This window comes from Kaistia algarum (assembly GCF_026343945.1).
Classification (GTDB): Bacteria; Pseudomonadota; Alphaproteobacteria; order Rhizobiales; family Kaistiaceae; genus Kaistia; species Kaistia algarum.
The window spans coordinates 1,292,272-1,348,430 of the sequence record NZ_JAPKNJ010000001.1 but is presented as its reverse complement, the minus strand read 5'-3'; the positions used below and the strand labels follow the sequence as shown (position 1 = coordinate 1,348,430).

General features: G+C 64.1%; 56 protein-coding genes (2 of these 56 only partly in view). 25 read left to right on the top strand and 31 right to left on the bottom strand.

The window, feature by feature from the left end; genetic code table 11:
- From OSH05_RS06535 to OSH05_RS06505, 7 genes are all read right to left on the bottom strand, one after another.
- Positions 1–673 carry the 5' portion of an SDR family oxidoreductase gene (locus OSH05_RS06535; protein ID WP_104217015.1) on the bottom strand. The gene continues 65 nt to the left of window position 1, outside the view, so only the first 673 of its 738 coding nucleotides appear in the window; it begins with the start codon at positions 671–673; the stop codon falls past the left edge of the window.
- 96 nt (positions 674–769) lie between these two features.
- Positions 770–1,618 carry a sugar phosphate isomerase/epimerase family protein gene (locus OSH05_RS06530; protein ID WP_104217016.1) on the bottom strand — a complete coding sequence of 283 codons (849 nt, stop codon included), beginning with the start codon at positions 1,616–1,618 and terminating at the stop codon, positions 770–772.
- On the bottom strand, positions 1,615–2,760 hold the full coding sequence (locus tag OSH05_RS06525) for a Gfo/Idh/MocA family protein (protein WP_104217017.1): 1,146 nt from the start codon (positions 2,758–2,760) through the stop codon (positions 1,615–1,617). Before OSH05_RS06525 ends, OSH05_RS06530 begins: the two co-directional genes overlap by 4 nt.
- 70 nt (positions 2,761–2,830) lie before the next feature.
- Positions 2,831–3,874 carry a sugar phosphate isomerase/epimerase family protein gene (locus OSH05_RS06520; protein ID WP_165801422.1) on the bottom strand — a complete coding sequence of 348 codons (1,044 nt, stop codon included), beginning with the start codon at positions 3,872–3,874 and terminating at the stop codon, positions 2,831–2,833.
- A 135-nt stretch (positions 3,875–4,009) separates the two neighbouring features.
- A complete protein-coding gene (locus OSH05_RS06515) occupies positions 4,010–4,411 on the bottom strand; it encodes a cupin domain-containing protein (protein ID WP_165801423.1) in 402 nt (133 codons plus the stop codon).
- An 88-nt stretch (positions 4,412–4,499) separates the two neighbouring features.
- Complete coding sequence (locus OSH05_RS06510; RefSeq protein ID WP_104217020.1) at positions 4,500–5,330, bottom strand: phosphoenolpyruvate hydrolase family protein; 831 nt, start codon at positions 5,328–5,330, stop codon at positions 4,500–4,502.
- Positions 5,331–5,344: 14 nt separating this feature from the next.
- Positions 5,345–6,538: a Tm-1-like ATP-binding domain-containing protein gene (locus OSH05_RS06505; RefSeq protein WP_104217021.1), complete on the bottom strand. Its 1,194-nt coding sequence runs from the start codon at positions 6,536–6,538 to the stop codon at positions 5,345–5,347.
- Between the two features lie 195 nt (positions 6,539–6,733).
- On the opposite strand from OSH05_RS06505, the gene OSH05_RS06500 reads away from it, so the two are divergent.
- The 7 genes from OSH05_RS06500 to OSH05_RS06470 all read left to right on the top strand — a co-directional run bounded on the left by OSH05_RS06500 (position 6,734) and on the right by OSH05_RS06470 (position 13,193).
- Positions 6,734–7,438 (top strand): TetR/AcrR family transcriptional regulator, encoded by a 705-nt coding sequence (locus tag OSH05_RS06500; protein ID WP_104217022.1) that lies wholly within the window; start codon positions 6,734–6,736, stop codon positions 7,436–7,438.
- 74 nt (positions 7,439–7,512) lie between these two features.
- Positions 7,513–8,826, top strand: a complete 1,314-nt coding sequence (locus OSH05_RS06495) for an ABC transporter substrate-binding protein (protein WP_104217023.1) — start codon at positions 7,513–7,515, stop codon at positions 8,824–8,826.
- A gap of 70 nt (positions 8,827–8,896) precedes the next feature.
- Positions 8,897–9,802 carry a carbohydrate ABC transporter permease gene (locus OSH05_RS06490; RefSeq protein ID WP_104217024.1) on the top strand — a complete coding sequence of 302 codons (906 nt, stop codon included), beginning with the start codon at positions 8,897–8,899 and terminating at the stop codon, positions 9,800–9,802.
- 1 nt (position 9,803) lies between these two features.
- Positions 9,804–10,760 (top strand): carbohydrate ABC transporter permease, encoded by a 957-nt coding sequence (locus OSH05_RS06485; RefSeq protein ID WP_104217025.1) that lies wholly within the window; start codon positions 9,804–9,806, stop codon positions 10,758–10,760.
- An 11-nt stretch (positions 10,761–10,771) separates the two neighbouring features.
- On the top strand, positions 10,772–10,963 hold the full coding sequence (locus OSH05_RS06480; RefSeq protein ID WP_104217026.1) for a hypothetical protein: 192 nt from the start codon (positions 10,772–10,774) through the stop codon (positions 10,961–10,963).
- A gap of 2 nt (positions 10,964–10,965) precedes the next feature.
- Positions 10,966–12,081 carry an ABC transporter ATP-binding protein gene (locus OSH05_RS06475; RefSeq protein ID WP_104217027.1) on the top strand — a complete coding sequence of 372 codons (1,116 nt, stop codon included), beginning with the start codon at positions 10,966–10,968 and terminating at the stop codon, positions 12,079–12,081.
- Positions 12,082–12,083: 2 nt separating this feature from the next.
- Complete coding sequence (locus OSH05_RS06470) at positions 12,084–13,193, top strand: ABC transporter ATP-binding protein (protein ID WP_104217028.1); 1,110 nt, start codon at positions 12,084–12,086, stop codon at positions 13,191–13,193.
- Positions 13,194–13,371: 178 nt separating this feature from the next.
- On the opposite strand, the gene OSH05_RS06465 is transcribed toward OSH05_RS06470, so the two are convergent.
- The 5 genes from OSH05_RS06465 to OSH05_RS06445 all read right to left on the bottom strand — a co-directional run bounded on the left by OSH05_RS06465 (position 13,372) and on the right by OSH05_RS06445 (position 18,026).
- Positions 13,372–13,701, bottom strand: a complete 330-nt coding sequence (locus tag OSH05_RS06465) for an L-rhamnose mutarotase (protein WP_104217029.1) — start codon at positions 13,699–13,701, stop codon at positions 13,372–13,374.
- Between the two features lie 2 nt (positions 13,702–13,703).
- The gene (locus OSH05_RS06460; RefSeq protein ID WP_104217030.1) at positions 13,704–14,537 is read right to left on the bottom strand and encodes a carbohydrate ABC transporter permease; all 834 of its coding nucleotides are present in this window, start codon (positions 14,535–14,537) and stop codon (positions 13,704–13,706) included.
- A 20-nt stretch (positions 14,538–14,557) separates the two neighbouring features.
- Complete coding sequence (locus tag OSH05_RS06455; RefSeq protein WP_104217031.1) at positions 14,558–15,463, bottom strand: carbohydrate ABC transporter permease; 906 nt, start codon at positions 15,461–15,463, stop codon at positions 14,558–14,560.
- A gap of 93 nt (positions 15,464–15,556) precedes the next feature.
- Complete coding sequence (locus OSH05_RS06450) at positions 15,557–16,831, bottom strand: ABC transporter substrate-binding protein (protein ID WP_266352101.1); 1,275 nt, start codon at positions 16,829–16,831, stop codon at positions 15,557–15,559.
- Between the two features lie 58 nt (positions 16,832–16,889).
- Entirely contained in the window at positions 16,890–18,026 is a 1,137-nt protein-coding gene (locus tag OSH05_RS06445; RefSeq protein ID WP_104217033.1) for a mandelate racemase/muconate lactonizing enzyme family protein, read from the bottom strand.
- A gap of 38 nt (positions 18,027–18,064) precedes the next feature.
- Between OSH05_RS06445 and OSH05_RS06440 the strand changes: the two genes are divergently transcribed.
- Positions 18,065–18,808 (top strand): GntR family transcriptional regulator, encoded by a 744-nt coding sequence (locus OSH05_RS06440; RefSeq protein ID WP_165801424.1) that lies wholly within the window; start codon positions 18,065–18,067, stop codon positions 18,806–18,808.
- Positions 18,809–18,883: 75 nt separating this feature from the next.
- Here OSH05_RS06440 and OSH05_RS06435 read toward each other — a convergent pair whose 3' ends face one another.
- The 4 genes from OSH05_RS06435 to OSH05_RS06420 all read right to left on the bottom strand — a co-directional run bounded on the left by OSH05_RS06435 (position 18,884) and on the right by OSH05_RS06420 (position 23,585).
- Positions 18,884–19,807, bottom strand: coding sequence for an ABC transporter permease (locus OSH05_RS06435; protein ID WP_104217034.1), 924 nt, complete (start codon positions 19,805–19,807; stop codon positions 18,884–18,886).
- On the bottom strand, positions 19,804–20,877 hold the full coding sequence (locus OSH05_RS06430; protein ID WP_104217035.1) for an ABC transporter permease: 1,074 nt from the start codon (positions 20,875–20,877) through the stop codon (positions 19,804–19,806). Before OSH05_RS06430 ends, OSH05_RS06435 begins: the two co-directional genes overlap by 4 nt.
- Positions 20,874–22,424, bottom strand: a complete 1,551-nt coding sequence (locus tag OSH05_RS06425; protein ID WP_104217036.1) for an ABC transporter ATP-binding protein — start codon at positions 22,422–22,424, stop codon at positions 20,874–20,876. Before OSH05_RS06425 ends, OSH05_RS06430 begins: the two co-directional genes overlap by 4 nt.
- A gap of 102 nt (positions 22,425–22,526) precedes the next feature.
- Positions 22,527–23,585 (bottom strand): BMP family lipoprotein, encoded by a 1,059-nt coding sequence (locus OSH05_RS06420; RefSeq protein ID WP_207778676.1) that lies wholly within the window; start codon positions 23,583–23,585, stop codon positions 22,527–22,529.
- Positions 23,586–23,901: 316 nt separating this feature from the next.
- On the opposite strand from OSH05_RS06420, the gene nikR reads away from it, so the two are divergent.
- On the top strand, positions 23,902–24,369 hold the full coding sequence (gene nikR, locus OSH05_RS06415) for a nickel-responsive transcriptional regulator NikR (RefSeq protein WP_104217037.1): 468 nt from the start codon (positions 23,902–23,904) through the stop codon (positions 24,367–24,369).
- 85 nt (positions 24,370–24,454) lie between these two features.
- Positions 24,455–25,057, top strand: a complete 603-nt coding sequence (locus tag OSH05_RS06410) for a HupE/UreJ family protein (protein WP_104217038.1) — start codon at positions 24,455–24,457, stop codon at positions 25,055–25,057.
- A gap of 31 nt (positions 25,058–25,088) precedes the next feature.
- On the opposite strand, the gene OSH05_RS06405 is transcribed toward OSH05_RS06410, so the two are convergent.
- From OSH05_RS06405 to mtnB, 4 genes are all read right to left on the bottom strand, one after another.
- Complete coding sequence (locus OSH05_RS06405; RefSeq protein WP_104217039.1) at positions 25,089–26,045, bottom strand: nucleoside hydrolase; 957 nt, start codon at positions 26,043–26,045, stop codon at positions 25,089–25,091.
- Entirely contained in the window at positions 26,045–27,388 is a 1,344-nt protein-coding gene (locus OSH05_RS06400; RefSeq protein ID WP_104217040.1) for an amidohydrolase family protein, read from the bottom strand. Before OSH05_RS06400 ends, OSH05_RS06405 begins: the two co-directional genes overlap by 1 nt.
- A gap of 224 nt (positions 27,389–27,612) precedes the next feature.
- The gene (locus OSH05_RS06395; protein WP_104217041.1) at positions 27,613–28,170 is read right to left on the bottom strand and encodes a 1,2-dihydroxy-3-keto-5-methylthiopentene dioxygenase; all 558 of its coding nucleotides are present in this window, start codon (positions 28,168–28,170) and stop codon (positions 27,613–27,615) included.
- Positions 28,167–28,817, bottom strand: coding sequence for a methylthioribulose 1-phosphate dehydratase (gene mtnB / locus OSH05_RS06390; RefSeq protein ID WP_104217042.1), 651 nt, complete (start codon positions 28,815–28,817; stop codon positions 28,167–28,169). The genes OSH05_RS06395 and mtnB overlap by 4 nt, the downstream gene beginning before the upstream one ends.
- Before the next feature lie 256 nt (positions 28,818–29,073).
- Here mtnB and OSH05_RS06385 point away from each other — a divergent pair, with 256 nt between their 5' ends.
- The 4 genes from OSH05_RS06385 to OSH05_RS06370 all read left to right on the top strand — a co-directional run bounded on the left by OSH05_RS06385 (position 29,074) and on the right by OSH05_RS06370 (position 32,136).
- Positions 29,074–30,117, top strand: a complete 1,044-nt coding sequence (locus OSH05_RS06385) for a substrate-binding domain-containing protein (RefSeq protein ID WP_207778677.1) — start codon at positions 29,074–29,076, stop codon at positions 30,115–30,117.
- A gap of 106 nt (positions 30,118–30,223) precedes the next feature.
- Positions 30,224–31,483, top strand: coding sequence for an S-methyl-5-thioribose kinase (gene mtnK, locus OSH05_RS06380; protein WP_104217043.1), 1,260 nt, complete (start codon positions 30,224–30,226; stop codon positions 31,481–31,483).
- Positions 31,484–31,531: 48 nt separating this feature from the next.
- On the top strand, positions 31,532–31,750 hold the full coding sequence (locus tag OSH05_RS06375) for a hypothetical protein (RefSeq protein WP_104217044.1): 219 nt from the start codon (positions 31,532–31,534) through the stop codon (positions 31,748–31,750).
- On the top strand, positions 31,747–32,136 hold the full coding sequence (locus OSH05_RS06370; RefSeq protein WP_165801425.1) for a type II toxin-antitoxin system VapC family toxin: 390 nt from the start codon (positions 31,747–31,749) through the stop codon (positions 32,134–32,136). The genes OSH05_RS06375 and OSH05_RS06370 overlap by 4 nt, the downstream gene beginning before the upstream one ends.
- Here the strand turns inward: OSH05_RS06370 and OSH05_RS06365 are convergent, their stop codons facing one another.
- The 4 genes from OSH05_RS06365 to OSH05_RS06350 form a co-directional block, all read right to left on the bottom strand.
- Positions 32,137–33,156, bottom strand: a complete 1,020-nt coding sequence (locus OSH05_RS06365) for an ABC transporter permease (RefSeq protein ID WP_104217046.1) — start codon at positions 33,154–33,156, stop codon at positions 32,137–32,139. It lies immediately after the preceding gene.
- Positions 33,153–34,682, bottom strand: a complete 1,530-nt coding sequence (locus tag OSH05_RS06360; RefSeq protein ID WP_104217047.1) for a sugar ABC transporter ATP-binding protein — start codon at positions 34,680–34,682, stop codon at positions 33,153–33,155. The genes OSH05_RS06365 and OSH05_RS06360 overlap by 4 nt, the downstream gene beginning before the upstream one ends.
- A 57-nt stretch (positions 34,683–34,739) precedes the next feature.
- Positions 34,740–35,993, bottom strand: a complete 1,254-nt coding sequence (locus OSH05_RS06355) for an LVIVD repeat-containing protein (protein WP_104217048.1) — start codon at positions 35,991–35,993, stop codon at positions 34,740–34,742.
- Between the two features lie 154 nt (positions 35,994–36,147).
- On the bottom strand, positions 36,148–37,188 hold the full coding sequence (locus tag OSH05_RS06350) for a substrate-binding domain-containing protein (protein WP_104217650.1): 1,041 nt from the start codon (positions 37,186–37,188) through the stop codon (positions 36,148–36,150).
- A 266-nt stretch (positions 37,189–37,454) separates the two neighbouring features.
- On the opposite strand from OSH05_RS06350, the gene OSH05_RS06345 reads away from it, so the two are divergent.
- On the top strand, positions 37,455–38,444 hold the full coding sequence (locus tag OSH05_RS06345; protein ID WP_104217651.1) for an aldo/keto reductase: 990 nt from the start codon (positions 37,455–37,457) through the stop codon (positions 38,442–38,444).
- A gap of 48 nt (positions 38,445–38,492) precedes the next feature.
- Here the strand turns inward: OSH05_RS06345 and OSH05_RS06340 are convergent, their stop codons facing one another.
- The 7 genes from OSH05_RS06340 to OSH05_RS06310 all read right to left on the bottom strand — a co-directional run bounded on the left by OSH05_RS06340 (position 38,493) and on the right by OSH05_RS06310 (position 45,577).
- Positions 38,493–39,314 carry an SDR family NAD(P)-dependent oxidoreductase gene (locus tag OSH05_RS06340; RefSeq protein WP_104217049.1) on the bottom strand — a complete coding sequence of 274 codons (822 nt, stop codon included), beginning with the start codon at positions 39,312–39,314 and terminating at the stop codon, positions 38,493–38,495.
- Positions 39,315–39,316: 2 nt separating this feature from the next.
- Complete coding sequence (locus tag OSH05_RS06335) at positions 39,317–40,150, bottom strand: NAD-dependent epimerase/dehydratase family protein (RefSeq protein ID WP_104217050.1); 834 nt, start codon at positions 40,148–40,150, stop codon at positions 39,317–39,319.
- Positions 40,151–40,240: 90 nt separating this feature from the next.
- The gene (locus OSH05_RS06330) at positions 40,241–41,308 is read right to left on the bottom strand and encodes a Gfo/Idh/MocA family protein (RefSeq protein WP_104217051.1); all 1,068 of its coding nucleotides are present in this window, start codon (positions 41,306–41,308) and stop codon (positions 40,241–40,243) included.
- Between the two features lies 1 nt (position 41,309).
- Positions 41,310–42,218, bottom strand: a complete 909-nt coding sequence (locus OSH05_RS06325) for a carbohydrate ABC transporter permease (protein WP_266352100.1) — start codon at positions 42,216–42,218, stop codon at positions 41,310–41,312.
- Positions 42,218–43,180 (bottom strand): carbohydrate ABC transporter permease, encoded by a 963-nt coding sequence (locus tag OSH05_RS06320; protein ID WP_104217052.1) that lies wholly within the window; start codon positions 43,178–43,180, stop codon positions 42,218–42,220. The genes OSH05_RS06325 and OSH05_RS06320 overlap by 1 nt, the downstream gene beginning before the upstream one ends.
- A gap of 14 nt (positions 43,181–43,194) precedes the next feature.
- Positions 43,195–44,127 carry a sugar phosphate isomerase/epimerase family protein gene (locus OSH05_RS06315; protein WP_104217053.1) on the bottom strand — a complete coding sequence of 311 codons (933 nt, stop codon included), beginning with the start codon at positions 44,125–44,127 and terminating at the stop codon, positions 43,195–43,197.
- Positions 44,128–44,227: 100 nt separating this feature from the next.
- Positions 44,228–45,577, bottom strand: a complete 1,350-nt coding sequence (locus tag OSH05_RS06310; protein ID WP_104217054.1) for an ABC transporter substrate-binding protein — start codon at positions 45,575–45,577, stop codon at positions 44,228–44,230.
- A 490-nt stretch (positions 45,578–46,067) separates the two neighbouring features.
- Between OSH05_RS06310 and OSH05_RS06305 the strand changes: the two genes are divergently transcribed.
- The 10 genes from OSH05_RS06305 to OSH05_RS06260 all read left to right on the top strand — a co-directional run.
- A complete protein-coding gene (locus OSH05_RS06305) occupies positions 46,068–47,078 on the top strand; it encodes a BMP family lipoprotein (RefSeq protein WP_104217055.1) in 1,011 nt (336 codons plus the stop codon).
- Between the two features lie 213 nt (positions 47,079–47,291).
- Positions 47,292–48,821 carry an ABC transporter ATP-binding protein gene (locus OSH05_RS06300; protein ID WP_104217056.1) on the top strand — a complete coding sequence of 510 codons (1,530 nt, stop codon included), beginning with the start codon at positions 47,292–47,294 and terminating at the stop codon, positions 48,819–48,821.
- A complete protein-coding gene (locus OSH05_RS06295) occupies positions 48,821–49,864 on the top strand; it encodes an ABC transporter permease (protein ID WP_104217057.1) in 1,044 nt (347 codons plus the stop codon). The genes OSH05_RS06300 and OSH05_RS06295 overlap by 1 nt, the downstream gene beginning before the upstream one ends.
- Positions 49,852–50,823 (top strand): ABC transporter permease, encoded by a 972-nt coding sequence (locus OSH05_RS06290; RefSeq protein WP_104217058.1) that lies wholly within the window; start codon positions 49,852–49,854, stop codon positions 50,821–50,823. Before OSH05_RS06295 ends, OSH05_RS06290 begins: the two co-directional genes overlap by 13 nt.
- A gap of 20 nt (positions 50,824–50,843) precedes the next feature.
- The gene (locus tag OSH05_RS06285) at positions 50,844–51,854 is read left to right on the top strand and encodes a nucleoside hydrolase (RefSeq protein WP_104217059.1); all 1,011 of its coding nucleotides are present in this window, start codon (positions 50,844–50,846) and stop codon (positions 51,852–51,854) included.
- 11 nt (positions 51,855–51,865) lie between these two features.
- The gene (locus OSH05_RS06280) at positions 51,866–52,813 is read left to right on the top strand and encodes a nucleoside hydrolase (RefSeq protein ID WP_104217653.1); all 948 of its coding nucleotides are present in this window, start codon (positions 51,866–51,868) and stop codon (positions 52,811–52,813) included.
- A 26-nt stretch (positions 52,814–52,839) separates the two neighbouring features.
- A complete protein-coding gene (locus OSH05_RS06275; protein ID WP_104217060.1) occupies positions 52,840–53,484 on the top strand; it encodes a cysteine hydrolase family protein in 645 nt (214 codons plus the stop codon).
- 35 nt (positions 53,485–53,519) lie between these two features.
- The gene (locus tag OSH05_RS06270) at positions 53,520–54,074 is read left to right on the top strand and encodes a MarR family winged helix-turn-helix transcriptional regulator (protein ID WP_266352099.1); all 555 of its coding nucleotides are present in this window, start codon (positions 53,520–53,522) and stop codon (positions 54,072–54,074) included.
- A gap of 46 nt (positions 54,075–54,120) precedes the next feature.
- Entirely contained in the window at positions 54,121–55,314 is a 1,194-nt protein-coding gene (locus OSH05_RS06265) for an amidohydrolase family protein (RefSeq protein ID WP_104217061.1), read from the top strand.
- 86 nt (positions 55,315–55,400) lie between these two features.
- A protein-coding gene (locus OSH05_RS06260) for a glycosyltransferase family 87 protein (protein WP_133163034.1) crosses the window boundary here: on the top strand, positions 55,401–56,159 show its 5' portion. 408 nt of this gene lie beyond the right edge of the window; the window shows 759 of its 1,167 coding nt (coding positions 1–759); the start codon lies at positions 55,401–55,403; its stop codon lies off the right edge, out of view.

The window sequence follows — 56,159 nt, the reverse complement described above, 5'->3', positions numbered from 1 at the left end:
AGGCGAGGAAGACGATCGTGCCGGCCAGATCCTCGGGCTTGCCCTGATAGCCGAGCGGCACGAGGCGGCGATAGGCCTCGCGGTCGTCCTCGCTGACATCGTCATGGCGCGCGACGGGGATGAAGCCCGGCGCCACCAGATTGACCGTGATGCCGAAGGGGCCGAGTTCAGACGCGAAGGAGCGCGTCAGCCCGACCATCGCGGCCTTGGCTCCCACGTAATGGGCGAATTCCGGATTGCCCATGTCGACCACTTCCGAGCCGATATTGATGATCTTGCCGGAACGGCGTTCCTTCCAGGCCGGCAGCACCTCCTGGGTCACCAGAAGCGGAGCCTTCACGAAGAAGCGGAGCTGATCGAGATGGTCGTCCCAGCTCTGCTCCTCGATCGGGATGAAGGGCTGCGGACCGGTGGCGTTATTGACGATGACGTCGAGCGGCCCGAGCTTCGCCTCAATCTCGTGCACGCCGTGCCGCACGCTCGCCTTGTCGGTCACATCGAACTTAAACGCTGCCGCCTTGCCGCCGGCCGAAGTGATGGCATCGACCACGGCGCCCGCGCCGGCATCGTCATGGGCATAATTGACCGCGACGCTCCACCCCGCCGCGCCGAGCGCTTTCGCCATCGCCGCGCCGAGACTCCGCGAGGCTCCCGTGACCAGCACGACACCCATGGATCATCCTCCCGATCGTGCCGGTCTCATGCGCCGGCGTTGCTTTGTTGAGAGCCAAGCACAGGCGGACAGGATTGTCTCGCGGAAACGGTCGCCTTACGCCGCCGCCCAGCCTTCCTTCATCAACTTGATCGCGCCCAGATACACATCCTCCGGCTTGTCGAACAGCGGCCGCCAGACGCGCGTCGCCGCGGCGAGGTCGGGCAGGGCCGAGCCGAAGGATTCGACCGTCATCCATCCATCATAGCCTGTCGCCTTCAGCGCCTTGAACACCGAGGCGAAATCGATGGGCCCCGTGCCCGGAACGCCGCGGTCGTTCTCCGAGATGTGGAAATGGTTGAAGGCGCCGGCCGTCGCGTGGATCGCGCGGGCCTGGTTCTTCTCTTCGATGTTGAAATGGAACGTATCGTAGAGAAAGCCGTAATTCGGCTCGCCGACGGCGTCGACCAGCGCCTTGGCCGCGAGCGCCGTGTTGAGGAAATAGCACTCGAACCGGTTGAGCGGCTCGACGGAGAGCGCGATCCCGGCCGTCGCGGCATAATGGGCGGCGGGCTTGTGCACCTCGGCGCAGCGAGCTTTCTCGTCCGCCGTGGGGCCGGCGCCGGTGAACTCGCCGAGCGGCTGATGGAACGGCCCGGCGGCAAGGTCGCCGCCGAGGGCCGCTGTGCAGTCCACCAGCCATTTGATGTGACCCAGCGCGCCGGCCCGCTCGGCCGGGTCGGCCGAGACCGCGCTGCGTCCGCCACCGGGCATGACGCCGATCCCCGTCGCGCCGAGCCCGGCATCGCGCAGCCGGTTGCCGAGCCGCGCATAATGCGACGGCTCGCCCTCGAACATCGGTACCTCGACGCCGTCATAGCCGGCGGCCTTCAATTTATCGAGGATCGGCCAATGCTCCTCGCGGACATGGCTCGTCCAGAGTAGCAGGTTGAAGCCGAACTTCATGTCGCGGTCTCCAACTCCACCCACTGGCCACTCTGCCCCGAGGCGATGATCGCGTCGCAGACCTTGGCCGTTTCCAGTGCGTCGCGGAAGGTCGGTGCGGCCGGCTTGCCGGAGGCGAGGCCTTCGAGGAAATCGGCGACCTGGTGCACGAAGGAGTGCTCGTAGCCGATGATCAGGCCCGGCACCCACCACTTGCCGAGATAGGGGTGGTCGCCATCGGTGACGAGGATCGAGGTCCAGCCCCTGAATTCGCCGGGCGTCCGGTGGTCGAACCAGGCGAGGCGATTCAGATCGTGGAGATCCCAGGCGAGCGAGCCGTTCTCGCCATTGATCTCCAGCGTATAGGCCGCCTTGTGGCCGCGGGCGTAGCGGGTCGATTCGAAGGTACCGAGCGAGCCATTGGCAAAGCGCGTCATCACCGCCGCCGCGTCGTCGATGCCGACCTTCTTCGTCGCCCCGGTCAGCGCGTCCTTGCGCTCCTTGACGAAGGTCTCGGTCATGGCGGTGAGGCTCGTGATCGAGCCGTTCAGCCAGATCGCGGTATCGAGGCAGTGCGCGAGCAGATCGCCCGTGACGCCCGAGCCGGCCGAATCCACATCGAGCCGCCATGTGCCGGCGCCGCCCTGCGGCACGTCCGGCGAGATCGTCCAGTCCTGCAGGAACTTGGCGCGGTAATGATAGATGTGGCCGAGCATGCCGCGCTCGACGATGGTCTTGATCAGCGTCACCGCCGGGATGCGGCGGTAGTTGTACCAGACCATGTTGGCGACGCCGGCCTTCTCGACCGCCTCGACCATCGGCAGCGCTTCCGCCTCCGTGCGGGCGAGCGGCTTCTCGCAGGTCACCATCTTGCCGGCCTTGGCGGCGGCGATCGCGATCTCGGCGTGGCTGTCGTTCGGCGTGCAGATGTCGATGACGTCGATATCGGCGCGCTCGATGAGGCGCCGCCAATCCGTCTCGACGCTCTCATAGCCCCATTGCTCGGCGAAGGCCTTGGCCTTCTCGCCGTTGCGCGCCGCAACCGCCTTCAATACCGGCCGGTAGCCGGTATCGAAGAAGTTCGCGACCTTGCCCCAGGCATTGGAATGGGCGCGTGCCATGAAGCCATAGCCGACCATGCCCACATTCAGCGTCTTCGTCATGTTTCCTCCGGTCGTTTCTTGCTGTCCGCAAGGAGGGCGGCCCGCGGCCGCCTCTCCCTCCTCACGCAGACTATTCGGTCCAGCCATGCGCCTCGCGAACCTTGATCATCGAGCCGAGGACCTTGTTCCAGGTCTCCTGCGCCTCCATGACCGCATTCGGGAACATGCAGCCATCCCAGGAAAGGTGGCGCATGCGCTTGGTCAGATTGCCTTCGCGGTCGCGCAGCCAGTAGCCGGCATGCTTGACGATATCGAGCCGGCCGTTCGGGTCATCGACCTGGCAGTGGCGGCCGGTCTTCTCATGGTCGCCCGAGCCGAAGACGGTGCCGTCGTTCTGCGCGACGTGGAAATCCATCGTCCAAGGGCGGAGCGCGTCGGCAACCTTGCGATAGGCGGCGTCCAGCGTCGCCTTGTCGGACCAGTCATAGTCCTTCGGCAGGATACGGTCGGCCTCGGCATTGTAGCCGAGTGTGTAGAGCATCGAATGCGCCATGTCGGCCTGGTAGCCCACGACGCCGGGGCGGTCGACCATTTCGAGCAGCTTCACCATTTCGCGCCAGGAATGCATGCCGCCCCAGCAGATCTCACCCTCGGCGACGAGAAATTCGTCATAGTCCTCGGCGACGTCCGCGGCCTCGGAAAAGGTCTGGGCGATCAGCTTGGTGTTGCCGAGAGGATCCTTGTCCCAGGCTTCGACGCCGACGGAGGAATCGATCCGGATGCCGCCGCTGGGGCGAATTCCGAGTTCCCGCATCTGCTGGCCGATGGCGCAGGCCTTCCGCACCTGTTCGACGAAGCGCTTGCGATCGTCGGCGGTGCCCATGGCCGAGCCGCCACCCGCCCCGCCCCAGATCGGCGCGACGAAGGACCCGACCTTCAGGCCATAGCTGGCGATGTGATCGGTCATGCGCTTGACCGCATCCTTGTCGCTGTCGATGTCGAAATGTGGCGCGGTGATGAAGAGATCGATGCCGTCGAACTTGACGCCGTCGACTTCGGCATTGGCGGTGAGGCGCAGGAGCGTGTCGAGCGGAATGATCGGCTCGCTGTCGCCCCCCTTGCCGACGACGCCCGGCCAGGCGGCATTGTGCAGCTTCGGATAGTTGTTGGCCATCGGATCCTCCCAGATCATGGTGCCGGAACTTGGGTCCCGTGCATTCGGCATTGTGGAGAAACTGACACGCTTCCCTTACGGGTTCCACTGCCGCGTTGGTTCTTCGGTGTCGTCCCTATCAAGGCGGGAGGAGGTCTATCCTCGCAGCCCCGCCCATGGCGCCTCGCCCGACACATCGACGACCTCGTAGCCGATGGTGCCGATGCAAGGACCGAGGATCGCGACGATGCGCGCTTCGCCGCTGCCGACATTGAACGAGGCGTGCACCATGTCGGCCGGGATGAAGGCGGAATCGCCAGGCCCGAGGATCTTCTTCTCGCGGTCGACCCATTGCTCGACCGAACCGGCGACCACGTGGATCACTTCCTCCTGATCCGGATGCTTGTGGAAATCATGGCCCTTCCCCGGGGCGAGCGTCACGCTGATGACGGTGATCTGCCCGGCGCCGGTGGTCGGCGGGTTACTGATCCACTGAAGCTTGCCCCAGTCATTGGCCTCCTGCGGCGTATCTTTCGCCAGCACGAATTTGCCAGACATCGATATTTCCTCCCTTGTCATGGCCCGGCCCCCTCGCAAGGCCAGGGTCGGCCACCCTCCAGCAGGTGGGCGGCCGTTCTCGCTTGCTTCAGAAGCTCAGCCCCTTGAACCGACGCGTCTGTTCCGTCAGTGCTGTCTCGACCGGAATGCGCTCCATGCTCGAGGCGCCATAGAAGCCGTGGCAATTTGCCGTGCGGCGCAGGATGAACTCCGCGTCCTCGGGCAGGGCGATCGGCCCGCCATGGCACAGCACGACGATGTCGGAACGCACCTTCAGCGCCGCCTCGGCGATCGCGTCGATCTCGCCGACGCACGATTCGAGCGACTTTGCCGAGGTCGCCCCGATCGAGCCGCCGGTGGTGACGCCCATATGGGCGACGATGATGTCGGCGCCGGCCTCCGCCATGGCGCGGGACTCTGCCGGATTGAACACATAGGGCGTCGTCAGGAGGTCGAGTTCGTGGGCCTGATGTATCATGTCGACTTCGAGCGAGAAGCCCATGCCGGTCTCCTCGAAGCTCTGACGCATGACGCCATCGAAGAGGCCGATGGTCGGGAAGTTCTGCACGCCCGAAAACCCCATCGCCTTCAGCTCGGCCAGGAAATGCGGCATCAGCACGAAGGGGTCGGTGCCGTTGACGCCCGCGAGCACCGGGGTGTGCCGCACCACGGGCAGAACCTCGTGCGCCATATCCTTGACGATCTCGTTGGCGTTGCCATAGGCGAGCAGGCCAGCGGCCGAGCCGCGGCCGGCCATGCGATAGCGCCCGGAATTATAGATGATGATGAGGTCGATGCCGCCAGCCTCCTCGCATTTGGCTGAGAGACCGGTGCCGGCACCGCCGCCGATGATGGGTACACGGCGTGCCACCATGTCCTGAAACTTTGCGAGGATCTCGCGGCGGGGGATAAGCGGCATCGCTTTCCTTTCTCTCATGCAGTGATTTCGCGGAAGCTCTTGACGAGCGCGTCCGCGAAATCGGGATCGTTGATGTGGAACGGCAGGCGCTCTAGACGCCGTGACGCGGTGGAAATGAAACCAGCCTCCAGCGCCTCGAACAGGGCGGCGTCGGCCTCGGGGTCGTGAAATGGCTTGCCCGGGGCGTCGAGGGCAGAGACGCCCTTTTCAGGAATCAGAAAGCGGACCTCGCCCTCGCAGTGGTTGAGCCGTTCCGCCAGATAGACGCCCATCTGCCGGTTCTCTTCGGCGGTGGTGCGCATCAGCGTGATGTTCGGATTGTGCTTATAGAGATTGCGGCCTCGGTAGCGCTCCGGCACCGTATCGAAGGCCCAGAAATTGACCATGTCGAGCGCGCCGACGGAGCCGACATAGGGAAGCCGCGTGCGGATTGCCGCGCCAAGGCGGTCCGGTCCCGCCGATAATACGCCGCCGAATAAATGGTCCGCGATCTCGGTCGTCGTCGCATCGATCATGCCGACCAGCATGCCGCTGTCGGCCAGCTTTTCCATCGCACTGCCGCCCGTCCCTGTGGCATGGAAGATCAGGCAGTCAAAGTCGGCGCGAAGTTGATCCGCAACGCGCGTTACGCAGGGTGTCGTGACGCCGAACATGGTCAACCCGATCGCAGGCTTGCCGCTCGTCTCGACCATGGGATAACGCACCATGCCGATCATGGCGTGGGCGGCATTCTGCAATACTAGGCGGCTGATGCGGTTCAATCCGGCGAGATCCGTGACCGCCGGCATCATCACGATGTCGGAAACGCCGATGAAGGGCCCCACATCCCCGGCGGCGAGCGTGGATACCATGAGCTTCGGCACGCCGATCGGCAGCTGCCTCATGCCGGTCGTCACGATCGAAGTGCCGCCGCCGCCGCCGATGCCGATGACGCCACCGATGTCGCTGCGCGAGCCAACAAACCTGGAAAAGGCCTCGCCCATGGCGGCGACGGCGACGCCGCGGTCGTCGCCCGAAAGCACCGCCGCGGCACCTTCCGGGTGCCAGGCGGCAACTTCCGCCGCCGCTATGTCGACGGCGCAGGACGGCGCGCGCGTGCCGACATCGACGAGGCGCACAGGCTGGCCCGAGGTCAGGATCTGGTCGCGCAGGAACGCCAGTTCCTCGCCTTTGGTATCCGCTGTGCCGACGACGTAGGTGAACTTCATCCTGACCTCGGAGTGAGGGCGCGGGGACATTGGCGGGTCCTGAAAGGCCAAGCGAAAGGGTCGACGGAAGCAAGGCGCTTCCGCCGAAGAATCCGCTCTTTTCGGGGCTTTCCGGTCTTCCGGCCGCCCTCCCTGGCGGCCAAAAGGCAAATTCATCGTTTGATTTTTATTCTGAGACATGCGTATCGTATTGGCATGGCAGTCTCAGGTCAAGCACAGCTTCCGACAGCGATGGAGAAGGGGCCGCGCGGCCGCATGAAGCGACTGATGCTGGATACTGCCATTCGCCTGATGCAGAGCGGAGGATCGCCGTCGGTGAGCGAAGTGGCGGAGGCCGCGCAGGTCTCGCGCGCAACCGCTTATCGTTATTTTCCAAGTCAGGCGGCCATGATCCAGGCCGCCGTCGATGATGCGCTGGGGCCGATCCTCGACTGGTCGAGCGGCGAAGCCGATCCGGAAAAGCGGGTGGCCGAACTCTTCAGCTTCGCCTACCATCGGATGCAGGCCTATGAGGCGACCCACCGGGCGGCGCTCCTTCTGGCGCTCGATCAGTGGCAGCGCCGACAGGCCGGAACGCTCGGCGTTGAGCCTCGCGTCGTGCGGGGCAATCGCCGGGGCCTCCTGAAGGCGGCGGTGGATCCGCTTTCCGATGCGATCGGCAAGGAGGCGACGGATCGCGTGACGCAGGCGCTCTCGCTGCTGTTCGGCATCGAGGCGATCATTATCCTGAAGGACATCTGGGGCCTCGACGCGAAAGAGGCCGAGCATGTAGCGAGTTGGGCGGCATCCGCCCTGATCCGGACGGCGCTCGAAGAGGCGGGGGAGGGAGAGACCCCCGTTGGCAAGGGCGCCGCAAAGCCGGGCAAGGGAGAAGGGAAGACGCGCAAGAAGGGGGCCTAGCCGCAACTACGGCGAGGCAAGCTGTCGACCCCTGAAGAATAAGGACAGCAGAGGAAAAGGGAGGAGACGTTTCCATGAAGAAGAGCCTGAAGGTGCTTCTGGCCGGCGCGGCGTTCACGCTGGCTGGCATAGCGAGCGCGAGCGCCGAAGATCTGACGATCTTCTGGGCGGAATGGGATCCGGCAAACTATCTGCAGGAACTCGTCAACGAGTATGCGAAGGAATCCGGCGATACGATCACGGTCGAAACGACGCCCTGGTCCGATTTCCAGACCAAGGCTTTCACCGAATTCAATGCCAAGGGCGATGCCTACGACATGGTCGTCGGCGACAGCCAGTGGCTCGGTGCCGGGGCCACGCAAGGCCACTATGTGGACCTGACGGATTTCTTCGTTAAGAACAAGCTCAACGACGTGATGGCTCCCGCCACCGTCAAGTATTATGCTGAGTATCCTGGCGGAAGCGGCAAATATTGGGCTGTTCCGCTTGAAGGCGACGCCGTCGGCTGGGCCTATCGAAAGGATTGGTTCGAAGATCCGAAGGAAAAGGAAGCGTTCAAGGCCAAGTATGGCTACGAGCTCGACATTCCCCAGACCTATGCCCAGCTGCGCGATATCGCCGAGTTCTTCCATCGTCCCGACCAGAAGCGGTACGGCATCGCCATCTACACCGACAACTCGTATGATGCGATGGCGATGGGCGTCGAGAGCGCCATCTTCTCCTATGGCGGCGAACTCGGCGACTACTCCACCTACAAGGTGGACGGCATCACCAATTCGAAGGAAGCGGTCGCCGGCCTCGAAATGTACAAGGAATTGTACAAGTACACGCCTCCGGGCTGGGGCAAGACGTTCTTCATCGAGGACAACCAGGCCATCACCGAAGGCCTGGCCGCGATGAGCATGAACTTCTTCGCGTTCTTCCCGCCCTTGGTGAACAAGACCACCAATCCCAATGCGGACGTCACAGGCTTCTTCGCCAATCCGGCGGGACCGGGCGGTCAGCGCTTTGCGGCGCTCGGCGGCCAGGGCATTTCGGTCGTTTCCTATTCGAAGAAGCAGGAAGCGTCGATGAAGTTCCTGGAATGGTTCATCAAGGACTCGACCCAGAAGCGCTGGGCCGAACTTGGCGGATACACGGCCAGCCAGGCCGTGCTGAAGTCGCCTGAGTTCCAGAACGCCACGCCGTACAACAAGGCGTTCTACGACACGATGTTCATGGTCAAGGATTTCTGGGCGACGCCCGAATATGCCGAGATCCTCGATCAGTTGAACCAGAACGTCTATCCCTACGTCGTTGGCAACAAGGGTACTGCGCAGGAAGCCCTTGATGCGACCGTAAAGGACTGGACGGCGACGTTCAACAAGTACAATCGCTACAACAACTAGTCGCTGAGCATCCGGATCCGGGGGCTTCGTGCCCCCGGATTTTTTGGAAATTGGCTCCGGGAGGCGGTGCGTGACCAGTCTTGCAACCAACTATGATTCGACGTCGCGACCGATCAGACGGAGCGGCCTGAGCGACCTTGGAATCCGAAATCTCTTCATCATTCCGACGGTCGCGTTCCTGATTGTCTTCAACATATTTCCGCTGATCTATTCGCTGGGCTATTCGTTCACCGATTTCAGCGCCTCGGCCAACGCGCCGGCGAATTTCATCGGGCTCAAGAACTATCGTGATCTGCTCTCCGACGAGAAGATCTGGTCGAATTTCTCGATCACGGCCAAGTATGTAATCGTCTCGGTAAGCGGGCAGATGATCGTTGGCTTCGGCCTCGCCATGCTGCTCAACCGAACCTTCCCGATGAAGGGCCTGGTGACGACCTTGCTGCTTCTGCCGATGATGATGTCGGCTGCCGTGGTCGGTCTGTTCTGGAAGCTGCTCTATGATCCGTCCTGGGGTATCATCAACTACGCCCTGGGCCTTGGCGACTTCGCCTGGCTGTCCAATCCCGACGCCGCGCTCTTCGCGATCGCCATCACCGACATCTGGATGTGGGCGCCTTTCGTCATGCTGCTATCGCTGGCGGGTCTTTCGGCCGTGCCGAAATATCTCTACGAGGCGGCCGCGATCGATCGCGCCAGCACTTGGTACACCTTTACGCGCATCACGCTGCCGCTGGTCCTGCCATTACTTTTGATCGCGCTGATCTTCCGGACCATGGAAGCGTTCAAGACCTTCGACATCGCCTACATCATGTCGACTCAGCCGACGACGGAAGTGATTGCGATCCGTCTTTACAAGCAGGCCTTCCAGCAATGGGACACAGGCAAGTCCTGCGCGCTGGCCTACATCGTCCTCATCATGGTGCTGGCGATCACCAACATCTACGTCAAGTACCTCAACAAGGTGAAGGAGCGCTGACATGGCGGCCGTCAAGTCTTCAAGCCAAGCCGTCGTCAATCGCCTTGCCGTCGTCGGGGTATTGATCGCAACGCTGATCTTCCTGGCGCCGATCTACTGGATCGCATCGACCGCCTTCAAGCCGCGAGCGCTGGCGACCACCGTGCCGCCGACCGTTTTGTTCCAGCCTGAGATCACCTCGTTCATCAAGCTGTTCGTCAAGCGCGTGCAGTTGAAAACGCCGGTCGATGCGGAAACCTATGCGGCGGCTCCCTGGTGGGAAAAACGCATTTACGACAATGGCGAACGCGTGCTGCGGACGGGTGATACCGTCCAACTCTCGGCCTATCCCAGTCGCTTCATGAACAGCTTGATCGTCGCCATCACGTCAACCGTTCTGGCTGTCGGGATGGGAACGTTCACCGCCTACGGCTTCTCGCGCTTCCGCGTCAAAGGCGAGGCGGATCTGCTCTTCTTCATATTGTCGACACGCATGCTCCCGCCCATCGTCGTCGCGATCCCGATGTTCCTCATGTATCGGGCGGTGGGGCTGACTGACACGCATATCGGACTGATCATCCTCTACATCGCCTTCAACCTCTCCTTCTCGGTCTGGCTCATGAAGGGCTTCATGGACGAGATACCGAAGGAATATGAGGAGGCCGCGCTCGTCGACGGCTACACGCGAATGGAGGCGTTCTTCAAGATCGTGCTCCCCGAGGCGGCGACCGGCATCGCGGCGACGGCGGTGTTCTGCTTCATCACCGCCTGGAACGAATATGCCTTCGCCCTCGTCATGACCAACCGGCGCGCCCAGACCGCTCCGCCCTTCATCCCTTCGCAGCTTGGCTCCGGCCTGCCGGATTGGACCGTGATCGCGGCCGGAACCTTCCTGTTCCTGCTGCCGGTGGCGATCTTTACCTTCGCACTCCGGGGACATCTGCTGCGCGGCGTCACATTCGGCGCGATCCGCAAATAGGGAGGACGACCATGAGCTTTCGCGAACTTAGCGCAAAGTATATCGAGCCGGCCTCGATGTTCCTGATGATCGCCGGGATCGTCGCGCTCTGCCAGCCCTGGCACCAGGGGCTGCATGCCTGGGGCGTCACCATCACCCTCGTGGGGCTGATCGGCTTCAACATTGCCGCCCATGTGCCCCGACCCGAGAAGAAGGAGGGCTGAGCGTGGCCGAGATCGTTCTAAAAGACGTTCAGAAGTTCTTCGGCAGCGTTCAGGTCATCCGCGACATGAACCTGACGATCGCCGACCGCGAATTCGTTGTGCTGCTCGGCCCGTCGGGCTGTGGCAAGACGACGACGCTGCGCGCGATCGCCGGGCTGGAGGACATCACCTCCGGCGAAATCCGCATCGACGGCCGGCCCGTCCAAGATTTGGAGGCCTCGAACCGCGATATCGCCTTCGTCTTCCAGCTCTATGCGCTCTATCCGCATTTGACGGTCTACGAGAATATCGCGTTTCCGTTGCGGGCGGCGGGCGAAAAACGGGCGAACGTCGACCGGCAGGTGCGCGACGTCGCCCGTTCGCTCGACATGACGCATTTCCTGGACAAGCGTCCCTCGGCCCTCTCGGGTGGCGACATGCAGCGCGTGGCGATCGGACGGGCCCTCGTGCGGCGGCCGAAGGCGATCCTGATGGATGAGCCCATCGGCGCCCTCGACGCGAAATTGCGCGAGGACATGCGGACGGAACTGAAGCGCCTCCATATCGAGAACAAGGCGACTTCCGTTTATGTGACGCATGATCAGGTCGAAGCAATGTCGCTTGCCGACCGTATCGTTGTGATGAGCGAGGGCATTCTGCAGCAGGTTGGAACGCCAATGGATGTCTATCGCAATCCAGCCAATCTCTTCGTCGCCCAGTTCATCGGCAGCCCGGTGATGAACATCGCCAAGGCAACGCTCGCGGCCGAAGGCGGCCAGGCTTCGGTGCGACTTGGCGACGCCAAGTCGGCTTTCCGGATCACGCCGGAGATGGAGAGCCGGCTGAGCAAGGTGGCCGGCCCGTTGAGCTCGCTGTCGCTCGGAATCAGACCGGAGGGGGTCATCGTCGCACATGAGGACAGAGACGGGTTTGTCCCGCTGGAGGCGCATCTGATCGAACCGCTCGGCGCCTACGACATCGTCGATCTCAAGGTCGGCGACGAGATGCTGCGGGCGCGAACCAGTTCCGGTTTCGTCCGCAAGCCCGGAGATGTCGTCTTCGCCCGCCTCGACGAGACGCAGACGCACTTCTTTGACACGAAGTCCGGGCGCTCGCTCGGCATCCGCGCGGAGGTTTAAGCATGGCCCATGTCCGCCTTAAGGGGATCAGCAAGACCTTCGGCTCACATGAGGCGCTGAAGGGCTTCGACCTCGAGATCCGCAATGGTGAGTTCTTCGTCCTGCTGGGACCGACCGGTGCCGGCAAGACGACGACGCTGCGCCTCATCGCCGGGCTCGACAAGCCGACACAAGGCACGATCGAGATCGACGGCGTCGATGTCGCCGACTGGGGGGCGGCCGAGCGCGATGTCGCACTGGTGCTGCAGCAATATTCGCTCTATCCACGCTATACTGTGAGGCAAAACCTCGAATTTCCGCTGAAATCCAAGGTCCGCCGCCTGCCACAGCCGGAAATCGACGAACGCGTCGCCAAGGCGTCGAAGACGCTGCGTATCGGCCATCTGCTCGACCGCAAGGTTGATCGCCTCTCGGGTGGCGAGATGCAGCGCGTTTCGATCGGCCGCGCCATCGTGCGTTCTCCGCGCATCTTCCTCATGGACGAGCCGCTTTCCAATTTGGATGCCAAGCTGCGCGAGGCGCTGCGGTCCGAACTCAAGGATTTGCAGGTCAAGCTTGGCGCCACCTTCCTGTTCGTCACGCATGACCAAATCGAGGCCATGTCGATGGGCGACAAGGTCGGCGTGCTGAACGGCGGCAATCTCGTCCAGGTGGGCTCTCCTCACGATATCTACCACCACCCCCGCGACATGTTCGTCGCGAGCTTCGTCGGTTCGCCGGCCATGAACCTGATCGAGGCCGACATCGGCGATGGCCGCGTACGGATCCCTTCTGCGGATCTGGAATTCCCGTTGACCGATGCCGCGAGGCGTCGGTTTGCCGGCGCCAAGGGCCGCATCGTTCTTGGCGTTCGAGCTGAGGATATCCACCTTGCGGCCGATGGACCGATCGCTGCGCGCATCTGGGGTGTAGAGAACCACGGCGTCGAGAAGATCGTGACGCTGAAGGCGGGCGACTGCCTGTTCAAGGCGACGCTGCCGGCATCGATCGGTACCGAAATCGACGCGTCCATGCGCTTCGCCTTCGATCAGGATCGCGTCCACGCCTTTGACCCGGTGTCGCAGAAAAGCCTTGTCGATATCGACGAGGCCGTGCTGGAGGCGGCGGAATAGGGCGCTTCCGGATCCTTCTCGAAGGGGGGGCGGCCCGGGCTAAAAAGGTTCATGCCTTGATGGAAACATGCCAGGTACGGTGGGCCCTGCCGTCATCCCGGGTTAAGAGCCCGGGTTGACCGAGCGTTGCTTCGGAGGGTTGGCATTCGATGCCGCTTCCGACAGGATGTGATCCGCTTCAGTCCAGGTGGAAGACTTCTTCCATCATCGACCACCACTCGCCCGCCTTCGCCGAGGCGAGTGGTTGCTGGCAGGGGTCGGTCTGCGCAAGCCATGCGCGGATCGATGGTTCCTTGTCGAGGCGGGCCGCGTCGGCCGGCCAGTCGTCGCCGTGATACTCCCAATAGCCGAAGAGCAGGTTTTCGGGCTCGCGCAGATAGATCGAATAATTCCTCACGCCGCAGGCGGAGAGCAGGGCGTTGACTTCCGCCGAGCCGCTCGCATGCAGGCGCTTATATTCGGCTATTCGTTCTGGCTTGACGCCGATCGCCATTCCCATGCGCTGCATGTTCAACCCTTTACGGCGCCAACCGCGATGCCGCTGACGATCTGGCGCTGGAAGACGACGTAGATCAGCACGATCGGCGCCGCTGCCAGGACGATGCCGGCGGCCAGCAGCGGCACATTGGTCGTGTATTGGCCGCGCAGCGCCGCGATGCCGACCATCAGCGTGCGCTTGTCCTGGAGCACGAGCAGCGAGATCAGTACGTCGTTCCAGCAATAGAGCGTGTTCAGGATGCCGAGCGTAATCAGGGCGGGTTTGCCCAGCGGCAGCATGATGCTCCACCAGATCTGCAGCAGGCTGGCGCCGTCTATCTGCGCCGCCTCATAAAGTTCGCGCGGCAACCGCGCATAGAAGGCGGTCATCAGATAGACGCTGAAGGGCAGGAAGAACGCCGTATAGGCCAGGATCAGGCCGATGCGCGTATTGACGAGATCGAGCGCGATCATCGTTCGGTAGAAGGGCACGAGCACGACCTGTACCGGGATCATCAGCGAGATGAGGATGATGGTGAAGACCAGCTTCGAGCCGCGGAAGCGCAGCACGGCGAGCGCGAAGCCGGACAGCGACGATACGACGAGCAGCAGCAGCACGGCGCCGGCGGTGACCGCGACGGAGTTCAGGAAATATTCGGAAAGGTGCGACTGGATCCATGCCTGCGGGAAGTTGGCGAAGGTCGGGTCGAGCGTGACGCCGAAACGGTTGAGGACATAGTCCTTGCGCGTCTTCAGCGCCGCATTGATCGCGAAGAACACGGGATAGACGGCCGAGAGCGCCAGCAGCGCCATCGGCACGGCGATGATCCAGAGGATGCGCTTCTCGCGGGTCTCGACAGCGGACATGGGCGGCTCCGGTCCCGGATTCAGAGATTGGCGTTGCGCGACATGATGCGGATCTGGATGGCGGCGAGCCCGCCCATCAACAGGAACAGCACCATCGAGATCGCGCTGGCATAGCCCGGGCTGTTGAGCTTGCCCTGCTCGAGCCAGATCAGATATTCGGGCAGCGTCGTCGCCGTGCCGGGACCGCCGGCGGTCAGCACATAGATGAGGCCGAACATCGAGGTCAGCATGCCGATGGTCGTCACGACGGCGGCGAATTCGATGATGGGCCGCAGCGACGGGATCACGACATACCACCAGGTTTGCAGAAGCTTGGCGCCGTCGAGCTTCGCGGCCTCCAGCATGTCGGATGGCACCGTCGAGAGGCCGGCGAGGAAGATCAGCACGCCCATGCCGAAGGTCGACCACAGCTGCACGGCGATGAGGCTGAACAGCGCGGTGTTCGAATTGCCGAGCCAGTCGATGGCGGAAAAGCCGAAGGCCTTCAGCATGGCGTTGAGCGAGCCGTCATAGCGCAGGATCATGTTGAAGATCGCGCCGATGATCACCGACGACAGCACGGCCGGGAAGAAATAGACGGCGCGGAAGAGCTTCCCGCCCGGCACGCCCTGATGGATCAGGATGGCGAGCACGAGGGGCAGGGCAATCCAGATCGGCAGCGTCGCGATCAGGATCAGCATGTTGACCAGGCTGTCGATGAAGGTCGGGTCCTGCGTCAGGCGCAGGTAGTTGTCGATCCCGATGAAGCTCGGCGGGTTGATGCCGTCATAATTGGTGAAGGAATAGCCGAGGCCCCAGACGAGCGGGACGACGCGAAACACGACGACGAGGGCGAGCGCCGGCAGGACGAACAGCAGCGCGAGCCGTTCCGGCCGGTTGCCGAGGCGGGAGCGGCGCGTCGCGGGGGAAGTCGTGCTGGCGGTCATGCGGATCGTCTCTTTAAGGCACGCGACGCTTGGGTATCGGCAACGAAGACCCTCTCCCGCGTACGGGAGAGGGCGGGGCGGTGGCCGCGGCCGTTACTTCTTGTTCGCCTGCGCCTGGGCGGCGTCCAGTTTGGCGACGGCCTCGTCGACGGTCGTCTCGCCGGTCAGCAACAGCTGGCTCTGGCGATGCCACTCCTCTTCGACGGCCGACGGCAGGCTGTTGTGGGCGACGATGGCCGGGCCGTCGCCAAGCCAGCCGAGCACCAGCTTGGCCGACGGGCTCGCGACCTTCGAGGTGTCGACCTTGGTATTGGACGGAATGGCGCCCGCCGTCTCGAAGAAGGTCTGCATGTGCGGCGCGCTGGCGACGCTCGTCACGAACTCGATCGCGAGATCCTGATGCGGCGAGAACTTGGTGACGCCATAGCCGATGCCGCCGGCAAAGGGCATCTTCAGCGCGCCGCTGGCCGTGCCGAGCGGCGGCATGATGAAGGCGCCGACCTTGTCGTCGCCGAGGAAGCCGCCGAACTCCTTCCAATGTGCCACGTCCGAGATCAGGCCGACGACATTGGCGTTCTCGCCACGCTCGAACGTCTCATACTCGTCCATGAACATGGCCGTCGAATTGGCGCCCTCGGGGTACCAGCCATTCTTGGCCGTATCGACCCAGGCCTGGACGATGGCCTTGATCTCCGGGCTCGACCATTTGAGCTCGCCCTTTTCCCAGGCGGCGGCCTGGTCGGCCGTCAGTCCGTTCGCGGCGACCGAGGAAAGGAAGAAGTCGGCGCCGAAGCCCTCCTTGTTGCCGAGCGCGAAAGGCGTGACGCCGGCCTTCTTCAAGGCATCGGCGGCCGCCGAAAGTTCGGCCCAGCTCTTCGGCGGGTTTTCCGGATCGAGGCCCGCCTTCGTGTAGAGGTCCTTGTTGTAATAGACGACGAAGCCCTGGATCGACAGCGGGACGGCATAGAGGCCACCATCCTTGCCGGTGAATTCGGCCCAGCCGGCGACGTCGTTCTTGATCGGCGCCACGGCCTCGTCGAGCTTGACGAGCGCATCGGTGCGCTCCTTGGCCTGCGATCCGCCATGCACCATCACGACATCGGGGCCTTGCTTGGCGGCGAGCGCCGTGCCGAGCAGCGTGTAGTACTGATCGTGAGGCTGCATCACATATTGGATCGTGACGCCGGGATGGGCGCTCTCGAAGTCGCTCTTCACCGCGTTGAAATAATCGGCGAGCGCCGGATCGCCGGACTTGAAGTCCCAGACGGTCAGCGTGGTGTCCTCGGCATGGGCGAGGCCGGCAGCGCCGGCGAGTGCGGCGGCGAGAATCGTTCCCGCGCGCAGCATATTGACGATGGATTTCCTCAAGATGTCCTCCCTGGCAAAGATCGGTTCTGCGGCCGGCGGCTCCCCGCCGCGGGCCGGCTCAGTGTGGCAACCTCTTGTTCAACGGTGCGCGCGGCAGGTCGGCGGAAGCGATCACGTCCGGTGTGGCATGCTCGCGCTTGGCAGCCTCGGAAAGGACCAGTCCATGGCCGGGCCGCTCCGGCGCATAGGCCCAACCATCGCGAATCTCGATCGGCTGCTCCACGAGGTGATCGAAATTCTGGAAGGAATATTCGAGCCACTCGACCTCGGGCAGGGCGACAGCCATGTTGACGCCGATCTCGAGGAAGGAGTTGCCAAGGCTCACCGGAATGCCCTGCTCGGCCGCGATCCAGCCGATGCGCATCACCTCGGTGATGTACCCATGAACGTTGATCATGTCGGTACCGCGCGCCTCGATGAGCCGCAGCTTGTCCGACGCGCCGAAATATTCGCCCGAATTGACCAGCGTGAACGGGCAGCCGGCGCGGATCATCTTCAACCCTTCGAAATCGTAGCGAAGGATCGGATCCTCGATCCAGAGGATGTCGTAGCCGGCCTTGTTGATGATGTTGAGGCGCCGCACCGCGTCCTGCGGCGACCAGCCCTCATTGGCGTCGATCATGATCGCCTCGGCCTTTCCGACCGTCTTGGTCAGGAGTTCCAGCCGGTGCAGGTCGCGCTCGATATCCGGATGCCCGACCTTGATCTTGAAGGCGGAGTAGCCGATCGAGCGCGCATGCTCGAACAGGGCGCAGAAATCGTCGTCCGAGAGATGATAGTCGAGCCCGCTGGCATAGGCCTTCACGCGATTGCGGGTGGCCCCGAGCAGCTTCCAGAGCGGCAGGTTCACCTGCTTCGCCGTCAGGTCCCAAAGCGCTTGGTCGATGCCCTCGCCGAAGGGAAGCGATGTGCTACGGATATTGCCGCCGCGCGGACGACGAACCCGATGAACGAGTGCCGCGGGGGCCTGACCCTCAAGGCTCGGCCAGACCTCAACGCGGAAGATCCTGTCGATCTCTGCCAGCGAGGGGAGGGCGTTGAACAGCGAAGGGATGAAGCCAAGGCCGACCAGCCCGGTATCCGTCACCAGTTCCAGTGTCGCCATATGGGCATGCTCGATGCGGACCTGGCTGTCGCCGATGACGCGATCGCGAGCAAATTGGAAACGGTGTAGTCGATATTCCACGATGCGCATGATATGAGTCGCCTAATCGATCAATTTCGAGCGTTGATATGCCACACAAGCGATCTGATAGATCAGATTGGACCGAGCCGCAAGATATTGACGTTGCTGCACTGCGGGACGGCAGCGAGCGCGAAGCGGATGGCGGCGCGGTCTCGCTGAGCGAAATCGCGTATCGGCGGATTTTGGAGCTGCTGTTCGCGCGCGGCCTGCCGGCGGGCGCCAATGTCTCGCAGAACGATCTTGTGAGGCTGGTCGGCGTGCCGGTGGCGCCGCTGCGCGATGCCCTGCGGGTGCTCCAGACGGAGGGGCTGCTGACCATTCACCCGCGCTCGGGAATCCGCTTCCTGAAGGCCGATTTCGAATTCGCCAAGAACACGTACCAGTTCCGCAGCATTCTCGAGCGGCCAGCGGTGCGCGTCTATGCGGAAGCGGGCACTTTATCGTCGATGGAGGCTCTGCGCTCGCGGCATGAGCGCGCGATCGAGGCACTGCAGCGGGACGGGTTCTCGGCTGAGATCGTCCGAGAACTGGTGACGCTTGACGAGATTCTCCACTTCGAGATCATTGCCGCCCTTGGCAACCCGCTGGTGGAATCGACGTATCGCCGCGTCCACAATTATCTCCAGCTGATCCGGCTCGACCGGACCCTCACGGCACCGCTCGCTCTTCGGACGCTGCGCGAACATCTGGATTTGCTGAAGGCCTGCATCGCGCGCGACCCCGAGGCGGCCGACACGGCGCTGCAGGCCCATTTCGGCAACGCCTTGCAGCGGACGATCGGGATCTTCTGACTCGACTATAGAGCGACAGAATGCCGGATCAGCCTGAACCCGCCCTGCCAGGAGGGCTCAGGCGAACCCGTGTTCCTAGGCGATCAGCCGCCGTCTCGACGACAGCATCAGCGCGATCACCGTGACCACGAACGGGATCGTGTGGATCAACTCACCCGGCATCCACTGCAGGATGCCCGGCAGCGCGATCGAGAGCGCCTCGAAGAAGCCGAACAGCACCGCCGCGACCATGGTGCCGATCGGGTGGCGCCGACCGAGCAGCACCGCGCCAAGCGCGATGAAGCCGCGGCCTGCCGTCATGTCGCGCGTGAAGCCGACGAAGGAGAACATGGCGAGCTGCGCGCCGCCGAGTCCGGCGAGGCATCCCGAGGCGATCAGGCCATAAGTGCGCAACCGGTTGGGCGCGATGCCCGCGGCTTCGGCGGCCGGAGGATATTCGCCAACCGCGCGGAAGCGCAGGCCTTCGGGCGTGCGGTAGAGGAAATACCAGATCGCATAGACCATGAAGGCCGCGAGCCAGGTCAGGTAGGAATGGCCCGAAAATACCTCGCTGAGGAACGGTCCGACAGCGGGAATATTGCCGAGAAAGGACAGATCCAGCTCAGGGATAGCCTTGGACGGGATGTTGATCGACGTGCCTTTGTCGCCGCCGGTCGCATAATTCAGCACTGTCACGGTGCCGCCCGCGGCAATGATATTGATCGCGAATCCGACCAGGATGATGTCGGCCTTGAAGCGCAGATGGAACAGCGCCATCACCCCGCCCAGGAATCCGCCGGCGGCAAGGCCCGCCAGCACGCCGATATACCAGGGCGCATGGGCCGAGACGATCACAGCCGTCAGCGCGCCGATCAGCATGATGCCTTCCAGCGCGACATTGAGCGATCCGACGAGATCGGAGAGCAGGCCGCCCAACGACGCGAACAGAATCGGCGTCGTGGTGCGGATGACCGCCGCGACGAAGGTCGCGGACAGGATCGTGGCGAGGATCTCGTTCATGATGTAGCCCGCGATGCAGCAGTCCGGTTACCCATCAAGCGGGCGAGCATCGCCTTGCCGGGAACCGTGAAGGAGGAGGCGACCAGCAGGATGACGATGCCCTGCACGATGCCGATGACCTCGGCCGGCACGTCGGCGCGATAGTTCATCAACGCCGCGCCCTGGCGCAGATAGCCATAGCCGAGCGCCACGAAGGGAATGGCGAGCGGCCGATTGCGGGCAACGATCGTGATGAGGATGCCTTCGAAAGCCATGCCGGCCTCGAAGCCGATCGAAAGTTTGCCATAGGCCGTGCCCTGCACGAACACAGCGCCGAGGAGCCCGCCGATGGCGCCCGCCGCCGTCATGGCGCTGACCATGATGAAGCTCGAACGGATGCCGGAATAGGCGGCGAAGCGGGCATTGTGGCCGGTGAGGCGCAGCTTGAGGCCCCAGGCGGTGCGATAGAGCAGGAACCAGACGACGAGCGTCGTGACCAGCGCGATGACGAGGCCGAGATCGACGCGGGTGCGCGGGATGAAGGCCGGATAGATCGACTGCGGTGGGAACGATGCGGAGGTCGTCAGCCCGCTCTCCAGCGAGGCGAGATAGACCCGCAGGATGTAGTTGCAGACGTCATAGGCGATGTAGTTGAGCATCAGCGACGACACGATCTCGTTCGCGCCGAGTTTCGACTTCGCATAGCCCGGGATGAAACCCATGATCGCGCCGCCGATCATGGCGGCGAGGATGCCGGCCGGAAGGGCAATCCAGGTCGTGCCGACCGGCGAGAACGCCACGAGCGTCGCGAACAGTCCGCCAATATACACCTGGCCCTGGACGCCGAGAGCAAACTGGCGGGCCTGGAAGACGAGGCTGAAGGCGAGGCCGGCGAGCGCCAGCTTGGCGGAATCATCGATCCAGATGCCGATCGTGCGTTTGCTCGAAAGCGGCGACGTGATGAACGTCTCGAAGGTCGCCCAGGGCGTCTTGGAGGCGAAGAAGATGATGATCAGCGTGACCACCAGCGCGAAGATCGCGGCCATGACGATGCGGCCGGTCTCGGAAAGGATCAGTCGGCCCTGTGTCATGCGAGTGCCGCGTTGCGTTCTTCGGCCGGTTGTTCGGCAAATCCCAGCATGTAGCTACCCAGCACTTCCGGAGTGACCTCTTCCGTATTGACGAAGGCGGCGACGATGCGGCCGCGATAAAGAACGATCATCCGATCCGCCAAGGCGAGAATCTCGGAAAGGTCGGCCGATGTCAGCAGGACTGCGGCACCGGCGTCACGCGCTTTGGCGATGTTCTGCCAGATGAATTCGGTGGCGCCGAGATCGACGCCTCGTGTCGGGTGCGAGACGAGCAGCAGGCTGGGTTCCGACGACAATTCGCGCGCGACGACCACCTTCTGCATGTTGCCGCCGGAAAGCGTCCCGATGGCTGATTCTGGCCCCTGGACACGGACGCTGAACTTCTCGATCAGCTTGACCGCATGGGCGCGGATGCTCTTCAGATCGAGCAGGCCGTTGCGCACGAAGCGCTTGTCGGTCAGCTCCGTCGCGACGATGTTCTCCGCGACCGTCGCACCGCCGGCGCTGCCGGTTGCGATGCGGTCTTCGGGAATATTGGCCATGCCGGCGGCGCGCCGCTCGAGAACGCTGACATTCGTGATGTCCGTCTTGCCCAGTTCGACCGAACCGGCCGCAATCGGCCTCAGCCCGCCGATCGCGTCGAAGAGCTCGCTCTGCCCGTTGCCCTCGACGCCGGCAATGCCGACGATCTCGCCGGTGCGCAGCACGAGATTGACGTCCGAGACCGCGTTGAGGCCATGGTCGTTTTTGACGGTCAGCTCGGAGATGCGGCACAGATGCGTATGCTCGGCGCCCGGCGCCGCGCGGTTGATCTTCAGCGCGACATCGCGGCCGACCATCATGCGGGCGAGGCTCTTCTCCGTCGCATCCTTGGCCGCCACGGTGCCCACCATCTTTCCGCCGCGCATCACGGAGATCGTATCGGAGATCTCCAGCACTTCCGGCAGCTTGTGGGCGATGAAGAGAATGGTTCGGCCCTGCGAGGTGAGCGAGCGAACCGCGGCGAACAGCTCGACGACCTCCTGCGGCGCCAGCACGGCCGTCGGCTCGTCGAGGATCAGCAGTCGGGCGTCGCGATACAGCGCCTTGAGGATCTCGACCCGCTGCTGCTGCCCGACAGGCAATTGCTCGACCGGGGCATCGACATCGACGGGGAGGCGAAAGCGTTCGGCAAGTTCGCGCACCGTGTCGGAGGCGCGCTTGCGATCGAGTTTCAGGCCGGACCGGGGCTCCACGCCAAGGACGACATTTTCGGCGACGGTGAAGGACGGGACGAGCGAAAAGTGCTGGAACACCATGCCGATGCCGGCGGAAATCGCGGCTCGCGGCGAATGGAGGACGATCGGCTTGCCGTCGAGGAGTATCTCGCCGGCATTCGGCTGTTCGACGCCGAAAAGGATCTTCATGAGGGTCGACTTGCCGGCACCATTCTCGCCGACGACGGCATGGACGGTGCTGTGCGCTACCGAGAGGTCGATGCTCTGGTTGGCATGAACGCCGCCCGGATACGTCTTATCGATGCCAATCGCTTGGAGAAAAGGAGTCATGTCTGCCGGGATGGTTGATTTAGACGCAGGCCCGGTACGGACGGGCGGCGAACATGAAAATCGCCGCCCCGCCGGCAATCGCTGGCGGGGCGGCGAAAGGCCTTACTGCATGGTCGTGTCGACCTTGATCGTGCCTGCGATGATGTCCTTCTCCGCCTGATCGATCTTGGCGCGGACGTCGGCCGGGACGAAGCCTTCGTACCACTTGTTCTTCGAGATACCCGTCGAACCTTCCTGCAGGCCGAGGGTCGAAGCGGTGCCATACTTGGCCGTGCCGTCAACGGCCTGCTTCAGGATGACGTAGAGCGAGTCGCCGACGCGCTTCTCGACCGAGGTGATGATGACATCGGCCTGGGCCATGTCGGTGGCCGAGAAGATCGTCGCCTGGTCGGCGTCGACGCCGATGGCCATGACCTTGGAGTCGCGCGCTGCCTGGAGCGCGCCGATGCCGGTTCCGCCGGCGATCGGGAAGATCACGTCAGCGCCCTGCTGGATCTGGGCGAGAGCGAGTTCCTTGCCCTTGGCCGGGTCGCTGAAAGGATTGGCCGAATTGACGGTCGCGCGCAGCAGCTTGATGTCCGGCTTGGCCGCCTTGGCGCCCTGCTCGAAGCCGACGACGAATTCGAGGATGACGGAGCCTTCGGTGCCGAGGATCTGGCCGAGCGTGCCGGTCTTCGAGACGCTGGCGGCTGCGTAGCCGGCCAGATAGGCGGCCGTCGACGTGCGGTACTGGACCGACAGCACGTTCTCGAAGCCCTTCGAATAGTCCATGACGTTGTCGAAATAGACGAACTTCTTGTCGGGATGCTCGGGGGCCACTTCGGCCATCGGGTCGGCCATGTCGAACGTGCCGGCGATCACCAGATCATAGTCGCCTTCGGCGGCATCGGCCAAGGCCGGCTCCCAGCTGGCGCGATTGTAGCCAGCCTCGATCGTCTTCACCGTGACCGGAAGGTCCTTCATGGCGCGGTTCATACCGTCCTGCGCCGAATCGAAGAACGCCTTGTCGCCCAGCGTGCCGTTCAGCACGAGCGCGACCTTGAGCGGGTTCTCCTTGGTATATTTGGTCTCGGCGTTTGCCGGGGCAACGGCCATACCGACGCCCGCAACCACCGTCAGCGCCGCCGCTCCATGGGTCAGCGCCTTCAAAACCTTCTTCATCGAACTGGTCTCCCTGCCGATTGGCTGTGACGTTCGAACGACGCCACATTCTCGAATAATCCACAAGAGGCGCCGCATCGTGAAGACGGGGCTCCCGGATAGACCTGCTCATCCTATGGGCGCTTAGTTTTAGTGCAAGCTCAAAAACTGTTCCCCAGGCGGGTATTCCTTGGGCTTTTTCACGCCACGGGCGAGCGGCCTGTGTTTGCTGCCGGACCCTCGCACCCGGCAGCGCCGACACCTGTTGCAGCGCGCGATCTGCCGCTCGCCCGGAAACTCGAATAATGTCGGGGCAATCAGCCAGGGAGAGCCCGTCTTGCAGCGCATAACCATCAGCCTCGACGACGAACTTCTGGCAACCGTCGACCAGCTCTGCACCCGTCGCGGTTACACCAGCCGATCCGAGGCGCTGCGCGACCTGATCCGCGATTCGTCGATGCACAAGGCGGCCGAGACGGACAGCAAGGGAGAGTGTTTCGCTGCGCTTTCCTACGTCTATGACCACGAAACCCGCGATCTCGCCCGCCGCCTGACGGAGACGCAGCATCATCATCACGATTTGTCGGTATCGACCCTCCACGTTCATATCAGCCACCAGGATTGCCTGGAGGTCGCGATCCTGAAAGGCCCGATCGACATCGTGCGCGCGGTCGCCGACGGCGTTACGACGCAGCGCGGGGTCCGTTTCGGCCATGTCCACATCGTCCCGATCGAACCGGGCGGACATCATTCGCATTCGCACGGTCATGATGATGTGCCCGGTAAGACGGAGCCGAAATCGTAAGAGGATTTTCCGGTTTCCTCTTAAAGACGGCTGTGCCACAAATCAGTGGAAAGGTCCGGTTGTCGGGCCGGAAGGGGAAGTCGTCATGGTCCGTTCAATCGCTCGCAAGCTCGCCGTGGCGGCGCCGCTGCTGCTTGTCCCGTCACTGGCCTTCGCTCACACGGGTGTCGGCGAGACCAGCGGTTTCATTCATGGGTTTTCGCACCCGATCAATGGTCTCGACCACATCCTGGCAATGGTGATGGTTGGTATCTTTGCCTGGCAACTGGGAGGACGGGCACTTTGGGCCGTTCCCACGACCTTCGTCGTCGTCATGGCGATCGGCGGCGCGCTGGGCATCGCCGGGGTGAACGTTCCCTTTGTCGAGGTAGGCATCGCGCTTTCGGTCATCGTGCTGGGAGCCATTGTCGCCCTTGGCGTCAAGGCGCCCATCGCGGCGGCTATGGGTCTCGTGGGGCTCTTCGCGATCTTCCACGGACACGCTCATGGCGCGGAGATGCCGGAAGATGCTGGCGGTCTCGCCTATGCTGCCGGCTTCATGCTCGCGACAGCGCTGCTCCACATCGCCGGCATCGCCGTCGGCTTCGGGATCGGGAAGATCAGCGAAAAGTACGGTCCTGTCGTCATGCGTACGGCCGGCGGTCTGGCAGCGATTGCTGGCGTCGGCATCCTGACCGGATTTCTCTGATCCGGCGCAGGGGCGCCCTGCGGCGGCGGGTTCATTGCCGGTCGGCGCAGAGCACCTCTACCGCATAGGCGAACATCGCCTTGAATCGCGGCACGTCTATGCCGTCGACCGTCTCGATCGGTGGCAATCCCCATCGTGGTGGTTCATCGAAGATCGTGGCGCCGCGCGCGAACGTGCCGCCGCATTCGACGGTGACGCCGGCCTTGATGATCGTCGTGGCGATCGCAGGGTCGAGCAGTATCGCGGCAGCGAGCGGATCGGGCGGCGCGAAGCCGTCCGGGCTGCCATAGGCCATCGTGACGCGGCGCAACTGGTCGACCAGCGCTTTGAGGAACTCGTAACGCTCGCCGCGCTTAGCGCGGGCGAACATCGCGTCGAGTTCCGCGCCGGTGAGCGTCGCGTCGACGCACGGCTCCCAGGGCACCAATACCGTCGATAGCGGCAGTGACAGCACGATCGCAGCTGCCTCCGGATCGGCGAGGATGTTGAATTCCGCCGCGCCCGTGACATTGCCGCGCCCGCGCGATGTCCCGCCCATGATCACCAGGCTGGCAATGCCGCCGACGAGCGCTGGCTCCGTCCGGAGCGCCAAGGCGAGATTGGTGAGCGGCCCGAGCGCGAGGATGTCGATCGGTTCGCTCTTGGCTGCATCACGCAGCGTCGCCCGCAGGAAATCGACGCCATTCTCCGACGCAATGTTGGCAGTTCGCGCGGGTCGGGGCGCGCCGCCGAGCCCATCTTCGCCATGCACGTCGCTCGCATCGATCGCAGCGCCGATCAGCGGCCGATCGGCGCCAGCATGAACCGGGGCTGCGATGCCGAATACCGCCAGCGTCGCCAATATGTTCGCCGTGGCCTGCTTCAGCGCTACATTGCCGAAGACCGTGGTGACGAAGTCCGGCGCCCGGCCGCCTGCGGCGAGCAGCGCCAGCGCCATGGCATCGTCGGTGCCGCCATCCGTGTCGACGAGGAGTTTGCGGGCGGCCATCACGCGGCCTCCTTCGCAGCTTGAACGCGCTGCCAGAAGATTCGATAGGAGGCGTCGTAATCGGCGCGGATTTCGGCGAACGCGCGCCGGGTCAGTCGGCGATCGCGTACCAGTCGCTCTCCTGCGACCCAGACATGGCGGACATCGCGGCCGGAGCCCGAATAGATGAGTAGCGTCGCTGCATCCGGCGTGTTGGAGTAGCCGGGCCCAGAAATGTCGATGGCCACCAGATCCGCCGCCTTGCCCGCTTCCAGGCTGCCGATCTCATGCTCGAGGCCGAGGGCCTTCGCCCCTTCGATCGTCGCCATGCGAACCAGTTCGCGCGACGAAATCGGCTGCGCTCGGCCCTCGCGATGCGAAGCGACGAGACCGGCGACACGCATCTCGGCGATCATGTCATAGGCATTGTTGGCGGCGACATTGTCGGTCCCCAGCGCGACGGTGACGCCGGCCTCTCGAAGCGGCACAACGGGGCAGATCGCCTCGCGTCCGGAGCGGAGTCCTGCCGAGGCGCAGTGAGCGACCGAGGCGGCTTCGGCGCGGGCAAAAACCGCGATATCCTCGGCTGACAAATCGAGGCAATGGGCCGCGTGGATGCGGCCATTGAAGAAGCCGGCCTTCTCCAGCGCGACGGACGCGGTGGTGCCGTAGCGCGCCAGCGTCAGTTCATTGTCCTCCGGTCCGCAGGCCATATGCAGGTGGATGCCGCAGCCGAGCCGGTTGGCGACCTTCACCTCCTCGGTGAGCAGCGCCTCGGAATTGTCGACATAAGGGGCATGCGGCCCGAACCAGGGAATGACGCGGCCGTCGGCAGAGCGCTGGCCCTCGACAAAGGCCGAGGCCTTGGCGAGCTCTTCGGTGCCGCGCACCTCGTCCCCGAGCTGAACGATGCCATAGGCAATGACGGCGCGGAGCCCCGCCCTCGCCGCGGCCGCCGCAATCTCCTCGGCGAAGAAATACTGGTCGCAGAAGGTAGTGGTGCCGGAAAGCGCCATTTCGGCGCACGAGAGCGCGACGGCCGGCGCCATGTCCTCGGCGATCATGGCGAGTTCCGGCTCGCGGATCGCATTGTACCAGCCCTCCATGGTGAGGAGGCTCTGGCCTTCGGCGTGTCCGCGGAAGAGGATCATCGCGCTATGGGTATGGGCATTGACGAGCCCGGGCATAAGCAGATGCCCGGAAAGATCGATCACCTCGTCGAAACCACTTGGCCCTGGCTTTCGCGTTCCGCCCCCGATTTCGGCGATACGTCCGTCCTCGATGATCAGCCAGCCATCATCAATGACGCGGTCGCTGTCGTCGACGGTGAGGAGGGTAGCGCTGTGGAGGAGCTGTCTAACCATGAAATCCGGCCTTCTTCGAAAGGCGGCCAGATTTGCAATGGATTGGCGAAGGCGCAAGCCGAGATTGGCGGCAAGCGACGGTGCGATGTGCGGTTTCGCGAGGAAACGCGGAACCGATGCGCGCGGGAAAGAGAAGCAGGTCCCTCCCTCACCCGCTAGCGGGAGAGGGTTGGGGTGAGGGGCTTGCCCATCGGCGCCGACGCTTCTGGCGGGTGCGTCGCGCCTTATGCCGCGATCTGTTCGCCGAAGCGCGGGATCAGCGATGAGATCTTGTCGCCGGTGAACTTCGCCACCCAGCCGTCCGGCGTGATGAACAGGCGGATGCAGGTGAAACGCGGCTCCGGGCCCATGTCGAACCAGTGCAGCGTGCCAGCCGGCACCGACAAGAGGTCGTCGCGCGTGCAGACGACCTGATAGACCTTGTCGGCGAGATGCAGGTAGAACGCGCCGGACCCCTCGACGAAGAAGCGGACTTCGTCCTCGTCATGGGTGTGCTCGTCCAGGAACTTGGCGCGCAGCGCATCCTTGTTGGGATTGTCGGGGGTGATGCGGATGACATCGACTGTCTGGTAGCCGGCAGCGGCTGAAAGGCGGTCCACCTCGGGCTTGTAGGCGGCGATGACCTGATCCGGCGTGGCGTTCTCGGGCAGCTCGACGCTGGCCTTCCAGCGCTCGAAGGCGACGCCGACCGAGTTCAGCAGCTTGGTGATCTCGGCCGGATCCGACGTGACGACGTCGGGATGGTCCGGGTTGGTGTCGGGATAGATGGTCAGCGTCGTCATGGCGTGAATCTCCGGTAGGAAAGTTCAAATTCGAACAGGGCTTCCAGGGCTTCGAGATGGCGAGCCGCGTCGGCGGACGTGCCGCCCCAGGCATAGAGGCCATGTCCCGAAAGTAGGTATCCGGGCGCCGGATGGAAGGCGGAGCCGGTCTCGGCCATGCGCGCCTCCACCCGCGTCGCCAGTGCATCCGTGTCCTGCTCATTGGCGAAGACCGGAACTTCCACAATGGCTTCGTGCGTCCGCACGCCGCTCAGCGCTTTCTGCAGTTCCCAGCCCGTCAGGAGGATACGGCCCGCCGGTTCGGCGAGGCGCGAAAGCACCGTCGCCGCCGGGCTGTGCGCATGGAAGATAGCGCCGATCTCGGGATGCTGGCGATAGAGCGCAACATGAAGCGGGGCTTCGGCCGATGAGCGCGGCAGTAGCGGCGTGTTCAGGGGCTGGATCAGGATGTCGGCGCTCTGGAGGGCGCCCTTGTCGACGCCTGAGCGCGTAATGGCGATCCGCTCAGCATCGATCCGGACCGAGAAATTCCCGGAGGTCGCAGGCACCCAATGCCGCGACGCCGCGCTCCGGCCGGCTGCGATCACCTCGGCAACCGCGCGCGCCTCGTCGCCTGATCCGCTCGCCAGAAGCACGGTGCTGGCCATGCAAAACCTCCACAGCAACGGTGCCGCCTGACGGCGGCCACGTTATTTCCTCAGCTAACGCCGCAACCCCCGCCTATCCGAGGCGGAATTTGCCAATTCTCGCGCCGCAAATAGAAAATCCTTCGTTTCGCGGCACCATTCTGCCGCTGTATCAAAAAATGATTGCCAGTTCACCCCTTTTGGGCTGTTCGTTGAGCGCAAGCGGCGCGCCCTCGACGGCGAGCCCCAAAAGAAACGACCATCGGGAGAGACATACATGAAGCGTTCCATTCTTCGGCTCGTCGGCGCGGGCCTGCTCGCCGGCTCGCTGCTCGGCGCGGTCGCCCATGCCGACGGCATCGCCGGCGCTCCGGCCCCCTTCGACAAGGGCGGCGTCAAGGTCGCGCTCGTTACCTTCATCTCGGGCGGCGATTTCTTCCAGGCCTATCAGTCGGGCGCGCAGGCTCAGGCCAAGGCGCTCGGCATCGACCTCCAGATCTTCTCCGGCCGCCAGGACGCTGCCGCGCAGCGCGAGCAGGTCGAGCAGGCGATCAATCTCGGCGTCCAGGGCATCATCATCGACCATGGCCAGCCCGAAGCGCTGAAGGACGTCGCGCAGAAGGCGCTCGACGCCGGCATCAAGGTCGTCGCCTTCGACGTCAATCTCGACAATCCGAAGATTCCGCAGGTCGAGCAGTCCGACCATGAACTGGCCAAGGCCGCGCTCGGCCAGGCGCTTGCCGATAACGGCACCGCGTTCAATGCCGGCTATGTCTATGTCGCCGGCTTCGCGCCGCTCGATCGCCGCAACGAGATCTGGGACGAGGTCAAGAAGGCCAATCCCGGCATCGTCGAGAAGGCGCGCTGGGGCGCGGTGAACGACACGACCGCGACGTCGACCGCCGACCAGACCAAGGCCGCGTTCCAGGCCAATCCCGACATCACTGTCGTGTTTGCCCCCTATGACGAGTTTGCCCGCGGCGTGAAGCTCGCGACGGACGAGGCCGGCATCTCCGACAAGGTGAAGATCTATTCGGCCGACGTATCGACGGCGGACATCACCGAGATCGCTGCCGAGGGCAGCCCCTGGGTCGCCACCGCCGCAACCAACCCGGCCGTCGTCGGTGCGGTGTCGGTTCGCGCCGTGGCCAAGCTGATCGCCGGCGAAGATCCGGGCCACAGCATCGTCGTCAAGCCCGTCCTGATCACGCAGAAGGATCTGCGCGACAATGCGATCAGGACAGTCGAGGATCTGAACGCCAAGCTCCCGGCCTTCGGCAAGAGCGACGCGGCGACGGCGCCCTGGATCCCGGCGAACTGAACCACGACTACTATTGAAAGCCCCTCCCCGTTGGTCGGGGAGGGGCTTTTGTCGTATGGGGTTAGGCCAACGCCCCATGAGAAGCTTGAAACGCCGCGAGTCCGTCATGCCCCTCGATACGCCGCCCGGCTACTATTCGTTCAACGAGGATTCCGTCTGCGCTTTCCTGGATAGCCTCCCGGATATCCGCACGCGTCTTGGCGGCAAGCCGGCGGACTGGCGTGTCGTCGAAGTCGGCGACGGCAACCTCAACCTTGTCTTTCTCATCGATGGTCCCGAGGGCTCGGTCTGTCTGAAACAGGCGCTGCCTTATGTGCGCGCCGCGGGCGAAAGCTGGCCGCTGCCGCTCGATCGCGCGTTCTTCGAGCAGGCCTACTACCGCGCCGTCGCGTCTTCCGTCGAAGGGCTGACACCGCGATTCTATCATTACGAGCCGGCGCTCTACGCCATCGTCATGGAAAAGCTCTCGCCGCATATCATCCTTCGGCGTGGCTTGATCGAGGGCAGGCGCTATCCCAAGGTTGCCGCCGATGTCGGCGACTATGCCGCGCGCGCCATCTTCGCGACGTCGGACCTCGGCGCCACCATCGAGGAAAAGGCCGAATGGTCCTCGGTCTTTGCCCGGAATACCTCGCTGCTGCGCATCACCGCCGAGGTGGTCTTCACGGATCCGCTCGGCAATTCGCCGCGAAACCGCTGGACGAGCCCAGCGCTGGACGATCTCGCCCGCGAATTCCGCGCCGATTCCGCGCTCAAGACAACGGTCGCCGACTGGGGCTGGCGCTTCCTGACGGAAGGGCAGGCGCTCATCCACGGCGACCTCCACACCGGCTCGGTCATGGTCACCGAGACGGATACCCGCGTCATGGATCCGGAATTCGCCATCCTCGGCCCGATCGGCTTTGACGTCGGCGCTTTTCTTGCCAATCTGGTGATGAACTTCTTTGCCCAACCCGGCCATGCAACGGCTGCTGACGATCGGCGCGAGCAGGCGGACTGGGTGCTGGACCAGGTGCCGGTCTTCTGGAATGCCTTCGCCACGCGCTTCCGCTCGCTCTGGGAGACGAAGGCTCGCGGCGATGCCTATCCTCCGGCGATGTTCGGCGCCGGCGATGCCGCCGCGCTGGATGCGGCGCGCACGAAGTTCCTGGACCGCGTCTTTGCCGACGCCGTCGCCTACGCCGGCGTCAAGACCATCCGCCGAATCCTCGGCTTCGCCCATAACGCCGATTTCGAAACGATCGCCGACCCGGCCAAGCGCGCACCGCTTGAGACGAAATCGATCCGCCTGGCGCGGCAGTTTCTGCTGGAGCCGGCAAGCTTCCGGACGGCAGAGGATATCGTTGCGGCGGCGCGGGCGGTTTGAGCTGGCTGATCGAAGCCTATATGATCGGAGAAGACGAGATAGGCTTCGATGAAGATCGGCGCAGCGATGAACCACAAGCCTTCCGGAACGAGTGCGCCCCATGAATGGCCGGGGCTTCCCTCGGACGATGACCCTCAGGCGCGGCGGGAAAGGGCGGCCTTGCGGCGCAAGGCTTTCGGATCCCTCAAGGGAAAGATCGATCTTTCCCTTGAGCGGGCGCTGGCGCCGCTCGACCCTGAAGAACTCGATCGTTGGTATGGCGATTGAACTATCTTGCGGACACCCACACGCTTGTCTGGCTATTCAATGACCGAGTGCGGCTTCCGCAGCGCGTGATCGACGCGATCGCAGGCGACGAGAACGACATTTTCGTCAGTCCGGTATCGGCGTATGAGATCGCTCTGAAGTTCAACATCGGAAAATGGCCTGAAGTCGGCGAGCTTGCCACGGCTTTCGAAGCGCAATGCCGGTCCGCAGGACTTCTTTCCCTCGCTATCACTCTCCGCGATGCTCAGGCAGCCGGGCTGCTTCCCCTCAGCCATCGCGACCCCTTTGATCGCTTGCTGGCGGCGCAAAGTCAGTCGAACGGACTACCTATCCTGTCCGCCGATCCGGCGCTCGATCTTTTCGATGTCGAACGCATCTGGGACTGATCACCGCTTCCTTTTCCCCAATCCAAATGTCAGCGCCAGCGCGCCGACCAGCACGGCGCCCTTGACGAAGTCCTGCGTGTAATAGGGCGCGTTGAGCATGGTGAGGCCGTTCAGCAGCACGCCGACGAAGATCGCGCCGAGTACGGTGCCGAGGACATGCGGGCGGCGCTTGTCGAGCACGGCGAAGCCGATCAGCGAGGCTGCGACGGCGTCGAGCAGCAGTGAATTGCCTGCCGAGACGTCGCCGCGGCCAACTCGCGAGGCGATGATCAAACCGCCGAGTGAGGCCAGCGTGCCGGAGATGATGTAGGCCCAGAGGCGATAGGCCTTGGTCGGCGCGCCAGCGAGATGGGCTGCCGTCTCATTGCCGCCGATCGCATAGAAGACGCGCCCGAAGCGCGTCCGCTCCATCAGGAACCAGGCGAGCACGGCGACGACCGCCATGACGACCACCGGCAACGGCACCACGTCGAAAAGGCGCGAGCGGCCGAGGATGAGAAAGGCGGGGTCATAGGCGCCCTTGGCCGTCGAGCCGTCCGGCAGCGCCATGCCGGCTGTAATCGAGCGGCCGCCGGTCGGGATGAGCTGAAGGCCGGCCAGCAGGAACATCGTTGCCAGCGTCGCAAGCAGGTCCGGCACGCCGACCTTGACGATAAGCAGACCGTTGGCGAGGCCGATCAGTGCGCCCATGGCCAGCACCAGCAGGAACGTCTCGGTCGCGTTCATCTGCAGCACGACCATGGCATAGCTCGCGGCCATCACGGATGACGCGGCGATGCTGCCGACGGAAAGATCGAAGCCGCCGGCGGACATGGTAATCGAGACACCGACGCCAAGGATGGCGACGACGGAGACCGCCTGCAGGATCGAAAACAGATTGGCCGAATTGATGAAGGCCGGCTGGGCTCGCCAGAAGCCGACCAGCATCAGGGCGAGCAGCACGAACAGCGCATAGCGTCGCGCGATCTCGGCGAAGCTGGAAGCCGGCCGCTGCGGCGTCGGGTTGGCGGATGCACTCATGGACGGATCTTTCCGGTCTCGGCGCTTTCGACGCCGCCAATGACGGCTGCCAGCGAGCCTTGGCTGCCATCGGCCGCGATAAGGGTGTGATCGCGCATGACGAGGATGCGATCGGCAACCTCCAGCGCTTCTTCGGTGTCGGAGGTCGCAATCAGGGTTGCGGAGCCGGCCTGACTGCCGCGGATCGCCGCGATCAGGTCCTCACGGGCGCCGACATCGACGCCCTGGAAGGGCTCGTCGAGCAACAGCAGACGGCACGGCGCCGCCTGCCATCTGGCGAGCACGACCTTCTGCTGGTTGCCGCCCGAGAGCTGGTCGAGCGTATCGTCGGGGCCGCGCGCCTTGATGCCGAGGCGGCGGATGGCCTCGGTCGCGGCAAGGCGTTCGCGCGTCGCGTTGAGAATTCCGGCCGGGAACCAGCGCGGCAGATGCGGCAGCGCGATCGTGCCGGCAATCGAGGCGCCGGGCGTTTCGGGCGGCAGCAGCGAAGACTGCCAGCGATCCTCAGCGACCATGAAGACGCCGCTCGCGATCGAATGTCCCGGTCCGCTCGAAACCCAGTCCTTCCCGTCAATCGTGACGCTGCCGGCGGCGAGGCTTTCGAGTCCGAAAAGGACGCGGAGCAGGCGGCTCTTGCCCGAACCCAGCGTTCCCGTGATCGCCACCACCTCGCCGGAGCGCAGGTCTAGATCGAAGGGCAGCGCACCTGGAATGAGCTGCGCCCCTCGAAGCGATGCGAGGATCGGGGCAGAGGATGGTTCCCCGCTATGGGCGGCAGCCTCGAGCGGACGGCCGATCATGGCGGCGACGGCAGCGGCGAGGTCGATGGGCCGCGGAAAGGCGCCGACGATGCGGCCGCCACGTAGCACAACGGCGCGATCCGCGATGGCCGCCAGATCGCCCAGCCGGTGCGAGATATAGAGGATCGCCATGCCTTGCGCTCGTAGCCTTCTCAAGAGGGCAAACAGCCGCTCTGCCTCCTCCGTGGAAAGGCTGGAGGTCGGCTCGTCGAGGATCAGGACCGAGGCCTTGGCGGCGACGGCGCGCGCGATGGCGATGAGCTGGCGTTCGGCAGGCCGTAGATCGAGGAAGTCGCGGTCCATCGGCAGGTGAAGATCGATGAGGCCGGCAATCTCGGCCGCGCGGCGCTTGATCGAACGGCCGGAGACGAATAGCGAGCCAGAGCCGCAGAGTTCGTCCAGCAGCAGATTCTCGGCAACCGTGAGCCCGGCGGCGCCGGCCTGGTCCGTCGCCTGGTGCACGGTCGCGACCCCGGCCGCCTTGGCCTCGCGCGGCGAGGCGAAGGCGACGGTCCGCCCGGCCAGCGTCACGGTTCCGGCATCGGGCAGGTAGGTTCCGGAGATGATCTTGACCAGCGTCGACTTGCCGGCGCCATTCGCCCCCATGAGCGCCACAATCTCACCGGCGGCAACGGAAAGATCCGCGCCGGCGAGCGCCCGCGTCGGACCAAAGGATTTCTCGATGCCGGAGACGGATATCGCGACGGGAGAGGATGGTGTGGTCAAGGCCGTATCGGTTTCCGCAGTGTCTTTCTATCGGCGGCGATGGCCGCGCGGCTTCTCTTAGCCGCCATATTCGATGATCGACAGCCCCGCATTGTAATCTGTCGAATAGATAATGCCGTTGGCGTCGACGAAGAGATCGGCGGACTGGATCACGGGCGGGCGCCCCTGCCGCCTGTCGACCATGCGCGCCGGACCGGCGGGAACCAGCGCCCCGGTCTCCTTTGGCCGGTAGGGATCGGAGATGTCGAAGGCGCGCACGCCAGCATTTTGCCAGGTCGCGAAGATCAGCGTGTCGGACTGGAAGCTGCCCGGCCGGTTTTCATGCAGATTATGCGGGCCGAAATGGCCACCCTTCGCGGCGTAGTCGGCCTCGCCGGGAACTGGCAGCGTCGCGATCGAGACCGGGTTGGACGGCTCGCGGATGTCGAAGATCCAGGTGAGCTTGCGCCCGTCCTCTTCATTATCGAGCACCGCTTCGTCGGCAACGACCAGAAGATCGCGTTTGGGCAGCGGCAGGGCCGAATGCGTGCCGCCGCCATAGGGCGGCGACCAGTTGCGGTGCGTGACGAGCTTCGGCGCCGTGCGGTCCTTGATATCGAGGATCGTCAGACCGCCGTCGCGCCAGCAGGCATAGGCCGTGTCGCCCTCGACCAGCGCGTGGTGCAGCGCATAGCGCCGGCCGTCCGGCCAGTTCGCCGTCTCGCCGCCGGCCAGATGCATGCCGGGGATCCACCAGCGTCCCGCCTCGACTGGCTTTGTCGGGTCGGCGAGGTCGATGATGAGAAAGATATAGTCGCTATAGCCGTCGATCAGCGCCGAGACATAGGCGTAGCGCCCGCCGACATACCAGATGCGATGGACGCCGACGCCTTCGACGGGGAAGAAGCCGATCCGGCGCGGCGTCGTGGGGTTGGCGATATCGTAGATCGCGACGCCGGCCGACCAGTTGCGCGCAGCCCGGCCGCCCGCGGCCGTGCCGACGGTCTCGCCGACGGACTTCGTATAATAGACCTTCTCGTCCACCGCGAAGGCGGCATCGGCGAAGAGGTCGCGCGCATGGATGACGAGGAGCAGGTCGTCATGCGTCTGGAGATGGATGTTCCAGGTGTTGGGCGGCGCCGGCACGAACACCGTCTCGCCGGGGTTCTTCGGATCGCGCACGTCGATGATCGAGAAGCCCTGCGACCACGGGTGCGCGACATAGGCGTAGCCTCGATGCACCATGACCTGGAGCGCATCCGGCCGTCCGCCCTGATCGGAATGGCCGATCAGGCGCATGTTGCGGGCGAAGTCGGGAGCGGGCAGGGTCATGGAGGTCTCTGAGGCTTCTCGGCGGTGTTGCATTCTCTGTCATTGCCGGGCTCGACCCGGCAACCCAGCCTTCCGCGGCGGCCCGAAAATGCTGGATCCCCGGGTCTAGCCCGGGGATGACCGCCTTGCGGGTTTTGGTGCTGGTCGTCTTGCCTTACTTCGCTTCCGGAATCCACGGCGCCTTGGCAGCGTCGCTGTCCTGGAAGGCCGGGAACTTCGCCTGCAGTTCCTCGATCGTCTTGATGTTGTTGTCGAGGAGGTCCTTCTGCGTGACCAGCGCCGGCTGGATCACCACGCTGTGGCCTGGATCCTGACCCGCGATGAGCTGGGCCAGCGCGCGAACGGAAGCCTCGCCGACGACGGCGGGATTCGTGGCCGCGGTCGCGACCCAGGGGCTGCCCGGCTCGATGATCGCCTGGATGTCCGAGGTCGAGATATCGACGCCGTAGATCTTGACCTTGTCGGCGACGCCCAGTTCGTCGATCGCGAGCTTTACGCCGCGCGCGAACTCGTCCCAGGGCGTGAACACGACCGAAATGCTGGGATTGGCGCGCAGCACTGCCTTGGTCTGGTCGGCGACGGAGGCCGCGACCGTGTCGTTGACGACGCCCCAGGTCGCGGCTTCCTTGATGCCCGGATACTTCTTGCCGAAGTCCTTCCAGACGGCATAGCGGCGATCGAGAGGCGCGAAGCCGGCGACATAGACGACGCCGCCATCAAAGGCCTCGCCCTGGTCCTTCACCGCCTGATCGAGGACGAGCCGTGCCATGTCGGCATCGGACTGCTCGACCTGTGGGATCTTGGGATTGTCGAGATTGGTGTCGTAGGCGACGACCGGGATGCCGGCGTCGAGCGCTGCCTGCGCCACGTCCTTGATCGCTTCGGGCTGGCCGTTATTGATGATGATGCCCTGGACGCCGAGATTGATCGCCTGCTGGATCAGTTCGCGTTCCTGGTTGATGTCGTTGCGGGCTTGCGAAATATTGGCGTCGATGCCGAGGGCGTCGGCCTGACGCTTCACGCCGGCCTCGAAGGCCTGGAGCCAGTCGCCCGAGCCGAGAAAGCTGATGACGGCGATCTTGACGCCACCCTTGTCGAAGGGCGCGGGCGCTCCGGCAATGCCCGCCGCGGATACGCTCGTGGCCAGCGCAGCAAGGCCCGCTGCGAGGGCGAGCTGGATAAAGGTTCGCTTCATTATCTTGTCCTTCTTGCGGAGCGCAGCAGGCTGGCGCATAGAGCCGCGGTGCTTGGGCGCCTTCGCCTATGAGGTTGTCCGAGGTGTTCGAAACTATCCAGCCGCGAGCCATTGCATAAGGAATTTCGTTCCAGAGTAGACCTGATTTCAGGTCGAATGTTCTAACCCGTTGGGTCGGGTGTCGGGAACGACTTCCGGTCGGGCGGCCGCGACGGGCGAGGAGCGGCAGGTTGGCCGCGGGCGTTATCATCGGGAAGCTTGAGACTATGCAGACACGCAAGATCGGCCACACGGGACTTGGCGTCACCACGATCTCCTTCGGCTGCGCCGGAATCGGCAATCTCTATCGCGCGGTCGCGCGCGAGGACGCGGAAGCGACGCTGGCATTGGCCTGGGACGCGGGCATCCGCTATTTCGATACGGCGCCACGCTATGGCCACGGCCTGTCGGAGCGCCGTCTCGGCGACTTCCTGCAGCACAAGCCGGCGGGCTCCTATGTCGTTTCGACCAAGGTCGGACGCCTGCTCAAGCCGGTGCCCGCGAACGAGGTCCCCGATTACGGTTTCGTCGATCCGCTGCCTTTCCGCGCCGACTACGACTATTCTTACGACGGCGTCATGCGCTCGCTCGAGTTCAGCCTGGCGCGTCTCGGGCTCAACAAGGTCGAGATCGTCTTCGTTCATGATATCGGCGTGCTGGAGCATGGCGTCGAAGGCAATGCCCGTCATTTCCGCGATCTGATGGATGGCGGCATGAAGGCGCTCGACGAATTGAAGAGCGCCGGCGTCATCCGCGCCGTAGGTCTCGGCGTCAACGAAGTCGAAGTCTGCCTGGAGACGATGGCGCGCACGCCGATCGACTGCATCCTGCTTGCCGGCCGCTATACGCTGCTCGACCGTACTGCCGAGAAGGAATTGCTGGCCCGCTGCGCCGAGACCGGTACGTCGCTGATCGTGGGCGGCGTGTTCAACTCCGGGATTCTCGCCATGGGGGCCAAGCCCGGCGCGCCGTTCAATTATGAGCCGGCCTCCGAAACGGTACTTGAGCATGTGCGTGGCCTTGAGGCCGTGGCGCAGAAATACGGCGTCTCGCTCGGGGCTGCCGCGATGGAATTCCCGCTGAAGAGCGAGAGTGTCGCTTCGGTTCTGATCGGGACGGCGAAGCCGTCGAGCCTGGAGCGCAATCTCGATCTGCTCGGCGAAAGCATTCCGGACGCCGCCTGGGCCGAGTTCGAGGCTCATACGCTGCGGCAGTAAAGCGACCGGCCTCGCCCACCGCCAGAGGGGCGAGGCCGCGCCATCAGCCTACCGCACCAGTGGATAGGCCTCCGCGTCGGGCGCGTTGGCCCAGCTCTGCATGGTTTGGCCGCCATCGATCAGCCAGCCGACGCCGGTGACATGGCGGGCATCGTCCGAGGCGAGGAAAGCGACCACGGCCGCGACATCCTCCGGCTGGCCGATCCGGCGCAGCGGGATGCGATTGGCGAAGCGGTCGATGCCGCTGCGATAGCTCGCCTGGTCCTCGGCGGGAACGCCGAGCGTGGTCTCGATCACGCCCGGGCAGACCGCATTGACGCGAATGCCGTAGCGGGCGACGTCGAAGGCGGCGATCTTGGTGAGTCCGAGGATGGCGTGTTTGGTCGCCGCATAACCGGCGCCGCCGGCCAGCACGTCCCACCCCGCCATGGACGAGGCCATGTTGACGATCGAGCCGCGTATGCCGGCATCGATCATCGCCCTGAGGCCGAAGCGCTGGATCAGGAATACGCCGCGCAAATTGATGCGGACGATATTGTCCCAGTCTTCGATCGTAAGTTCATGGACGGGCGCGACCTTGCCGGCGATGCCGGCGTTGTTGAAGATGATGTCGATGCGACATAGCCTTTCGATGGTCTCGGCCACGGCCCGTTCAGCATCCGCCGGGTTGGCGACGTCAGCGACAATGCCGATCGCGTTGTATCCGGCATCGCGCAGCGCCTTCACGAAGGCGTCGGTTCGTCCGGGATCGCGATCGACCACGGCGATCGACGCGCCTTCGCTGGCGAACCGGCGGCAGGCAGCTGAGCCGATCGCGCCGGCACCGCCCGTGACCAGCACGACTTTCCCTGCAAACCGCTCTTCCGACATGATCAATAATCCCGCCAGGAGTGTTTCGGAACGAAGCCGAGGACGCGCCGCGCCGCGCTGGTGTCGATGACCGCCTCGAAGCCAGTGACGTCGCGCTTCAGCGGGAGATCGCCAAAGGCCGTTCGGATCAGATCGAGCGTCGGCGTTTCGCTATAGGTGTCGGGCGCCGAGAGGAAGAGCCGGTGGTGCCCGGTGGTATTGGCCTCGACCGCCGCCAGGAACCCGGCTGCCGCGTCGCGCCCGTCAATATAGCTCCAGAGATCGCGGCCGGAGTCGGCGCTCGCCCGTCGGGGTCCGACCTCCTTCATGAAGGTCGCGGCGGTCTGGATCCAGGGCATGCGCAGGCTGACCGCGTCGAGAGCGCCGCGCCGCACGGCCGCTTCCACTACATCCTCGCCCAGCGTTTTCGAAAGCGCATAGGCGTCCTGAGGCGCGTTCGGATGAGCCTCGTCGATGGGCAGATAGCTGAGTTCGACGGGCTTCACGAAGAAGGGGAAGCCGAGCACGCTGAAGGACGAGGCATAAACCAGCCGGCGGATGCCCAGGACGACCGAGGCTTCGACCACGTTGAAGGCCAACGCCATGTTGGTCGAAAAGACATCGGTCGCGGTCCGCCCGGTCGGCCTGGGAATGGCGGCGACATGGACGACGACATCCGCCCCCTTCAGCGCCAGCACCGCCTCGCCGAAATCCGCGAGGTCCACAGTGAGATGCGAGCTGACCGTCGTCGTCGCAGGAACGCTGTCGATGCCGCGAACCGTGTGGCCCGCCGCCATCAGGGCGTCGACGACGCTGCGTCCCAGAAGCCCGCTCGATCCGGTTACCGCAACGATCATCCCGTCCTCCGTTCCGGACCATCGGTCCGATCATTTTCCGTCATGCGCTGGCTCGATACCGGTTCTTTTCCGATCCTGGCCCCCAGGCACTCATTTCGCCGGCAGGGCCTTGATGATGGCGACGGCCAGATCGAGATCGGCGAGGCCGCCCGAGAGCGGCGTGCGCGGCGTGGCGCCGTTCAGGATGCAGTCGGCGAAGTGCAGCCATTCGCGACGGAACGCGGTGTCGGGCAGGCCGGGCAGCACCGTCTCGACGGGCGCCTCGCCGACGGCTTCCTTGACGGTGACGAACGCCGATGCGTGCTTCCAGTACGGGTTCTGGAAGGTGATGCGCACCTCGTCCGTATCGCCATGGACATGCAGGAACTCGTCCCACCATTCATACTTCGCGACACCGATATCGAGGTAGCACGGGACGCCGCCCGGAAATTCGAGCAAGGCGAGGATCTGGTCGCTGCCGACCGTCCGCGCATAGGCGACCTGCGCGTCGGTGCCGAACGCCCCGCGCAGCACGGCGAGATCGTGGCTGCCGAGCATCAGGAGCAGCAGGTAATGATCGCGATAGGCTGCGTGATCGGGGCCGAGCGCCGCGTCGATGCGCGATGCCGCAGCGGCGCGAGCGGTGGCCATGACGTCGGCCGGAACGTCGCTGGCGCGATGCTGCGTATAGAGCGCGCCATATCGATCGAACCGCCCGGCGAAATCGTGGATATGGATCGAGCGCGGCTTCCCGATCGCGGCGATCTTCTTCAGGCCGGTCTCATAGCCGGGGTCGTAGAGCTTCATGTAGCCGACCAGCGCGACGAGACCGCTTGCCTCCGCCTGCTCGACCAGCGGCTGCGCTTCCTCCGGCGTAAAGGCCAGCGGCTTCTCGACCAGGACATGCTTACCGGCTGCCAGCGCCGCCGTGACGATCTCGCCATGATCATAGGTACAGATCACGACGGCTTCGACATTGGGGTCGGCGAGCAGGGCGCGGTAGTCGGAATAGAGTGCCGTGACGGCATATTGCGTGCCGAGCTTTTCCAGGACGCCGGCCGAGATATCGCACAGGGCCGCGACACGGAAGGCCGGCAATTCCTCGATGAAGGGAAGGTGCATGAGCTGGGCGATCTCGCCGCAGCCGATGACGCCAACGCCAATGACTTTGTCAGACATATCAACCCTTTACCGCGCCGGCCGTCAGCCCGGCGATAAACTGTCGCTGCATCAGGAGGAAGATGATGATCACGGGCAGCGTCGTGATCATCAACGTCGCGAAATAGAGGTTCCAGAGCGAATCATATTGCTGGAAAAAGCTGACGAGCCCCAGCGGGATCGTCTGCAACTCGGGCTTCCGGAGCAGCAGGAAGGCGAGGAAGAAGTCGTTCCAGATCTCGATGAAGGCGAAGATCGCAACCAGCGCCACGCCTGGTTTGATCAGCGGCAACATGATCCGCGTCAGGATGACGAGGCGGCTGGCGCCGTCGACCCGCGCGGCGTCCTCCAGGTCCGCCGGGAGCGTCAGGAAGAACGAGCGCAGGATGAAGACCGAGAGCGGCAGCGACGTCGCGGCGTAGATGATCGCGAGGCCGAGGCGGTTATTGATCAGGCCGAGGTCGCGTGCCGTCAGGAACAGCGGAATGGCCATCACCTGCGGCGGCACGAGCATGGAGGCCACCGTGATCGCAAGAAGCACGCCGCGGCCTCGGAATTTGAGCCGCGCCAGCGCATAGGCGCAGGGTGTGGCCGCCGCGACGAGGATCGCCAGCGCGGCGGCAGTGATCGAGACGCTGTTGACGATCCGCGAGCCGATGCCGGCGATCCGCCAGGCGTCGGCATAGTTTTGGAAGACAAGTTCGGACGGCGGACCCCAGACATTATTGATGAGGTCGGTCTTCGTCTTGAGCGAGCCGAACAGAACCCAGAGCAGGGGATAGACCGTCTGCAGCAGCACGACGGCGAGCGCGAGATAGATGCCGGCAAATTCGAGAACGCCGCGCCAGCCGAGTTCGCCGATCGTCTCGGAGAAGCCGCGCCGCGCCGGCCCTCTCGGAACCATGAAGGGTGCCTCTGCCTTCGCGCTCATCAGACCTCGAGCCTCGAACGGCGCATCAGCGCGAGCAGCAGGGCGCAGGCGAGACCGACGATAACGAAGAGCACATAGCCCATGGCGGAGGCATAGCTCATCTGCCCATCCTGGAAGGCCTTGGTCATCATGTAGGTGAGAGCGACTTCGGTCGCGTGGTTCGGCCCGCCCTTTGTCAGCACATAGACGATGTCGAAGTTGCGCACGAACGCGCCGGAGAGGCCGAGAATCGTGTTGATGAACACGATCGGCATGATGAGCGGCAGGGTGATATGCCAGAAGCGGCTGCCGCGGCTGGCACCATCCATGGTCGCGCTCTCATAAAGCTCGGCGGGAATCGTCTGGAGACCGGCGAGATAGATGACGGCGTGGAAGCCGAGCCATTTCCACACGTCCACGGCGATCACGGAATAGAGCGCGATATGCGCGTTGCCGAGCCAGGATTGCTTCAGCATGCCGAGCCCGACCGCATCGAGTCCGGCGTTCAGCAGGCCGAAGACCGGGTTGTAGATCCACGACCATAGCAGCCCGACTGCGACGAAGGACATGGTGACAGGAATGAACGCGGCGGCACGGAAGAACGCGCGGCCGAACAGGGCCCGGTTCAGAAGCAGCGCCAGGGCGAGACCCAGCACATTCTTCAGCACCAGCACTGACAGCACGAAGATCAGATTATTCCGGAGCGCGCCGAGGAAGATCGGATCATGCGCCAGGCGGAAATAATTGGCGAGACCTGCGAAGCGGGGAGGCGAAAACCCGTCCCAGTTGGTGAGGCTCAGCCAGAAGCCGTTCAGGAAGGGCCAGATGTAGAAGAGCGCGAAGAGGATCGCGGCCGGCAGGATCATCCAGAACGCGACGGTGCCGTCTCCGGTCTCGGGGCGCCGAGGCGCCCCGAGCCGGCGTGGAGCGCGGCCCGGGAGGGAAGCCGTGCTCTCTGCAACGCTGCTGGCGGCGGTCACCATCGCGTATCGTCCGCTCAGCCGGCCTTGGCCGGCGTCAGCACGAGGCCGAGCGTATCGCGGATATAGGCGATGCTCTCCAGCGCCGATTGTTCGGCTGTCTTCTGCGAGGCGTCGAGTTCGATGATGGCGAGGCCCGCATAGTCATTGTCCAGGAGCACATCGACAAGCGCAGCGAGGTCGACGACGCCGGCGCCGAGTTCGCAGAAGGCCGCATAGCGGTCATAGCCCTTGAGGGCCGGATCGACGTGCGAATCCTTGAAATGCATATAGCGCACGGCCGAAATATAGGTCTTCAGCGCGTCTACGGGGTCGGAGTTGGTGTGAACCAGATGCGCCGGGTCGATGCAGAGGCCGGCAACGCGCGTATCGAGTTCGTCCATCATCCGGTCGAGCTGGTCGCGCCGCTCGACGAAAGTGTCGAGATGGGGATGGTAGACCGTCTCGATACCGAGATCCTGCGTGCGCCGGCCGATATCCTCCAGCGAACGGCAGAAGGCCTTGTAATCCTCGGCCGTGTGCGGCCCGGCAATGCCTTCCGACGGGCCGCCGCCGAGCACCAGCACCGGCGAGCCGAAGCCCTTCAGCATGCGGGCCAGCGCCACGAGAACGTCGCGCTCATAGGGCCAGGCGACCGGGTTGGTGAAGATCGCATTGACGTAAAACGACGAGAGCTTGATGCCGTATTCGCTCTGGCCTTCGGACAGCAGCGCATAGCGGCGCAGAATGTCGGTGTCGGTAGTGACGCCCATCGGCGCCTGGTTGCCGAGCTGCATGTATTTGCGCGCATACTGATCGGACAGGCTGGTGAAGGCGAGGATCTCGAACCAGCCGAAGCCCTGTTCGGCGAGGAACTGGATCGCCGGCGTCAGCGGCTGACCGGTCAGGTCCCAGCTGTTCAGATGATAGCCGATCGAGAAGCGCTGGCGCTCGGAGCGGGGCGTGGTCATGGCAGGTACCGGTCTTGCGGCCTCGCACTGCGAAGGCCTCGGGAGAGATCGAAGGGGCGATGCCGCCGCCCGGCAAAGGGCGGCGGCATGTTTCAGAGGATTACTTGGGCGGCCACTGGCCCGACGCCTTGACCTCGTCAAAGGCGGTCTGCACCGAGGCAGCGGCCTCCTCCGGGGTCAAAGTGCCGCCGACGACACCGGCAATCGCCGAGGCGGTGGCGGTGGCGACTTCCGACGGCCAGATCCAGTCGAGGAACTTGATCGTCGCCGGGAAGGCATCCTTGCGAAGTTCGACCGCATAGGCATCCTCGATCTGCGGCACGCCCTTGATCGACGCGGCGATCGGCTGCTCGGGAGCGAGATAGAGCGTCGCGACTTCGGGGCGGGTCAGGTACTCGATGAACTTGACCGCGGCGTCGAGCTTCTCCGGCTTGATCGAGGAGGAGACGCAGATGCCGTTGTCAGCACCGCCACCATGTCCGGGATTGCCAGGGGTTCCGGCCATCTTCGGGAAGGGGAAGACGCCCCATTTGAAGTCCTTGACGCTCGACTGCAGCGACGGGATTTCCCAGGTGCCGCCATAATACATGGCGCTCTTGCCGGCCGCGAAGGCGGCACGCATCCCGTCCATGTCGACGGCGAGCGAATCCTTCGACAGGACGCCGTCATCCACCCATTGCTTGATCAGCTTGAAAGCCTCGACATCCGTCGCATCGGTGAACTTCGCCGTGCCGTCGAGGTTCTTGACCGTCTTGGCGACGGCATCGCCTGTCGTCTGCGACAGTGTCTCGAAATACCACATCGGCCACATGACCGTGTTCGAGCCCTGATGCAGCAGCGGGATCACGCCGGCCGCCTGAAGCTTCGGCACGGCCGCTTTCAGCTCCTCATAGGTCGTCGGAACCGGTATGCCGAGCTTATTGAACATGTCGACATTGTAGTAGATCGTCGACGTCGAAAGCGTCGAGATCGGAACGCCATAGACCTCGCCGCTGATCGTGAAGGCACCAAGCGCCGCCGCGTCGATGCGGTCCTGGAACGGCTTGATCTTGTCGGTGATCGGCATGACCAGCTTGCGGCGGACATAGGCACCGTTGGTGTAGAAAGCCGGGCAGGCGATGAGGTCCATCTCCTGGTCGGCGAGGCGTGCCGTCATCAGCCGCTGGATCGCGTCGCCCTGCGGACCCTGCGCGTCCCATTCGATCGCGGTCACTTCCGGATAGGCCTTCAGGAAGCCGTCGAAAACCTCCTTCTGGATCTTCTTCTGCTCATCCGGCGCCTGGCGCGGGGCGAGCTGATCAAGGGTCGAGCCTCCGAACACCTTGAGCGTGATGCCGTCGGCGAAGGCCGACAGCGGCGCGGCGAGGAGGCCGAGGCCAACTAGGCCGGCGGCGAGGCTCGCCCGAACCGGGCGGCGTGCTGGTTTCATCGTTCCCTGCTGGATTGGCATCTGACTCTCCGTTCCTCGCCAAATCGAGACCACGTCCAAGATCAAACTCGTTGATGGTCATACAATCCTGTGCGCCGGATTTGATTTTTGTCAATCGGGTAGGCATGCACTTAGATTCAGCAGATTTCGCGCAATTCCGGCCAAAACCCGCTCAGGATCGATCGTTTTGCGACAAGGGCGGCGAAAGACGGCAAGCCAAGGCTAACGCTACGTTCCTCGTTCCCGCCATCTTCGTTCAGAAGAGCCGGGCAAGCCGTTGATCGATATTAGTCAGGAAGCGCCGCCGGCCGGAGAATGCCTAACAGCCGAGCAGTCAATGTTCGGATTCCAGGCATGCCTACCCGATTGACAAACGCTAAAACTCGCGCAGGATTGTATGACCATCAACGATATCCGGAATACGGCGCAGGGAACTCAGCCGACCGGGCGATCGGAAATGGACGCATCGTTCAGGATCGTAGTTCTCCAAACTCCAGGGGTTTAGGTCATCATGTCCAGCTGGTCCCGTCGTCTCATCGCCCTTTGCGGCGCCTCGGCCTTCGCGTTGGTGGCGACCGCCGCTTCCGCCAAGGAAGTCTCCATCGCCGCGATCTCCGGCTATTTCGCGCAAGGCTTCGGCGTCGCCATCGTCGACGGCTTGAAGAAGGCCGAGAAGGATCTCGGCGTGAAGGTCAAGCTGATCGACACCGGCAACCGCGCGCTCGACTATGAGGAGCAGTTCAACAACGTCGCCAAGGACGGTTCCTACGACCTCGTCTTCGTGATGGGCTGGGAACTGGTCGACGCGCTGCAGAAGACTGCCGCCGCCTATCCAAACACCAAGTTCGTGTTCATCGATGGCGTACTCGATTCCAAGACGATCATCTATGCGAACTTCGCCCAGAACCAGGGCTCGTTCATGGCCGGCGCGCTCGCCGCGATGATGGCCGAGAAGGGCAGCGCGATCGAAGGTCTCGGCGACGGCAAGGCGATCGGCTTTGTCGGCGGCCGCGACATTCCCGTCATCCGCGATTTCCTCGGCGGCTATGAGGCTGGCGCCAAGGCGGCGGCACCGGACGTCCGCGTCGACTCGGTGTTTGCCGGCACCTTCGACGACCCCGCCAAGGGTAGCGAACTCACCATGGCGCTCTACGGCCAGGGCGCCGACATTGTCTACAACGTCGCCGGCCCGACCGGCGAGGGCGTGATGCAGGCGAGCGCGGCGGCCGAGAAATACTCGATCGGCGTCGACGTCGACCAGTGCGCCATCGCGCCGGGCCATGTCATGGCCTCAATGCTCAAGAAGGCCGATATCGCCGTCTACAGCCTCGTCAAGGATGTCGTCGACGGCAAGGAGATCGCCCCGGGATCGGTTCACACCTACGATCTCGCGTCGGGCGGCGTCGAACTGAAGCTTTGCCCCGATGTCGAGGGCAAGATTCCGGCGGACGTCAAGGCGAAGCTCGAGACGCTCAAGGCCGATGTCGTCTCCGGCAAGATCGTCGTTCCGACGGTGAAGTAGAGGCAGCATCGCTGCCTTGAACCTCCCCTTGAGGGAGGGTCAAAACCGCGTAGCGGTTTTGGGGAGGGGTTGCGCCAGATCCGATGGCGAGAACGCTTGGGCCTTGCTCAAGCTAGCCCCCTCCCGAAGCCGCTATCGCTTCGCTCTGCGCCTTCGACCTCCCCTCAAGGGGGAGGTTCAGAAAGTGCTTCATCGCCCGGACGGACCTCCCCCATGTCCCTCGCCATCGAGCTGAAATCGATCACGAAGCGATTTGGCTCCTTCGTCGCCAATGAGAACGTGAATCTCGCGGTCCAGCGCGGGCGCATCCACGCGATCATCGGCGAGAACGGCGCCGGCAAGACGACGCTGATGAACATCCTCTTCGGGCTTTTGCAGCCGGACGAGGGCGAGATATGGATCGACGGGGAGCGAAAGGTCCTTGCCAATCCGGCCGCCGCGATCGCTTCCGGTATCGGGATGGTCCACCAGCACTTCAAGCTCGTGCCCTCGCTCACCGTCGCCGAGAACGTCTTTCTCGGTATGGAGATCGTGAAGGGCGGACTTATCGATCATGCCGCCCAGATTGCCAGGACGGCGGAACTTTCGAAGCAGTTCGGCCTTCAGGTCGATCCGACCGAGCGCGTTGGGCTGCTCTCGGTCGGCATCGAGCAGCGCATCGAGATCCTCAAGGTGCTGGCGCGCGGCGCGCGGACCATCATTCTCGACGAGCCGACCGCCGTGCTGACGCCGCAGGAAAGCCGCGAGCTCTTCCACACCCTGCGTGGCTTCGTCGCGCAAGGCATGACCGTGATCTTCATTTCCCATCACCTCGAGGAGGTGATGGAGGTTTCGGATACTGTGACGGTGCTGCGTCTCGGCAAGGAAGTCGCGACCCGGCCGACGGCCGAACTGACCAAGTCCGACCTCGTGCAGATGATGGTCGGCCGTCTCGTTTCCTTCGACCGACGCCCGCGTCCACCGACTTCCGGGGCGACCGTGATGAAGGTCGAGGATCTCTGGGCGCGCGACGAACGCCGCCTTCCCGCGTTGCGGGGCGTTTCCTTCGAGGTTCGGGCTGGCGAAATCGTCGGCATTGCCGGTGTTGCGGGTAACGGCCAGACGGAACTCGCCGAAGTCATTTCCGGGCTTCGCCCGCCATCTCACGGAAGCATCGCGTTGGGCGGCAAGCGCATCGACGGCGCCTCGGCCCGCGAAATCCGCCATGCCGGCGTCGCTCATGTCCCCGGCGACCGACTGGTGCGCGGCGTTGACCGCAATGCGTCCGTCGCGCTCAACATTTTGATGGGACGGCAGGACCAGGCTCCCTGGTCGCGTCGTGGCATAATCGACCATCGCCATCTGACGGCGACGACGAAGAAGCTGATCGAGCGCTTCGACATTCGCACGCGCGGGCCGGAATCGCCCGTGAAGAGCCTTTCCGGCGGCAATATACAGAAGGTCGTGCTGGCGCGGGAATTCTCGGGCGATGCGCGCTTCCTCCTGGTCGACCAGCCGACCCGAGGTGTCGACATCGGCGCGACCGAGGCGATCCATTCGGAAATCATGCGCCAGCGCGAGGCGGGCAAGGCGATCCTGCTGATCTCGGTCCAGCTCGACGAGTTGATCGCGCTCGCAGATCGGATCCTGGTCATGTTCGCCGGCCGCATCATGGGCGAATTGCCGGGCGAGGGCGTCAGCGAGGAGGTGATCGGCCATCTCATGGCGGGCGTCGATATCCAAAGCGTGGCGGAGGTCGCCTGATGTCGGATCGCCTCTCTGCCATTTTCGGCCAACTCATCGCCCTTGCCATCGCTCTCGCCATGGGTGCCGTCGTCATCCTTTCGGTCAAGGAGAGCCCGCTCCATGTGCTGCTGACGCTGATCGACGGCGCCTTCGGCAGTCCGGAGCGCATCGCCGGAACGTTGCTGCAGATGACGCCCATTCTTATTTGCGGTATCGCGGCGTGCGTCTCGCTCCGCGGTGGGCTCTTCAACATCGGCATCGAGGGCCAACTCTTCCTGGGCGGCTTCGCGGCGACCTGGGTTGGTTTTTCCTTCGCGCTGCCCCCCGTGCTGCATGTGCTGCTCGGCCTCGCGGTTGCTGCCTTCGCCGGGTTGCTGTGGATCGCGATCCCGGCCTTCTTCCGGGCGCGCTTCCAGACCAATGAGGTGGTCTCGACCATCCTCGCCAACTATGTCGCCGTCCTGCTGACCTCCTATCTGACGATCAACATCTTCAAGCGTCCGGGTGGGCAGCCGGATACGCCGCCGATCCTGGAGAGTGCCTATCTGCCGCAGATCTTCTCGTTCTCGCGGCTGAACTGGGGGCTCTTCATCGGTCTGGGGCTGGCCATCGCCGTCTATCTCTTCTTCACCCGCACAGCCCGCGGCTACGCCGTGACGGAGATGGGCGCCAATCCGAAATTCGCAGAATATGGCGGCATCGACATAAAGCGGCAGACCTTCGTGCTCCTGCTGGTATCGGGAGCGATCGGCGGTCTTGCCGGCGGGGTCGAGTCGCTCGGCGTGCATCACCGGTTCATGGAAGGCTTCGCCCCCGGTTTCGGCTTCGATGGCGTCATCGCGGCCCTGCTCGCCAATGGCAATCCGATCGGCACGATCGGCACGGCGCTCTTCTTCGGCGCGCTCCGCAGCGGTTCGCTGCTGCTCGAAGTCGACACCACCGCCTCGCGCGAAATCATCACGGTGATTCAGGCGCTCATCATTCTCGCGGTTTCGGCGCAGATTCTGGTTCGTCGGCGCGCCGGAGATTCGACGGCAGGAGAACGTCGTTGGAAATTCTAGAACGTCTGTTCAACGCGACCCTGGTCGTGGCGATGCTGCGCACCACGGCGCCGATCCTGCTGGTTTCGCTCGGCGGTTCGTTCACGACCAAGGCTGGAATCTTCAACATCGGTCTTGAGGGCCAGATGCTGGTGGGCGCCTTCTTCGCCGTCATCGGCACGATCTTCACGGGTTCGCCCTGGATCGGCGTGCTCTGCGGCGTCGCCGCAGCGCTAGTGCTCGCCTTCATCTTCGCGCTTCTGGTCGTCACGTTCCGCGCCAATGAAGTCGTCGTCGGCCTCGCGCTCAACATTCTGGCGAGCGGCATGACGATCTCGCTTCTGAAGGCGATCTTCGGCACGCGCGGCTCGATCTTCGGTCATGGACTGGTCGGACTGCCGATCATCCGATTGCCTTTCGCCAAGGAACTCGGGCCGATCGGGCAGATGATTTCCGGCTATACGCCACTGGTCTATGTCGCCTTCCTGGCCGTGCCGCTGCTCATTCTCTTCTACAAGCGCTCCCGCCTCGGCCTTTATATCCGTGTCGTCGGCGAGAAGCCGGAAGCGGCGGAGGCACTCGGCATCTCGATCACGAAGATCCGCTACACGGCCTCGCTCATCTGCGGCGTTCTGGCCGGCCTTGCCGGAGCGCATCTTTCGCTCGGCTACACCACCATGTTCACGGAGAACATGTCATCGGGCCGCGGCTTCATGGCGGTGGCGATCCTGATCTTCTCGAATGGCGATCCGCTCAAGATTCTCTTGGGATGCCTGCTGTTCGGCTTCTCCGACGCGCTGTCGCTGCGCCTGCAGACCTTCGGCGTCTCGTCCTATCTCGTTCTGGCCGTGCCCTATCTGGTGGCACTGGCCGCGCTCTTCGCGCTCTCCTATCGTGCGCGACCGCGCATCATCCAGGAGACGCTCGCCTCCATGGGGCGGGCGCTCTCCGTCAAACCGAACGGCACTGCCGGATCCTAGAACCCGGGCCAGGGAAAAGCATGGAACGCATCATTCTCGACGTCGATTCCGCTGGGGACGACATATTGGCGGTGCTCTTCGCCGCTATTTCGCCCTCGGTGAAGCTGGAAGGGGTCACGACCTGCACGGGCGCCGCCGGCCCGATCGAGCAGGTGACCAATGTCGTGCTCAACACGCTGGCCCTCGCCGGCCGCGAGAATATCCCGGTCGCCAAGGGCGCTTGGCGTCCGATTGTCGGCAATTCCAGGGAAGACATGCAGGCGCCCGTGCATTTCGAGAAGCGCCTTGTCGCGCGCTTCGGCGACCGGCTGAAGAAGTTCAATCCGCCGGCGCCGACGCCGACGAACAAGGTCATCGACAAGCACGCGGTCGATTTCATCATCGACACCGTGCTCGCTTCTCCCGGCGAGATCACGCTGGTTGCGACCGGTCCGATGACCAATCTTGCCATGGCCTATCTGCAGGAGCCGAAGCTTGCCGCGAACGTGAAGCGCATGGTCCTGCTCGGCGGCAATTTCATCACCCCCGGCAACATCACGCCGCTCTCCGAGTACAATATCTGGGCCGATGCCGAAGCCGCCCGCGTCGTGCTGAGCCAGGGCGTCGAGACCATTCTCGTGCCGCTCGACGTATGCGAGGATAACCGCGCCGCGGCCAGCATGTTGACCCGCGATGACCTGGCCGACCTTTTGTCGGCTGGCGAGCACCCGGTCCTGACGATGCTGCAGGACAGTTTCCCGATCTATATCGACATCTGGCGCGAGTTCTTCGATCTGGTCGGCTTCCCGATGGACGATATCATCACGCTCGCGCTGGCCTTCGATCCGACGCTCTGCACCATGACCGAGCCGCTCTTCGTCGACATCGTCCTCGACGGGCGGCTCGCGCGCGGCCAGACGGTTGCCTATCGCGGCCGCCAGCTTCTGCCCGGCGGCGGACCGAAGACAACGCGGATCTGCACCGATATCGACGGACGGCGCTTCATGAAGCTGTTCAAGGAAACCATCGCCCTTTACGGCAAGGCGGCGTGAGGACGGACAAGATGAGCCAGACCCCCGATATCCGCCCGACGCCGATCATTCTCGACTGCGACCCCGGCCATGACGACGCCATCGCGCTGGTCATGGCGCATCGCTCCAAGGCGATCGACCTCCTCGGCGTCACCGTGACCTGCGGAAACGCCGAACTCGACAAGTGTGTTTCGAACACGCTGCGCATCCTCGAATTCATCGGCGCAGGCGATGTGCCGGTCGCGGCCGGCTGCTATCGCCCGCTCGCCCGCCCGCTTGTGCTCGGCACGGCGGACGGCCCAAGCGGCCTCGAAGGCTCGCCCTATCTGCCGATGGCGACGAAGCAGGTCGAGAAGCTTCACGCGGTCGATTTCATTGCGAAGACGCTGCGCGAGCATGACGAGCCGCTGCGCATCGTGGCGACCGGACCGCTCTGCAATATCGGCCTCTTCATCCTGAAATATCCGGAACTGCTGCCGAAGATCAAAGACATCACCTGGATGGGCGGCGTCTTCTGGCGCAAGAGCGAGATCATCACCCCGACCGAGTTCAACGCCTTCTGCGATCCGGAAGCGCTACGGATCGTGCTCGATTCGGGCGTGAAGCTGACCATGGTCGGCCTCGACGTCACCATGCAGGTGCTGGTCGAGGAGGAGCAATATGCGGAGTTCCGCAAGATCGACACGGAACTTGGCCGCGTCGTCAACGACTGGCTGCTGTTCTACGAAAAGCTGCACCGCAATTCGATGGGCGTCGGTGGCGCCTTGCACGATCCGCTGGCGCTGGCGCTGATCATCGACCCCACGCTGGTGCGTACGCGTCCGGCCCATATTGGCGTCGATCTGGGCGGAACCTACACGTTCGGTGCCACGGTCGCGGATTTCTGGAACGAGCGCGGCCTGCCGCCCAACGCCGAAATCTGCAAGGACGTCGATGCCGACCGCTTCTTCGACCTGCTTTATTCGCTGCTCAGGGATTGAGCCAAGTCACCAGAGGAGAAACTGCCATGTCCATCGACGTCTTCTCGGCCCACAACAACCCGGAACAGGCTCAGCTCGACCCCGCCCGCACCGCGGTCATCGTGGTCGACATGATCAATGAGTTCTGCAAGCCGGGCGGCAAGATGGTGCTGCCGGGCTACGAGACGCTGATGCCGCCGCAGCTCGCCGTGATCGATGCGGCTCGCAAGGCCGGCGCTCCAGTGATCTGGGTGCATGACAGCCATCGCCGCAATATGCGGCGCGACCGCGAATGGGTGAAGCGCACGCCGCACGGCACAGAGGGCACCTGGGCGACGGAGATCATCGACGATCTCGGCGCCCGCGCCGACGAGATCCACGTCATCAAGCATCGCTATTCGAGCTTTTTCCAGACCGATCTCGATTTGGTGCTGAAGGACATGCTGGTGGACCAGCTCGTCGTGTTCGGCGTCGTCACCAACATATGCGTGCGTTCGACGGTTCACGACGCGTTCTTCAACGGCTATGAAGTCGTCGTCCCGCGCGATTGCTGCGCGGCGACGGGACCGCGTGAACAGGAATCGACGCTCTACGACATCGCGACCCATTTCGGCGTCGTCAGCGATTCGGCCTCCGTGGTTGCGGCGCTGTCGTCGGGCGCGGTCATCGAGAACGAGGCGATCGCCGCCTGAGCGCGGCGTGACGAGAACAGGGGCGAGAGAGCCGCATGGCATCGAACGAGGCGGACGCTGCGACGGTGGAAGCATCCGAGCGCGAGAACGAAGCCGATGTCTGGCGCAGCATCGACCTCGCCTCGATGTCGGCCGCGCTCTACGAGGCGTCGGGCTACGATCTCGGAGAGCATCCGGCCCATCTCATCCGCAAGGCGCATCAGCGCGCGACGATGCGCTTTCAGGAGGTGATGGGCGAGCACGATCTGACTCCGACTCAGATGGCGGCGCTCGCGACGATCATGAAACATGGCGAACTCTCGCAGAACCAGCTCGGCCGCCTGACTGCGATGGATCCTTCGACGATCAGCATCGTCATTCGAAAATTGCTCAAGCACGGCCTGGTCCAGCGTTTCGCCTCGGCGGAGGACCAGCGCCTCACCATCATCCGCCTTACCGAACATGGCGTTCGCTATGCCGCGCCCCTTCTCGCGACCAGCGTCGAGGTTGGCCGCCGCGTGCTGGCGCCGCTGAAACCGAGCGAGCGCGCCATGTTCATGGAAATGCTCCATCGGGTCGCCGACGGCGAGGACGTGGCGAGCGGAGACTAGACGGGCCGTCGCCTCCCCGGCGGCCACCGACTGAAAGGACCGAATCATGAGCCACGACGCCCCGACCCACGCTAAGGGTCCGACCAAACTCGTCATCGAGAATATCGGACTCGTCCTCTCGGGCGACCTCGCCAATCCGATCCTGGATGCGGACACGATCGTTGCCATCGATGGCAAGATCGCCGCCATCGGCCGGGCCAAGGACATCGACACCGAGGGCGCGACGACGCGCATCGACGCGAGAGGCTCGAGCCTCACGCCTGGCCTGATCGACAACCATGTCCACCCGGTCGCGGGCGACTGGACGCCACGTCAGAACCAGATCGGCTGGATCGATTCCTGCCTGCATGGCGGTGTCACCACGATGATCTCGGCTGGCGAGGTGCACACGCCCGGCCGCCCGACCGACATCATCGGCCTGAAAGCGCTCGCCATTTCAGCCCAGCGCCAGTTCTCGGCGTTCCGGCCATCCGGCGTGAAGGTGCACGCCGGTGCGCCGGTGATCGAAAAGGGCATGGTCGAGGAGGATTTCGCCGATCTGGCGCGGTCCGGCGTCACGATGCTCGGCGAGGTCGGCCTCGGCTCGGTCAAGGACGGCGAGACGGCGCGCCAGATGGTGGCCTGGGCCCGTAAATATGGCATGCAGTCGATTATCCACACCGGCGGCCCCTCGATCCCCGGCTCAGGCCTTATCGACAAGGACGTCGTGCTCGCCGCCGACACGGACGTGATCGGCCATATCAATGGTGGTCACACGGCCTTGCCGGACGATCAGATCGTTTGCCTGTGCGAGAGCTGTGGCCGTGGTCTCGAAATCGTCCACAACGGCAATCTGCGCGCCGCGCTGCTTGCCTTGAATACGGCGCGCGAACTAGGCCAGCTCGACCGCATCATCCTCGGAACCGATTCTCCGGCGGGTTCGGGCGTTCAGCCGCTCGGCATCCTGCGGACGATCTCGCTGCTGGCCTCGTTGGGCAATATCGCGCCCGAGGTCGCCTTCTGTTTCGCGACCGGCAACACGGCGCGCATGCGCGATCTCGACTGCGGCCTGATCGAAATTGGCCGCTCGGCCGATTTCGTCCTGATGGACAAGCCGCAGCACTCGGCCGGCGCCACCCTGCTGGAAAGCGTGCGCCTCGGCGACCTGCCGGGAATCTCGATGACGGTAATCGACGGCGTCGTCCGCACCGGCCGCTCGCGCAACACGCCACCCGCCGCGACGATGGCCGAGATTTCGTAGGCGAGCTCGGCTCCGCCGCGCCGCCGACCGTATCCGCCCGCAGCTCCGCCGCTCTACACTCCTCTTCGAATCGGTGGGAGACCGGAGTGGACGGGACAAGCGGGCGGCAGGGGCGGGTGGTAGTCCTGGTGGTCATCGGTCTGTGGACGCTGGGCATGGCGGCGCTGGCAGTCATGGCGGGCGTCCAGCATGACTATGTTTACTACCTCGCGCAGTGGCAGCTGGTGCTGGCGGGTGCCGATGCCTGGTCCACCGACAACGCCTACGGACCGCTCCATACCAGCCTCGCCATCTTGCTGCCGCTTGGGACGCTGGCGCCCAAGCTGTTCATGGTCGGGGCGATGCTGGCGGCCAATACCGCGCTCGCGGTCCGATTGCTGGCGATCCGGCCGCAGCCAGACGCCTGGCTGCACTATGCGATTGTGATCCTCGCCAATGTGGCGGTGATCTCGCTGGCGGTCATCTATGGCCTGAATGACGGCCTCGTCGCGGCATTGATCGTGGCGGCGGTGCTGCTCCGGTTCAGCGGCGCCCTCGCATGGGCCGGCGCCATGCTGGGACTGGCTGTCCTCCTTAAGTTCTACCCGCTGCTGCTCATTCCGTTCTTCGCGCTGGACGGCCGACGCTTCAGCTTCCGGCTGACTATTGCGGCTCTGGCGACGGTCGCCATCGGTCTTGTCGCCGCTTGCGCAGTGTTTGGGGATGACTGGCTCGCAGCGGTCCGTTTCGGAGCGGGGCGCGAACCGAAGTTGCTGTCGGTGCTCGCGGCTCTCGCGTCGGCCCCCGCGCTCGTCGGGGGCGCCGGTTCGCTCGACTGGCTGATCCGGCACAATGCGGCCTTCGTG

Bases quoted from the DNA above. Each gene is read 5' to 3' on its own strand.
- OSH05_RS06455 (WP_104217031.1), bottom strand. From the start codon at position 15,463: ATGACCGCCAGCACGACTTCCCCCGCGACGCGCCGCTCCCGCCTCGGC.
- OSH05_RS06505 (WP_104217021.1), bottom strand. From the start codon at position 6,538: ATGAAGTTCACCTACGTCGTCGGCACAGCGGATACCAAAGGCGAGGAA.
- OSH05_RS06285 (WP_104217059.1), top strand. From the start codon at position 50,844: ATGGAACGCATCATTCTCGACGTCGATTCCGCTGGGGACGACATATTG.
- OSH05_RS06310 (WP_104217054.1), bottom strand. From the start codon at position 45,577: ATGCCAATCCAGCAGGGAACGATGAAACCAGCACGCCGCCCGGTTCGG.
- OSH05_RS06305 (WP_104217055.1), top strand. From the start codon at position 46,068: ATGTCCAGCTGGTCCCGTCGTCTCATCGCCCTTTGCGGCGCCTCGGCC.
- OSH05_RS06495 (WP_104217023.1), top strand. From the start codon at position 7,513: ATGAAGAAGAGCCTGAAGGTGCTTCTGGCCGGCGCGGCGTTCACGCTG.
- OSH05_RS06330 (WP_104217051.1), bottom strand. From the start codon at position 41,308: ATGTCTGACAAAGTCATTGGCGTTGGCGTCATCGGCTGCGGCGAGATC.
- OSH05_RS06530 (WP_104217016.1), bottom strand. From the start codon at position 1,618: ATGAAGTTCGGCTTCAACCTGCTACTCTGGACGAGCCATGTCCGCGAG.
- OSH05_RS06460 (WP_104217030.1), bottom strand. From the start codon at position 14,537: ATGTCCGCTGTCGAGACCCGCGAGAAGCGCATCCTCTGGATCATCGCC.
- mtnK (WP_104217043.1), top strand. From the start codon at position 30,224: ATGCCCCTCGATACGCCGCCCGGCTACTATTCGTTCAACGAGGATTCC.
- OSH05_RS06440 (WP_165801424.1), top strand. From the start codon at position 18,065: ATGCCACACAAGCGATCTGATAGATCAGATTGGACCGAGCCGCAAGAT.
- OSH05_RS06425 (WP_104217036.1), bottom strand. From the start codon at position 22,424: ATGACTCCTTTTCTCCAAGCGATTGGCATCGATAAGACGTATCCGGGC.
- OSH05_RS06400 (WP_104217040.1), bottom strand. From the start codon at position 27,388: ATGGTTAGACAGCTCCTCCACAGCGCTACCCTCCTCACCGTCGACGAC.
- OSH05_RS06405 (WP_104217039.1), bottom strand. From the start codon at position 26,045: ATGGCCGCCCGCAAACTCCTCGTCGACACGGATGGCGGCACCGACGAT.
- OSH05_RS06485 (WP_104217025.1), top strand. From the start codon at position 9,804: ATGGCGGCCGTCAAGTCTTCAAGCCAAGCCGTCGTCAATCGCCTTGCC.
- OSH05_RS06525 (WP_104217017.1), bottom strand. From the start codon at position 2,760: ATGACGAAGACGCTGAATGTGGGCATGGTCGGCTATGGCTTCATGGCA.
- OSH05_RS06520 (WP_165801422.1), bottom strand. From the start codon at position 3,874: ATGGCCAACAACTATCCGAAGCTGCACAATGCCGCCTGGCCGGGCGTC.
- OSH05_RS06320 (WP_104217052.1), bottom strand. From the start codon at position 43,180: ATGGTGACCGCCGCCAGCAGCGTTGCAGAGAGCACGGCTTCCCTCCCG.
- OSH05_RS06465 (WP_104217029.1), bottom strand. From the start codon at position 13,701: ATGCAGCGCATGGGAATGGCGATCGGCGTCAAGCCAGAACGAATAGCC.
- OSH05_RS06280 (WP_104217653.1), top strand. From the start codon at position 51,866: ATGAGCCAGACCCCCGATATCCGCCCGACGCCGATCATTCTCGACTGC.
- OSH05_RS06395 (WP_104217041.1), bottom strand. From the start codon at position 28,170: ATGACGACGCTGACCATCTATCCCGACACCAACCCGGACCATCCCGAC.
- OSH05_RS06340 (WP_104217049.1), bottom strand. From the start codon at position 39,314: ATGTCGGAAGAGCGGTTTGCAGGGAAAGTCGTGCTGGTCACGGGCGGT.
- OSH05_RS06335 (WP_104217050.1), bottom strand. From the start codon at position 40,150: ATGATCGTTGCGGTAACCGGATCGAGCGGGCTTCTGGGACGCAGCGTC.
- OSH05_RS06410 (WP_104217038.1), top strand. From the start codon at position 24,455: ATGGTCCGTTCAATCGCTCGCAAGCTCGCCGTGGCGGCGCCGCTGCTG.
- OSH05_RS06295 (WP_104217057.1), top strand. From the start codon at position 48,821: ATGTCGGATCGCCTCTCTGCCATTTTCGGCCAACTCATCGCCCTTGCC.
- OSH05_RS06385 (WP_207778677.1), top strand. From the start codon at position 29,074: ATGAAGCGTTCCATTCTTCGGCTCGTCGGCGCGGGCCTGCTCGCCGGC.
- OSH05_RS06355 (WP_104217048.1), bottom strand. From the start codon at position 35,993: ATGACCCTGCCCGCTCCCGACTTCGCCCGCAACATGCGCCTGATCGGC.
- OSH05_RS06345 (WP_104217651.1), top strand. From the start codon at position 37,455: ATGCAGACACGCAAGATCGGCCACACGGGACTTGGCGTCACCACGATC.
- OSH05_RS06510 (WP_104217020.1), bottom strand. From the start codon at position 5,330: ATGCCGCTTATCCCCCGCCGCGAGATCCTCGCAAAGTTTCAGGACATG.
- OSH05_RS06325 (WP_266352100.1), bottom strand. From the start codon at position 42,218: ATGAGCGCGAAGGCAGAGGCACCCTTCATGGTTCCGAGAGGGCCGGCG.
- OSH05_RS06375 (WP_104217044.1), top strand. From the start codon at position 31,532: ATGAAGATCGGCGCAGCGATGAACCACAAGCCTTCCGGAACGAGTGCG.
- OSH05_RS06365 (WP_104217046.1), bottom strand. From the start codon at position 33,156: ATGAGTGCATCCGCCAACCCGACGCCGCAGCGGCCGGCTTCCAGCTTC.
- OSH05_RS06445 (WP_104217033.1), bottom strand. From the start codon at position 18,026: ATGCGCATCGTGGAATATCGACTACACCGTTTCCAATTTGCTCGCGAT.
- OSH05_RS06500 (WP_104217022.1), top strand. From the start codon at position 6,734: ATGGCAGTCTCAGGTCAAGCACAGCTTCCGACAGCGATGGAGAAGGGG.
- OSH05_RS06480 (WP_104217026.1), top strand. From the start codon at position 10,772: ATGAGCTTTCGCGAACTTAGCGCAAAGTATATCGAGCCGGCCTCGATG.
- mtnB (WP_104217042.1), bottom strand. From the start codon at position 28,817: ATGGCCAGCACCGTGCTTCTGGCGAGCGGATCAGGCGACGAGGCGCGC.
- OSH05_RS06315 (WP_104217053.1), bottom strand. From the start codon at position 44,127: ATGACCACGCCCCGCTCCGAGCGCCAGCGCTTCTCGATCGGCTATCAT.
- OSH05_RS06420 (WP_207778676.1), bottom strand. From the start codon at position 23,585: ATGAAGAAGGTTTTGAAGGCGCTGACCCATGGAGCGGCGGCGCTGACG.
- OSH05_RS06300 (WP_104217056.1), top strand. From the start codon at position 47,292: ATGTCCCTCGCCATCGAGCTGAAATCGATCACGAAGCGATTTGGCTCC.
- OSH05_RS06515 (WP_165801423.1), bottom strand. From the start codon at position 4,411: ATGTCTGGCAAATTCGTGCTGGCGAAAGATACGCCGCAGGAGGCCAAT.
- OSH05_RS06350 (WP_104217650.1), bottom strand. From the start codon at position 37,188: ATGAAGCGAACCTTTATCCAGCTCGCCCTCGCAGCGGGCCTTGCTGCG.
- OSH05_RS06470 (WP_104217028.1), top strand. From the start codon at position 12,084: ATGGCCCATGTCCGCCTTAAGGGGATCAGCAAGACCTTCGGCTCACAT.
- OSH05_RS06275 (WP_104217060.1), top strand. From the start codon at position 52,840: ATGTCCATCGACGTCTTCTCGGCCCACAACAACCCGGAACAGGCTCAG.
- OSH05_RS06265 (WP_104217061.1), top strand. From the start codon at position 54,121: ATGAGCCACGACGCCCCGACCCACGCTAAGGGTCCGACCAAACTCGTC.
- OSH05_RS06435 (WP_104217034.1), bottom strand. From the start codon at position 19,807: ATGAACGAGATCCTCGCCACGATCCTGTCCGCGACCTTCGTCGCGGCG.
- OSH05_RS06270 (WP_266352099.1), top strand. From the start codon at position 53,520: ATGGCATCGAACGAGGCGGACGCTGCGACGGTGGAAGCATCCGAGCGC.
- OSH05_RS06430 (WP_104217035.1), bottom strand. From the start codon at position 20,877: ATGACACAGGGCCGACTGATCCTTTCCGAGACCGGCCGCATCGTCATG.